Origin of the sequence: Paenibacillus sp. EKM10P (assembly GCF_011800655.1) — a bacterium.
GTDB lineage: Bacteria > Bacillota > Bacilli > Paenibacillales > Paenibacillaceae > Paenibacillus > Paenibacillus polymyxa.
On the sequence record NZ_JAALET010000011.1, the window covers coordinates 115,343 to 173,013 of the forward strand.

Below are 57,671 nucleotides of genomic sequence, written 5' to 3' on the forward strand. Positions count from 1 at the left end.
CCCTGCTCACTATCTATCGTCACTCCGTAATGCACTCCAAAATTCATCCGTATACGTGAAGACACATTGCTTAATCCAATATGACTGCCCTGCGCCCAAATTGGTTCCTCCGATGCGTTTTCCAGCCTAGCTCGAACTTTTTCCAGCTTGTCGGGGGGCATACCGTTACCATTATCGCTGACCGTAATGCACACATCTTCTTTCATAATCTCCACGCGGATTGCCATTTTCCACGCCCCTGCCTTGCGATCAAGACCATGCTGAAATGCGTTTTCCAACAATGGTTGAAGCGATAGCTTCGGCAAACGAATATCCATTGCCTGCTCTTCTGTCTCCACCTGAAATACCAATCTTTGCGGAAAACGACGCTGCTGGATGCGCATATAATGTCCCACATGATCGAGCTCTGCGCGCAGAGAGGCCATATCCTGAGGCTCCCGTACCACGTAACGGAACATCTCACTCAGCGAACGAATGACTTCATAGGTATCCTCCGGCTTTTGGGAAAACACCATACTTCCAATCATTTGCAACGTATTTTGCAGAAAATGAGGATGAATCTGCGCCTGGAGCGCTTTCAATTCAGCCGTCTTTTTTTGCAAATTGATACTGTATTCTGTCTGGATATGTTCGCGTATTCGGCCTGCCATCCCATGCAAACTTCTTTCCAGCAACCCAATCTCATCCGGTCGTATACTTGGTTCTCCAACCGGTCCCTTGATCATATCCAGTTCCTGCACCGAACGCGCCAAACGGACAATCGGGCGTGCGGTCCGCCATGCGATGAAAATAGCGATGCAGATGGAAACCAGGATTGAAATTACACCTACGACAATACCATACAGCATGGTTGAAAAGGCACTGTGGTTAATGGAGGAAGTCGGTATGATTTTGACCAGTTTCAGTCCAACCACATCCAGATCATTGTAGAACACATAATGCTCGGCAGTTTGAAGCATCCCGGGACCCGGTTTAACGTCACGAAGAGCAGCCAGCACTCCTGCAGGAGGAGGCGATTGCCGAGCCTGCACTGGATACATAACTCTGCCATCCCTATCTGTAATCAACACTTGATGCTGATCCCCTCGTCCCAGCAGACCCAGCGTCTGATCGAATTGTGACCACAGCACCTCCAATGAAATAGCCCCCGTCTGCTTCTGGTCTTCAAAACGCCGAATACTGCGTGTCAGTGTAAAGCGTTCCGGGTCAGCGGAGCTTGGTCGAATCGAATAATCCTTATTCGCTTGCCACATCTCAGCATACTGCGGGGGAATACCGCCCACTGTCGTAATTTCATTTTGCATACTATTGAAGGTAAACAGGGTTTGCGATTGCTTCAAATACAACTGAATACCGATGACATGACTCCCGGCTGAATAATACACATTCGCCAGCGTATTCAGCATTTTTCGCTGGGCATTAAATTGGCTTGAAAGATTGTCGGGTTCTCGTTCATTTAAATAATCGCTTAGATCAGGGCTGATCTGAATGCTGTAAATCAGATGATTCAGACGATCTAACTGGTCGCTGGTATAAATGCCCGTCCATTTCATATTGGACATGTTCGTCTCGACCACTTCGGTTTCCATAGACGATCTGCTTTTCTCCGCAGCCAGCACCGTGACAGCAATGACCGGCAGCACAGATAGAACAATCATCGTCAAGACTAGCTTGAGCTGAATGCTACGTCGATACGGGGCCATCAGCGCCTGGAACCAGCGGATTGCTCGGGTTGGCATAGCGATGCACTCCTCTATTCAGCCATATGCGAAAACGCCCCGCAATTCGCAGGGGCGCTTCACTTGCCGGATACTCCCGGCCGATACTATATAAAATGATTCGTACGTCGGTTTCAGCTCACTATTCATCATTTACGCTTCTTCGATAATTATAACACCCCAAGGCTCCAACTGGAGCATTTGTCCTTGGATAACCCTCTGCTCTCCGATCAGCTCCTTGCCGTCTCCGTGCGGATATATCACCGAGCCTGCTTGTTCGGAATAGTTAAAATAGTACCGGATCGTTCGCCCCAAATCATTCGTACCGGATTTGACAATGATCGGATAAGAAGCTTCCTGATCTAGTCCCCATACGCCTGCCTTTTTGGCTACAGAGCTTAATAATTCGCGGATGACCGCCGAACTGACAATACAGCCGATATAGGTCGCCGTTCCCTGACCATAGCGATTTTGCGTAATCGCGGCATATTTGCCCCAATGCGGGTGATCATAATAAGCCAATACTTCCGCTGTCGTCGGCGTAATCAGCTCCATCCACGTATCTACCTGATTGTCCTCTGCTGCCACTTTAAAAGGATTATCCTTAAGCGTCACGTTCTTTGGCTCCACAAACAAGCTGTAATGAATGCCGCAGGCTTCGCTAATCACACCCGGCTGACGGGATGTTCTCACCTGTACATGCTCGTCGGTAAATCCACTGCGGGATGTGTAAACTACATGACCGCCTTGTTCGACATAGCGGTTCAGCTTCTCCAGCAGTGTATCTGGCGCAGAATAGAGGCTCGGGACGATCAAGAGATCGTAGTCATCAAACGATTCCGTACCCGGATGGATGATATCCGTCCCGATATTCAGCTTGTACAGCTCGTCATACAAACGGCGTACGATATCGTTGTAATTCAATGGACTGTTCATATTAAACTTGAACCAGCTAATGGATGTCAACGCTTCGTTGCTGATCAGGATGGCTGTTTTATTTTTCTTTTTCAAATTGACCAGATGTGGGGATAATCTCGCAAAATCCTTCCCTATCGTCTGTGCTTCCTCATACACAGGATTCGGTTCAAAATCATGGCTGAGCAGACCTTTCCAGTAGGTTTCGAAGGAATTATGAATGGAATGCCAGTGCCAGTAAGCTACCATATTGGCCCCGGAAGCCAGATGGCTGAACGCTTGCAGTCGCAATTGTCCCGGATAAGGAACCCAGTGTGTAAACGCCTGCGCCTCCGTTTCCAGCACCAGGTAATTATTCTGTTTTGTTGAACGCGCCACATCACCACCAAAGGAAATCTCAATTCCAGTCAGATCATCTTGGGATGGATGATAAATATCTACACCTGTCACATCAAACGCTTGAGATGCAGCAAAGTGATCCACATCCGGCTGAATCCCAAAGGAATGACCTCTCCACTCAAAATCAAAATTTTGCGTAACAAATTGGTCTGCCCGCTTATATTCATTGACAAGCGCAACCTGCCAGGCTAGGAAATCCGTTACCAGCTTGCGCTGGAATTGGGAAAAGGCTGCACCCAAGCTTCCATTAATCGTTCCGACCACCGAAGGGAAGTCCTCCCAGCTATTGATGCGATTGCTCCAGTAATCCAAGCCAAATTTGCGGTTTAGCTCATCCAGTGATTCAAACCGCTCCCGCAAATACTTCACAAATTGTAATTGCACATTGGGACCGCTCGTATGGTAATGCTTCGTCTCATTGTCTGTCTGAAAGCCGATGACCGCCGGATGCTGACTCACCCGTCCAATCAGCTTGCGTATGATTCGCTCAGCATGGAACAGGTACACCGGGTTCGTAATGTCCATAATCTGGCGAGCTCCGTATTTGCCCGGCCCCTGAGGCGTTGTCGCCAATACATCGGGATGCTCCTTCACCAGCCAGGTGGGCACAGCATAGGTCGGCGTGCCCACTATGACCTCAATACCGGCTTTATGCATAGCGTCCAGCACCCGATCCACGGAGGTGAAATCAAACACGCCATTTTGCGGTTCATGTGTACTCCAAGTAGATTCGGCTATCCGCACCACGTTAATTCCCGCATCCTTCATCATTTGGATATCCTGGTCCAAACGGTCATAAGGCATATATTCATCATAATAGGCAACACCGTACAGCAGCTTTTTCATCGAGTCGTCCTCCTATAAGTTCATGGTAATTGTCATATCCCATTTCGCCTACTCCGTTTTCCATGGGATTTTTTTCGTGTTCAACTTATATAGCTTTGTTTCAAATACCGTGGCTGTTATGCGGCTTTTTCAGGGATGGAACAGATATCGTATTACCAGCAACTTCCTGCTTCGTGAGATCCGTCTGCTGTTGATTTTTTTTCGCACTTGCCAGCCAGCCCTCTACGTCTTTTTCCTTAATCTTGTACAGCCATGCGAACAGCCCTGCCGTAATTAAGGCCCCCACACCAGGCACTACCGCATAAAGCGCAAATATCCACGTAAGCACCTGTCCGGTCTGCGGTACATTCGGAATGTAGCCGGCAAAGGCAAGCGCATAGGCCACAATTCCACTGGCTGCTGCTCCCCCCAGTTTTCCTGCAAACGTTTGGGTAGCAAAGGCGGTTCCGCTGGCACGCACCCCTTTTTTGAATGCGCCATATTCCACGCAATCGGCGGTAAACATCGGTACCATAAGCTGCGGCGCGGAACTGAACAGGCCAAAAAGAACTGCGAATACACACACAACAATAGGGTTGCTGTAACCGATTGCAAATAAGGACAGGCCTGTAGTAAACAATCCAAGCAAGCTGATAACATTCACTTTCCACTTGCCAAATCTTTTAATAATCGGCGGTAAAATTAATGCGGTGAGCAGCTGCACACCTAAGGAAATGAACATGAGAATTGAAATATAGATAGGATTTTTCAAGTTATATAAGGCAAAATAGCTGACGACAATCCCTTGCAGATTGGTCATGGACAGTGTCATAAACGACATCAGGTAAAATAAAAGCTGCTTGTTTTGCATGGGATACGTCATAATCTGCTTGAGCGTAACCTTCTCTGCCTTGTTGGAATAACGCTCTTTGACATTAAAGCGAGTAAAGTTCATTAAAATCAAACCTGCTACAGCAACGATTAGCGCCAAAATTGGCCAGGAGATCTGATTGGCTACGGCTACCGAAGAGGAGGAGATGACCATAAATGCCAAGAAAACCATCGTTCGGCCTCTGGACATTAATAGATCACGTTCATGCGTATTTTTCGTCATCAGTGTAGCCAAGCCAAACCCAGGCGCATCGCTGATCGTGTAACACATTTCCCATACCAGATACGTGACAGCAATATATATCACCTTGACGGTGAGTGACGCGTCACTCGGAACGAGAAAAATAAGTACAGTAAGTATTGGCAAAATAATAGAAGCCAGATTCGTCCAGGGTTTGAACAAGCCACCCCTTAGGTTGGCCCGGTCTATGATCACACCGAAGATCGGAGCACTAAGCGCATCCCATATACGGGCTAGTACGAATAAAGTACCAATAATAGAAACAGATATGCCAACATAATCCGTATAAAATAGCATTGCAAAAGAGGCAACCAGACAGAGAATTGCGTTACTCCCCAAAAAGTAAACGTAATATGACACACGTTCTTTCGATGTTGTTTCCATAGCTCCTCCTAATTACAATATGGCATCGCTTTCAAAATCGCTACATATAAGCGATTTTTTTATGTAAAGGCTTATACTAGAACACTTGTAAGCGCTCTTTTATTATAGATAAATGTTAGGTACAATGAGATTGTCTAAGCGGTGTAAAATTTGCCCTAATCGAAGGTGATCTGATGATATTAAATCCAGATGTTGATCCAGCTCTATTCCATGGTTGCCAATGGTTGCCCATTATTGATTGGAATGTGAAGTTTTTTGGTGCCCATATTCACCGGGTCAAAGCGGATTGGTGCATGCCTGAGGAGTCCCATATCGGTTTTGAAATTGCACTCATTCTAGAAGGTCGTCAGGAAACGATGATGGAGAATAACGTATACTCGGTGGGGGAAGGCGATATTTTAATTATTCCGCCGGGGTTCAAGCATGTGAGCCAGTGTGTATCCCCTGATGGAATGTATTATTTTAGTACCCATTTTAATGTCGATGATCCATTGTTCCGTCAAGAGATGATTAAAAGCAATCAGCTCTTTTTCCCGGCAGGCACTGAAACCAATACCAAGCTGCAGAAAGTTGTCCATAGCTGGATCAGCATGGTGCGGGAGAACGGAGAATATACGACAGCGGACCGCTTTCGCATGCAGATTGCTTTGTTCGAGCTATTCGGAATATTCTCGCAAATGATTTCTACGGGATTGGAGCCGAGAATTGCACCTTCATCCGTTCAATATGCCAAGGCCATTATGGAAGCTATTCAATCGAGGTTCAAACCTTATCGAGAGGATGAATCTGGCGAGCAGACGTTCCGGCTTGAAGATGTGGCGGCTTCCCTTGGAATCAGTCCGGGCTATGCCCAGGAAGTGTTCCGCAAGGTTTACGGCTATTCACCACGTCACTATCTATCGGAAACCAAGCTACATGAGGCTAAGGTGCTGATCCAGCAGCCCAATCTACCGCTAAACAAGGTAGCTTCCCTACTGGGATACTCCAGTCTGGCTCATTTCAGCAGACAGTTCAAGCGCTGGACAGGCACCAGCCCACTTAAGTACCGCCAGACGTTAAAACCGATTACTGATGAAAATTAAGGATATCTAAACATAATGTCATAAGCTCTTAATTATTCAAGAGCTTATGACATTATGTTTTTTATCTGAACAATTATTAACCATTGACAGACTAAGTTGCATATTTGCGAAAACACAAAATCATTCAACTTAGGTCCTGTGTAGGGTTGTTCCATTTTTATATAAGTATTAACATTTATTTGAATAAATTATCAAAAAATATAAGGAGTGGAAAAAATTGAAGAAATTGATCAAATCAACACTTGTTTTAGGTTTAATGCTGAATCTATCAGCGTTGACCGCACAAGCTGCCTCAGATCAGAATGAATTAGAAGGGAATTTTAGACCCCCAGTGGAAAGTAACGTAGGAGATCAGTTGTATATTGATGGTGTTCCATATTATTCTTCTGAGGATATTAAAAAATTCGATAAAGAGCAAAAAGAAGATACCCAAACTCTAAACAGAGAAAACAGTCTAGTTCAGCCGATGGGCACAAATAAATGGACATTTGTAAATTCAAGTAATTATTATACAGGTCAAGATTATGACAGATTTAACAATGGTAGCAATCAAAGTGTAAGAATGAATTTAGAAACCGAGTCAAAAATGACTGGTGAAGTAACTGGAACTGTAAAATATGGTTTTGAAGCTATCGCAGAAGCTGAAATGAGCTTGAAAATAGGTCAAGAATATAGAAAGAAAGTTTCCATTGATGTGACGATTAAACCTTGGCATACTGCCGAACTAAAAAGTGCTGCAAGAGGTATAAAAAGAAATTATGAGTACACTGATACGGGATGGTTTGGCGATACCAAATATACAGCTTCCAGTTATGACAACAACGGCGGTGTAGAATACTGGCTCTACGATAACCCAAGCTAATTAAAAACGAATCGTTTACATAACCCTCCTCAATATGAGGGGGGTTTACCATTTACAAGAAGAGGTGACTACATATTGAAACTTCGTTTTATTTTAATCATCATGTTGCTGCTGACTAATTCTATGGTTTTATTTGGATGTACAAACAATAATCAAAAAAAGGTTATAAATGAATCGAATAAAAATGAAGACACTCAGCTGGAGTATATACGACAAATAAGTGTACGAGAGAATAGTTATTTTATTTTCAATTCTCATGATGATAGTTCTAAAAAAATCAAGATAAGTTTTCCCTATAGAGTAGATAGTTTAAACATTAAAAAGGCTTCTTTATTGTTAAAGAATAAAGTTATTTTAGACAATGTGAAAATTGTTCAGATCTATGAAAATGAATTGACTGTGGATATCAATTTTATTCGTGAATTTGATGCTGTCGAAGTTGTTCTCAAAGATGGACAAAATGTACGGTTAAATTCCGGTCAATACTATTTTGAAGATTTTAAAGAAGATAATCTAAATGAATTTGATAAAGAAATCCTTGAAGTTAATAATTTTCATTTAAAATTCAAAGATGGCCATTTGTTTACAGATATTATACTTCCTCAAGATAGGAACTCCAAAATAGAATATATATTACCATCCCGAATTAGAAAGTATACATCTAATATAAAGTTCTCTCATCAAAAGATAGACGATAATTCAGTTAAGTATACATTGGAGGCCGATATTTCTCGAAACATACTTTTGGAAAATGACGTAAAATCAATCATTTTTGATGTTGGAATGATTCAAAATTATAAAAATCATAAATGGTTCCTTATAAAAGGAAAAGTCCCTATAGAAGCATCAGATTTTAAAAAATAATAAAATCTCCTCCTTCCCCAAAAAAACAAAAAAGAGCGCGATCTGAAAGTATCAGATCCGCGCCTCTTTATAACCACATTATCATAGCCTGATATCTCCTATGTGCTGGTGTACTACATACATCATCCCTATCAGGAATAAGGCCAAGCCCATATAACCGATACCGAATTTCCAGCGTGATGATGCGGGTACTTCGTAATATTTATCATTTTCAAATGGAATGTAGTCAATCCCACACAGTAATCTGAGCTGATACGCATCCGGGGTCGGTATATGTTCTACACCGTTCAGCCATACATGCTGGACAAGACACTGCTGTGGCAGCAGAAGTGTATGCTCCACATCCAGACTCTCCATATATACCGTTACATATTGCTGCCCTTCCAGATCCGAGTAGGTATTAAAGGATAATCTGCGCGTATGCTCCGGTCCAGGCAGCGGGTATCCTTGCTCATATAAATGCTGTACGTTAACCAGCGGCTTCTGTAATAACGACTGAACTTTGACGCCTTCTTCATTGCGTTTGACATATTTTTTGTATAAATCATAGGCAAATAGTGCCCAAATAAAGAAAAATAAAATGGATTTCAAATACACGATCACTATAATCCCACCTAGTAGGCCTACCAGCCATAACCAGCGTGTCACTGCTGTAGAAATCCGTCCTCCATCAAGCGGATGAATCGGCAGCAAATTAATCAGGTTCAGGAAAAAACCGATATATGCTAGTGCATACAAAAGTGGACTGTCTGTTGCATACGCTCCTGCGTATACGGCCATAGCCCCAACTGTCCCCAATAACGGGCCGCCCATGGCCACGTAAGCCTCTGTCTGGGCATCCAAAGGCTGTCGTTTCATGGTGATTAACGCACCGAGAAATGGAATAAATAACGGTGTCGACACCGGAAGCCCCTTGCGTTTGGCAGCCAATACATGCCCCAGCTCATGCACGAATAACAACAACACGAACCCAACCGCAAATCCCCACGGGTATATAATCGCATACGTGCCAATCGTAAACGCCATAGATATCAGCGCACCGCCAAATTTACTGAATTTTAAAAGGGCAAGTAACGATTTGCCTTTCAGCAGGAGCAATGCTGCTGCACTACCAAGATACCATTTGGATGAGCCGGATTTGGAATCGGTCTTATTGTCTTCTTTTTGCAAACGTATCCGTCTCCTTTCTCTAATACTTCCATTGTATCCTGCAATGTGCAGCTTGTAAAAACTTCTCTAGTCCACAGATAAGCGAACTGGGGAAGCTATGTACATTATCCCGTATATTGTAGACATCCTCGAATGGCGGATGGTATATTAGGGCTGGGTTAGATACCCTATTTTGTAAAAGGAGGTTTGCTCACTCATGTGTACTCACTACATGCGTCTCAGATAAAAGGCTAGGCTTCTCAATGAAGCTCAACCCGTTTTTCACATGAAGGGTTGAAGCTTGTTTAAGTTACCTTTTTTAAGACCAAATCTGAACAATGAGGTGTGTTTCATATGACTGAAAAGCGTCCCTTGACTAACCCGAATGACGTTAGCGATATATTGGCCCTTGCCCAAAACAATGGGCTTCACATACAACATGAAGGATTGGAACTCAATGAATCCGGGCTGGATTTCCGAGCCGTATTCGCCAAAGACATCCACGATACCCCTTGGGTTCTACGTACACCGCGACGAGCAGATGTGATTCAATCTGCCGCTTACGAGCATAAGGTGCTTCGGATGATTCGTGATACTCTTCCTATAGCGGTACCTGATTGGCAAATATATAGTCCGAAGCTCATCGCCTATCCTCAGTTGGGGGGAACTCCCGCTGCTACTATTGATATGGAAACAAAAAGCTATGTATGGTTCATCAACCCTGACGCTCTGACGGATAGATTCGTTGCTTCACTCGCTAAAGCCTTAGCCGCGTTGCACCGGATAGATTACCAACGGGCAGCTGATTTCGGTGTTCGCGTAAAGCAGCACGACGAAGTTCGGCAATTAATGGCTCAGCGAATGGAAGAAACACGGCGCGTCTTTGGTGTATCCGAGGAGCTGTGGCAACGATGGCAGACGTGGCTAGCTGACGATAGCTACTGGCCGGCATATTCCGCATTTGTGCACGGCGATCTGCACCCAGGTCATATTCTGGTCTCTTCGAATACAGAGGTTACTGGAATACTAGACTGGACTGAGGCCCAAGTAGCTGATCCGGCAATTGATTTTACGAGTTACTATACTTTATTCGGAGAAGTAGAGCTTGCTCGTTTATTGAAGCTTTATGAAACAGCAGGCGGACGTGTATGGCCGCGTATGAGCGATCATATCGTCGAATTAACTTCAGCTTACCCTGTGCTTATTGCCGAATTCGCCCTTAAGTCTGGTGTGGAAGAGTATATGGATATGGCACGTAATGCGCTGGGAGTTCATGAGCAAGGAGAGGGGTTGCCCGACATATAATATAGCTGTAGCCACCTGGCAGACTTTGGTTCAATGACGGACCAAGGCCTGCTTTTTTTCTTCTCTTCTTTTTCCTAAAGTTACGTTCCGCACTCCAGTGTCCTTCACCCGGTCTGTTCTGTTATCATGTAGAAAACGGAATAACTCAGGAAAGGATTACGAACCATGAGTTTTGAACTTACCCGGCGAGCGATCAGACAACTATGCAGTCAATCTGCTTATGACGACGGGGATGCTTATTATCGGGCCAAAAAGGTGGCCTTTACACAAATAGATCATAATGAAGGTGTGTATGAAGCTACAGTCAAAGGAAACGGCTTTTATGCCGTTGCTGCGATGATCCGGCCCAACGGCAGTATCCGCGCGGAATGTACCTGTAGCTCATTTCAGACCACCGGACGTTATTGCAAACATATTGCTGCTGTTCTTCTTAACGCCTATGATATGCGACGTGGAAAAAGTCTATCCGTACGCTCCTATGTCTCCAGACTTCATCCCGGCACTGCCCCAGATCCAGCGGGGAGCATGGGTTCAGACGGGATGTACACATCTACAGATGCCCCCAATGAACACACTGCTAGAATTTCACGATCCTCTGGCATCACACAAGGGGATCTCCAGTTGACCGACAGTATGTTAAAACTATTCGGCCGCAAGAGACCGCTTCGCAGCACTCCTACGCTGCTGGATACTCGTGCGATCTTGGATTTTCAATTCGTCATCCGGCCTTTTGCCTACGGTTACCAAAAATATATGTTTGGATTGGAAATGAAGGCTGGACCCAAACGATTATACATCGTTCAGAAAATCCGTCCGTTTCTGGACAGTATCGACCGTGGGAATAGCTACATGTTCACGAAGAGCTTCTCTTACGAGCCTGAGCTGTACCGCTTCCGAGCTGAACATGATGCGATCCTACAGCAATTATCCCAGGTATGCCATCAGGAGCGCATGATTCGGGAAACCTCTGGCACGTATTCAGCCTCCGGCAGTCATATGAGTGGCGAGCGAATGCTTCTCATCCCGCCTGCCGCTTGGGATAGGCTGTTCCCCTTGCTGACAGCAGCACAGGGCGTCTATTTTGAAATTCACGGTAACATGAGCGAAGGTATTCCTCAGTCTGACCTGATGCTTCCGCTGCAATTTGAATTTGATGAGGCCGAATCCACAAGCGAAGGCTACCAGTTAAGCATTCAAGGATTAGATGACTTGACCATCATGGAGGACTACGGTGTCGTCATTGCCGATGGCAAGCTTGTCAAGCAGAAGGATGATTCCTTACGGCGTTTGTCCGAGCTAAAACGAATGGTCGAGGTACATCACAGACGAGCAGTCCAGATCGCACCAGAACAGATGGAAGCTTTTATGGATAAGGTCGTGCCCGGGTTAATGAAGCTCGGACGTGTCCATATGACCCGTTCTGTCTCAGAGCGGGTCGCCCAGCATCCGTTGAAGGCCAAGCTGTATCTGGACAGGGTAAGAGACAAACTACTGGCAGGATTGGAATTCCAATATGGAGACATCATCATCAACCCGTTGGAAACAGATGCACGAACGCCAGGTAACGACCGGATTCTGATACGTGATGGGGAACAGGAGCAACGGATTTTGGAACTGATGGAGCATAGCTCCTTTGCCAGAACAGACAGCGGATATTTTATGGAAGATGAAGATGCGGAGTATGACTTTTTGTACCATACGGTTCCACAACTGGAAAAGTTGCTGGACGTCTATGCCACAGGTGCAGTCAAATCGAAAATCAATAATACGCTGCCTGTCCCAAGAATACGGGCGGAGTGGGATGAACGTACGGATTGGCTTGAATTTAAATTTGATATTGAGGGTATACCGGAATCGGAAATTCGCAAGCTGCTCCAATCGTTGGAAGAAAAACAGAGATATCACCGTCTGCCGAATGGTGCCCTGCTGCCACTGGAAACAGAGGAGTACAAGGAATTAATTCGGTTCATGAACGAAACAGGTATCCGCAAAAGCGATCTGGATGCAGCGCAGATTCGAATCCCGGTCACGCAGGGTCTGTATTTAATTGATCCTCACGATCATGTGAAAAGCCTGACCTTGGGTAAAACCTTTCGCCAGCTGCTAGAAAATATACGCAATCCTGACCATCTCGACTTTCCAGTACCCGTCACGCTTGCTCCAATCTTGAGAGATTATCAGGTCTATGGTTTTCAATGGCTTAAGACCTTAGCACATTACCGTTTTGGAGGTATTTTGGCAGATGATATGGGGCTGGGCAAAACACTGCAAAGCATTGCCTTCCTCGTGTCAGTATTGCCGGAAATTCGCAGTCAGCAGCTTCCAGCCATGATCGTGTCCCCTGCATCACTGGTGTACAATTGGCGGAATGAACTGGAGAAATTCGCCCCGCATATCCGCGTCACTATTGCAGATGGCAGCCCGGAGGAACGGAGTCGAATTATACGGGATGCCACCAGCTATGACGTTATTATTACTTCCTATCCGCTGCTGCGACGCGATGCGGATGTGTACAGCAAGCCATCGTTTCATACGCTCATTTTGGACGAAGCGCAGGCGTTCAAGAATCATGCTACCCAGACGGCACAGGCCGTTAAGGATGTACAAGCCCGTTACCGTTTTGCCCTGACAGGAACGCCAATCGAGAATACATTGGAAGAACTTTGGTCCATCTTCGACGTTGTATTTCCTGAGCTATTTCCCGGCGGAAAAAGAGCGTTTCACAACCTGCCTCGTAATGTGATTGCCAAGCGGGTTCGTCCGTTCCTGCTGCGCCGTCTGAAGAGCGATGTTCTTAAGGAACTGCCGGAGAAAATCGAATCCGTGCAGGTATCACGCCTCCTGCCAGAGCAAAAAAAGCTGTACACGGCTTATCTGGCCAAGCTCCAGCATGAAACGTTGAAGCATCTTAACGAAGAAGGATTTCAGAAAAATCGGATCAAAATTCTCGCAGGTCTGACCCGACTTCGGCAGCTCTGCTGTCATCCGGGCTTATTCATCGAAGGATATACGGGAAGCTCGGCCAAATTTGAACAACTGCTGGAGATTATTACGGAATGTCTCAGCTCCGGGAAGCGGATGCTCATTTTTTCACAGTTCACCACGATGCTTCAAATGGTCGGACGCGAGCTTTCTCGTGAGGGGGTCCCCCACTTTTACCTGGATGGACAGACTCCCGCCCCCGAACGAGTCGAGCTGTGCAGTCGCTTCAACGAAGGAGAACGCGAGCTGTTCCTGATTTCCCTCAAGGCAGGAGGTACGGGTCTGAATCTCACTGGTGCAGATACCGTCATTCTGTATGACCTGTGGTGGAATCCCGCTGTAGAGGAGCAGGCTACCAACCGCGCACACCGAATGGGCCAGAAAAAAGTGGTGCAGGTTATTCGGCTCATCGCCCAAGGTACGGTAGAGGACAAAATGTATGAGCTACAGCAAAAAAAGAAAAATCTGATCGACCAGGTCATTCAGCCGGGGCAAGAAAGCCTTTCAGCACTGACTGAACTGGAAATTCGTGAGCTGCTCATGATCTAAACAGCTCTTCCACGCTTATTTTTACACTAATGACATTCAGATACCAAAAGGTCCAATGAGGATGGAAATCTTCCCGCATTGGACCTTTTGATGTTCCATATGTGATTGTCCAGCTTAAACCGATTCATCCTGTTGGAGTACTCTAGGTTCGATGGGAACCAGATTAGACTCAATCTCGGCGCGCTGAGGCTCATACCATTCAGGCAGCATCAGCTTGTGCCCCAACTCATTCAATTCCTCATCCACCGTAAATCCGGGCGGATCGGTTGCGATCTCGAATAGAATACCGCCTTGCTCGCGGAAGTATACGGCATTGAAGTATTGGCGATCTACAATGCCACTGGTCCCAAAACCATGCTGACGAACCCATTCGTCCCACGCCTGATGCTCAGTATCGTCCTGCGCGCGCCACGCAATATGGTGAACCGTACCGGCGCCGCCATTCCCCCATGGTACATCTTTGACTGGAATGTCGATCAGGTTGCCTAGATCCCCAGTCGTCTGATAACGGATATAGCCTGCATCTGCGTCTTCTCCGATGGGAGTCATGCCCAGAACATTCTCCAGCACGCCTTGGGTGTGCTTGGAATCCGCACTGTAGAGCACTGCTCCTCCAAAGCCCTTGATCGCTTTATCTGTAGGCACGCCTCCGGCTGTCCACGTATTCACCGGGCCTTCCTCGCGCTCCACCAGTTCCAGATGCAAGCCCTCATTGTCTCGGAACTGGATGAATGACTCGCCAAAACGAGTAGCCTTCGTGAAGGATACCTTTAAGCTGTGCAGACGGTTTTCCCAGTAATCCATTGAGCCCGGCGGCACAACATACGTCGTAATCCCGACCTGTCCGCCTCCAATTTTACCCTTGCGTGTACCCGGAGCCGGAAAAAAGGTAATGATCGTGCCCGGGCTGCCTTCTTCATTCCCAAAATACAAGTGATATACTTCTGGAGCGTCAAAGTTAATTGTCTTTTTGATCAATCTCAAACCAAGCACACCTGCGTAAAAGTCAACATTGCCCTGTGGATCGCCTGCAAAGGACGTAATATGGTGAATTCCAGCGGTTTTCAAAGACATCTCAATCACTCCTTAATGAACATGATGATTTACAAATTTCAAAATCCATTGTAGCTAACAAACTGTCCAACAGGCTTGCGATATCCTCTTGCCCGTTGCCCCGATTCGTCCTCTTTCCCCAAGGTGATCATCATCACAGGCACAAATTGCTCGGGGATATTCAATACTTCCTGCACCTTCGCCGGGTCAAAACCGATCATTGGGCAAGTATCCCAGCCTTTGTCCTTGGCAATCAACATAAATTGCATAGCCGACAGGCTGGCATTACGAATCGCTTCTTCCCTCTGGAAGACAGGTCCTCGCTCGCGATAAAACTGAGTTACTGATTCTACGGTGCTATCATATTCCTGCTTGCTCAGAACACCCAAATTCAGGAACCCTTCGTTGAGGTCAGCTACCTTGGTATAAGCCTCTGTATCACCCAGCACTACAATGGTAGCCGAAGAGGTTAATATTTTATACTGCTTACTTGCCTCATCATGCAGCCTTTGTTTGATCTCTGCATCCTGCACTACGATATAACGCGCATGCTGTAAATTAAAAGCCGATGGAGCAAACTTCACCAGCTGAAATATCTCTTCCAGTTCTTTTGCATCTATAGTAACATCAGGAATAAATTTAGAAGCCGATCTTCTCTCTTGAATAACATTCACCAGTTCGCTCATATTCAGGTCCACTCCTTGATATTATTTTCAAATAAATTATCTTTAAATTAAGAATATATCTTTAGTGGTTTTCTGTCAAGTAAAACTATAAAAGTGTTACTAAGGGCTTCACCAGCCCTTTACAGATCCGTAGCCCGTATCCTCATCGTAATCGCTTCGCGTTGCGCTTTGGTTAAGCTTTTGAAGACCAGCTCATACGAATGGTCGATCATGCTGTACAAATCCTCCAACGGAAAGCTATTATCAACCTCTACCGTATTCCAATGCTTTTTATTCAAATGATAGCCTGGCTTAATTGCCTTGTTCTGCTGACGCAGGTTTTCTGCAATGACCGGATCACATTTCAGGGATACGTGGCTAATGCCATCTTTTTCAGTCAGGAGAGCAAACATCTTGCCCCCTACCTTTAGTACCAGGGGATCAGCTCCAAATGGATAATCCTTAACGGCCTCTTTTTGGCTCAGACCATACGCTACAATTTGCTCAAACACCAGCCTTCTCTCCTCTGCTCCAAGTTATTTGTTCTATGAACCTACCTATTGCGCCCTATTATATCACCTTCATTACGCTACATATACACTAAGTCCGTGCTACATTTAGGGGAACTGTGCTAAAGGTAAATCATTATGGATACCGTCACACACTGTTCGGATTGGCTTTATATGGGACAGGAACCTGATATTCTGGTATACTTCCCTGAGAGGCTGTATCGATATATTCGAACGGTACTCTGGTAAGGTGTAATTTAATAGTATAAGCGTGAGCCTATGGAGGTGAACTCGTTGGATTTTGCTCTGATCCGAAAGGACCGAGACAAAAGAACGGTCGCAAATTGACTCTTTTTTTGCCTTTCGGACCTTTTCAGCAATGTGCTGGAAGGTTTTTTTGTTTTCCAAAACCAAGGTAGGAAAGGATTTGAGTGTATCATGACAAACTCGAAGGTACTTAATGTTTTGCAACTAAAGGAAATGAAACAAAAAGTAAAGGCAGGTACCCTATGATGCGGTTTCTAGTTGTGGGTGCAGGAGCTATTGGAGGCTATTTTGGGGGGCGCCTGGTTCAAAAAGGAGAAGATGTAACCTTTCTCGTCCGCCCTTCCAAGAAGCTTCATTTGGCAAAAAACGGTCTGACGATTCAAAGTGTGCACGGAGATTTTCAGACACCGATCCAGGCTATTACCTATGGTGAAGCTGCTGAGCCATTTGACTGTATTATTCTCGCGGTCAAAGCGTACCATCTGCCTCTATTGCAGCCCGACCTTGCGCCTTATATCGGCAAAGATACCATGATTCTTCCTTTACTTAACGGTTATGAACATTTTGAATCTTTGCGCGAATATTTCGGAACTGAAAAAGTGCTGGGTGGGCTTTGTTATATCGAAACGACGTTAAATCACAAAGGCTCTATCGTTCAGACAAGCCCGTTTCACCGCATTGTTTTTGGGGAATGGGATGGAGCAAATTCAGAGCGTGCGCAACTACTATGTAGCCATCTTGATCATGCAGGCTTCACCGTCACACACAGTCATGACATTCAGCGTGAAATTTGGCAGAAGTATATATTTATTGCCAGCATGAGCGGAATCACAACCCTCATGGGTAGCTCCGTCGGAGCTATACTCGCCACGCCCGAATCGCGTGCAATCTATGAAAGGCTACTGCATGAGATCGTCACACTCGCACGCAACGCCGATATGCCTATTCATTCAGAAATGGAAGCACATACACTAAAAACGATGGATTCCTTAAAGCCTGAGATGATGTCATCCATGCAACGTGATATGCAGAAAAATCTACCGGTTGAAGCAAGTCATCTGCACGGTGCACTTCTGGCATTGGCTTCTGGCAGTAATGTCTCATATCCGATACTTGAAACGGTGTATGCCCGTTTAAAGGTCTATGAGAGCTTATTGAACACTTCTAACATTTAGATAACTGATGAATACCTGCCGTTGAATACGTAGTAGGTGGCCATCCGAAAAAGCAGATCCTTCTATGATGAAGGATCTGCTTTGAATTTTTCTATGCCTGTCCTCTGCATGCTTGCTCAATCCCTTGAAGTAATGCTTCCAACTCCTGTCTAGTATCAGCGTTTGTAATGATGCCTTCTTGATTCAGCTTCAATGTGATATGCGGAATAATGACCTTTCCATTTTCCACAATCTCTGCATTGATCATTTGCAATGTGAGCAGTAGCGAAGCATGAGCCATATTGCCGCCCATAGGGGACGGTGAAGCGCTAATGACCGCTGTAGGCTTGTTTACAAATTCACCTGAAGATACGAGCCAGTCCAAGGCATTTTTTAAAGCACCCGGCACACCATTCCCATATTCCGGCGTACAGATCAGTACTCCATCGGCTTGTTTCAATTGCTCCCGTAGCTCTCTTACGGAAGTTGGCCCTTCCTCTACATCCAAGTCAGGATTAAAATGAGGCAAATCCCCCAATCCATCATAAACCATGAATGATATATTTTCAGAAGCCAGTCCAATAACAGCCTTCATAAGCGCGGTATTGGAAGACTTTTGACGAAGGCTACCCGATATAGCCAATACCTTAATCTTTTGTTCCATCCATCTCATCTCGTTTCTTTTCACTTGATCTAATCTTGATACTCAGTGTACTACAAAAGTTGGCCAGTATCATGAGATAACGGGTAAAACAATAGATATACTGCCGCAAACAAGTGTGTTGTGATTACTCCGTCTTTTATCGAAAGCGACCGCGAAAAAGTGTCGGACAAATATCTAGTAAATAAACTATTAAATTCGATTTAAATAAATTGGACTGGTTATTTGTGTCGGGATTGGTCCTTCAGGAAAGTCCAATGGATATTTATAATTTATGAAGTTAACAATTCATTACGTTTCATTTCAGTCATACATTTTTATTGAGTGTATTTGGAGGGACAAGCAATGTGGTTTGCATACGCAGTAGGGGCTGCTTTTTTCTTTGGCTTACGAGGCATTCTTTACCAATGGACTTCTCAACGAACAATTAATCGAGATCTAATGTTTATTGGTGTATATATCTCTAGTGCAATTTTGGTTTTAATCATAAACTTATTTGTTAATCAAACATGGAGTAACGAAGTTTGGTTTGGTGTTTTAATGGGCGTTTTCTCTTTTTTGGCCAACACATTTCTGTATAAGGGATATGCTGTGGGGAGGGCTTCAGTCATTGCATTTTTTTCTGGATTGACGCCTGTAATTGTTGTCCTTTTAGCTGCATTACTTTGGGCAGAAAAGCTGAGTCCCGTGCAATTGGTTGGATTCTGTATCATAATCCTTTCTCTGCTCATCATCAGATATAAAAGAGATCTACAGGAAGGTACGTATCAAGGCTGGCAGTTTGGTTTATTGGCGATCATTTTTTATAGCTTTACGGACTTATCATCAAAACAAGCTTTACTAAATGGTGTTTCTATCCTACCACTCCTAACATTGATGTTTGCAACAAGCAGTATATTATTTTCTGGAGCTTTCCTAATTAATTTTAGTGGACAAAGACCTTCTTCAATTCAAGTAGGAATTAATAAACAAAGAGAAATTGTGAACCGTTGGACCCTTTCTAAAACCTTATGCTTAGGAATAGGAGTTGGTCTTGTAAATGTTTTAGCCATGGTACTTAAACTTGCTGCTTTTAATAATGGGGTTACCGGGGTTGTTTCTGCAATTATCGCCTTGAGTGTTGTTGTAGTATTGCTATATGCTCGTTTCTATCTGAAAGAATCAATGAGTAGAACGGAAATGTGCGGTGTAATCATAGCTATAATCGGAATCATAGTTGTAAAATGGATGTGAAAATTTAAAGGAAGTAAAACGTACCGTTGGACTCCTCCTGTACGGTAATGAGCTTCAACCATCTTTCCCATGAATAAAATGAATAAAATGAGGAATACCAGGAAATCAAAAAATGCCTGCGGCTTCGCAGGCATTCGTCATGAAAAATCAATGGTCACTACTATGTTCGTATCTGTCGTAAATAGATTAGGTATCCTTCTCTTGCTTGCGTTGTACCCCGATCAGGTCAAGGAAGAAAACAAACAACGGAATACCTACAATCAAGCCCCACACCCCAATCAGATGCTCAGAGAAGATCAATACAACAAAGGTAAAGAAGATCGGTAAATTGGTTTTGGATGACATCAGCTTCGGGTTCAGGAAATAGGCTTCAATCGCATGAATAACTACGATCAGAATAACCAAGTAAATCACATAATTGATTCCCCCGACGCTAAAAGCAATCAGACCGAGCGGGATCAGGGAAATGAATACACCCGCCACTGGCACCAACCCCAACAAGAATATAATGAGCGCGAGGCCGAGCAGATTGGGAAAACCCATAATCCAAAGAGCCGTCGTCGTCAATATACAGTTGATGAGTGAAATCAATAGCTGAGCTTCCAGCACCTTCCCGAATGTCCCCAGAAACATGCGTCCAAAATGGCCCACTTCCTTGAAGAACCAACCCAGCTTACTATCCACAAATGTAGCTGTAAAGCGTGTAATATAGGATTTTTCCATCAGGAAGAACAAGCTCAGAATAATTGATACCAGCAGTTGTGTTCCCAGCTGGCTAATTTTCATTACCGCATTCCAGCCAGGCTCAAATAACCGCTGAACATTGAGCGTGTTCATAAATTCAATAATCGTTTCGTTCCATTGGTTACGATCAGGATACATATACGCTTGCTGAATCATGAGATACACCTGCTTGACCTGCACGCTGATTAGCGGCACCATGCGGTAAACTCCCCACACGATAATCAGAATCAGCAACCCGTATACCAGTAGCAGCACAATCATAGGCGGCACATTGGCGAACCGCTTGATCAGCTTATTCACACCGTTATATATGCTGCCAATCAAAATCGTAAGCAGCAGTGTTAACAAAATAATATTCATCATGCTTCTTAACATGAAGAGCAGTAAAACGATTATCGCAAGGACGGCTGCCCGCCTGACGCCCGCATGATTCATCCAGTTTCTTACCATTCGTCTTTATTCCCTCTCTCCCACTTGACTGTCACCCTTGCAATCTTCCTCGGCATCAACTTTCTCTCTTTAACAACTTACTGTTAGCAATCAATAGAGAACCTACCATGACTAGGATAGCAATGGACCACCAGAATGTATTTTTAGCATCATCATGGTCCACAATAATGAGCCTGATGACGGCCGTAATCCCAATATAGATGAAATAACGTAATGGAAAATGAAAATTGGTTTTAAAGTACTTAACGATTAATGCAATGAATTCAAAATACAAAAAGAATACAAGCAGTTCTTCCGTGAATTCATAGTAATTTTTGTCGTCTTCTGTAGACAAGAACACATATGAAAATATGGCCCATGTTTCTTTTAGAAGTAAGAAGCTTAAAATCAGCCCGACCAGAAACAGCGAGATATTCAAGATCATTTGCAGAAAACCAGGTAACTTTTCAATATACTTCATTAATGCATTCAATACAGATCCCCTCACTGGTTGTACAGGTTCTTTTATTTATATTATCGGTGCAATACGTGAAAAATGCTACATTACTTTTGCGGTTACCTTAATGAAAGTTTATATTGGCCCCGGCAATGTAACCAATGGAGATAAAGATCAGTGTCCATACCAGAGAACCGGCGCTGGCCACCAGCATATATTTTCGTACAGGCATCGCGCTAATCCCCGACAAATAGCTTGTCGCATGTCTGACTCCTGGAATAAAATAACCGAACAAAATGGTCCACAACCCAAAGCGCGCAAACCACCCTTTTACCTTTGCAAACCGCTTTGGTGTCAGTCCCACCCACTTGCCGTGCTTATCTACCAGCGGCTGACCCAGCTTTTTGCCTAGCGTGTAGCTGATCATCATCCCTGTCATCGCCCCAATGAAACTGACTAATATAGACACGGAATAATTCAGTACCATGATAGAGGATAGGTAGCCGACAAACACCATAATAATTTCATCAGGAACGGGTAGCCCTATAATTCCAAGGGCAAGCAGTGCAAAAATAGCAATATATCCGTATTGTGTAATCATGCTGATGGCCCATTCCATAGAGGCGCCACCTCCTGACCGATTATTTTTTGAAGGACGGGAAGGGAATACGGCTAACCATCAGGAACGACAGCACTACCATTAGTGCCAGCAACAACCCCGGCTTCAAATGCTCACTCCATAAAAACATAAAGGACAAAACCACACCCGCAGCTGTAATGGGCATGCCCACAAAGCCTTTGCTAAAAGCCATCAGGTTGAATCTCGCCAACCTCACCGCACCGCATATCACAAACAACACGGCTACAAGCGGTCCTATCCAGTGGGTATCTCCCAGCTTGTACTGCAAGATTAGAAAAGCAGGAGCAACACCAAATGAGACCACATCCGCCAGTGAATCAAGTTGCTTGCCAAAATCACTGGAGCAATGCAGCAGCCTTGCCAGCAAACCGTCCAGTACATCCCATAAAGCAGCCACTACCACGAGGGTAAAGGCGGTCATATATTGCTCATGAATCGTGAAGTATAGGGATAGGACCCCTGCCCCCAGGTTTGCAAGTGTGCAAAGTGAGGGCAACCAATTCCATTTCATACTTGTTAACTCCTTTGCCATAGCTTAGCCTCCGAATATAACGACAAAACGGACGCCATCCTTGGTATTCTCCGCCATATAGCGGAATTCGTGTAAATCCAGAATTCGTTTAACGATCGATAGCCCGAGTCCTGTCCCACCTGTCTGGCGGCTGCGGGAGAGCTCGGCCCGGTAAAAACGATTCCATATCAGCTCCAACTGATCGTCTGGGATGGTCTCCCCCTTATTTTCAATGGAAAACGTATTGACTTCCCCGGAGCCTTCGATACGAATCGTGATCGAGCTTCCTTCCTCGGCATGCCGTATGGCGTTGACAACAAAGTTGATAATCACCTGTTCCATCCATCCTATATCGGCATGAATCGGCAGTTCATTGGCAGGAATAATGACCACTTCCAGCTGCTTCTCCTTCAACAGATGGAATAGCTTATCCACAACCTCCTCCACCAGCTCGCTCAAAATAAAGGTCGTTTTGCGAAGCTTGAGGGTTCCAGATTCCAATTTGGCAAGGTCCAGCATATCCTTGACCAATCGCTCCATTTTGTCCGCTTCCTCTACAATGACTTTCATATAATGATCCTGCTTCCCGGCGCTGACTCCATCTTGCAATCCTTCTGCAAACCCTTTGATAATACTTAGCGGAGTTTTCAGCTCATGAGAAGCATTGGCAAAAAAGTCTTGTTGTACAGCCTCCATTCTCTGCTTCTGTTCCATGTCCTCGACCAATTGCTGATTGGCCTCCTGAAGCTCACGCAAAGCTGTGTCCAGGTTCTGGGACAGGGTATACATGCTGTAGGACAGGCTACCCAGCTCATCATTCTGCCGGATTGGCGTATGGGCTGTAAAATCGAGCTTGGCCATCCGCTTGGCGGTATTATTCAAAGTAATGAGCGGACGGGTTACCATTCGGGAATAGAACAGGGACAAAATCAGAATGAGTGCAAATCCGCCGATCCCCAGATACAGATAAAACCAGCGTAGAGCCTCATTCGTCTCACTGATTTCCTGCAACGATGTCACAGTGAACAAGAGGTCGATCTCGCCTGTGCTCTGACGAACAGGATGGACGATAACGGCATTTCGTACCCCTGTCCAAGGTTCCGTCCACTCTTCCTCCAACACCTCGAAATTTTTAAGTTTCTCCAGATGATCCTGGGATAAAGGAAACCATTCCTCCAGCGCACTATACAGCAGACCTTGGCGCTGACTCCATGTTTTCAGATCCGGCAGCACAATCTCTGTTACCGTACCGGACAGTCTTACACTGTCATCTGTGCTTGTCTCATCTGAAATTGATCCTATATTTTTGAAACCAAGCTTCTGTATGCCTGATGGATAAATTAAATAGGCAGAGGAGATGCCGTCAGTTCCCAACACCTCACCTTCAACGGTCACCGTGTCACCAGGCTGAATCCGGGCAGCTCTCAGTTCATCTCCGTATTCGCTCATAAACAGAGACAACGATATTTTAACGATTTTACCATCTGCTTTTCTGAGATTGATATGAAACGCATCATCCAGCTTTACTTTGCCGTCCAGCGTTACAATCGCCAGCTGGTTTTTATTCTGGAGCATAAAACGAGCTGCCTCACGCGAAACCCTGCCTGATCCCCAAGCTTCCTGGACATAACTTTGACCGAAGCTTTGCAAACGACTTTCCACACGCCCAATCTTCTGTTTCTGATAAAAATTTTCAAAAAACAGCAATTGACTTAAAATCACCATTCCGTAAAAACACAGGAAAAACACAACCGTCATAATGAACAACTTAAAGGTAACTCCCCGTTTGTTCATTCTTCCTCCTCGAACCTGTAGCCTGTACCAAAAACCGTGCGGATATGGCGTGATTCACGGCCCAGCTTACTTCTCAGCTTTTTGATATGCGTATCAACAACTCGTGTGTCCCCTTCAAAGTCGATACCCCACACCCGGTTCAGTATCGCCTCCCGTGAAACAACTATGCCTTTGTTATGTATAAGCAGCCGCAGCAGCTCATACTCCTTGGGCGTCAGTTCGACTTCCGCCTGATCCACTTCAAGCCGATGAGCCATCGTGTTGAGCATAGCACTGCCGAACCGCAAAATATGCGACTCCGGCTGCACATGTCCCTCTACCCGTTTCATCAGCGCGTTCGCGCGAGCAATCAGCACCTTGGGGCTGAAAGGCTTGGTCACGTAGTCATCTGCCCCCAGCTCAAAGCCCAATATTTTATCATCATCACCGGATTTGGCCGTCAGCAAAATAATCGGTACACCTGAATGGCTGCGTACCTGACGGCATACTTCCCAACCATCCAGCTCAGGCATCATAATATCGAGTATAATGAGTTCCGGCTGCACCGAATCAAACCAGAGGAGTGCATCTTTTCCATTGCCTGCTTCATAGACTTCCCAATTATTTTGTTTAAAATAATCCGCAATCACTTCACGAATACGTATTTCATCCTCCACGAGAAGAACTCTTTTATTCAAATCGACTTCCCTCTTTCGGTCATTCTAGGACAACAGCATATCAAAGAGATGTGTACTTTATGTGTTCTCGCCACTTCTTATTTACGGAAACTTCTCATCCGCAAATTTCACCTTGGATAAGGGCAAATTTGTCTTCGCTCAGACCATCTCTTCCCCTACGATCCTACCCTATAATAAGTTGAGATACAAAAAGATTGAACAGGAGGGGTACACATGAGCAATCAAACCATTCAGTGGTTTTCCACTTCCAAAGCTAATGCTTGGCAATCCCAAGCTCATCATTTGACCCAAACCCAAGAGAGTGCCAACCTAACCTTTACAGGAGAAACATATCAGCTTGTAGAAGGCTTTGGCGGCTGTTTTAATGAATTGGGTTATGTGGCCCTGAATCATTTGGACAGCGAAGAGCGGGATCAGGTGCTTCATGCTCTCTTTCACCCGGAGGGCGAGCACAAATTCACGATATGCCGACTTCCTATTGGAGCGAGTGACTACGCGCTGGAATGGTACAGCCATAATGAAACGGACGGCGACATAGAGATGAAGCACTTTTCCATTGAGCGCGATCAGCAATATCTCATTCCTTTTATTCGGGAAGCGTTACAACTCAATCCAGACTTGAAACTGTTCGCCTCACCCTGGAGTCCGCCGACATGGATGAAATCACCGAAAGCCTACAATTACGGAACGTTGCGCTGGGAAAAGGATATCTTGAAAGCGTATGCATTGTACTTTGTCAAATTTGTTCAGGCATACCGCGAGGCAGGCATTACGATTCATCAGGTTCATGTTCAAAATGAAGTCATTGCTGATCAGAAATTCCCTTCCTGCGTATGGACCGGAGAACAACTACGTGAATTTATTCGCGACTATTTGGGGCCTGCTTTTGAAGAACACGGACTGGATACGGAAATTTGGCTGGGTACTATTAACGCCCCCGATCCGTGGGAGGAATTAATGAAGAAAACTTCAACTGGCTTCGATGAGTATGCCCATACCGTATTGAGTGACCCCGAGGCCTATAAATATATTAAAGGTGTAGGCTATCAGTGGGCAGGTAAAAATGCCATTCAGCGTACCGTAGCCAGCTACCCTGAGCTTCGTTATATGCAGACCGAAAATGAATGCGGAAACGGAGAAAACTCATGGGACTACGCCAAATATGTATATAACCTGTACCAACACTACTTCACCAATGGCGTGAATGCTTATATTTACTGGAATATGGTTTTGGAACCGCGAGGCAAGAGCACATGGGGCTGGGAGCAAAATTCGATGATCACCGTTGATCCAGCAGATCGAAAACCTATGCTGAACCCGGAATATTACGTTATGAAGCACTTTTCTCATTTTGTATTGCCAGGGGCCAGACGCATTGGAATTCAAGGTTCATGGGCTGGAAATGCGGTTGCTTTTCAAAATACAGACGGACAAAGGGCTTTGGTCATCGCCAACCCGTTCAAGGAATCTCGCGTGCTGAACCTGTCTGTCGGAGAAATAACACACCGTTTGGGGCTGGAGCCGGAGTCCTTTAACACCATCGTTATTCCTTCTTAAACGTCGTAGATTTCTGGAAGCTTCCAGCCTGGCACACATCATCAGATTGTGATTTCAGTCTATTCGTATCCCATCGTATGCATAGTTTCCAAAATGGATGTATCTCCTTTTGCGTACTGTAGTTATGCATAGTATACTTGGAATAACTACGGACAGGAGGTCGATGAACATCACAACTGTAAAAGACCGGATAGATTTGAAGCTGATTAATTGTGATAAAGAATTGACTCTCGCGGTCATCGGTGGCAAATGGAAGCTGATTATTTTGTGGCATCTTGGTATGGAAGGCACCAAGCGGTTCGGTGAATTGAAGAAGCTGATCCCCCACATTACGCAAAAAATGCTGACCAACCAATTGCGCGAGCTGGAAGAAGATCAACTCATTCTGCGTAAAGTCTATCCTGTCGTCCCTCCACATGTGGAATATTCACTGACGGAGCATGGCGAAAGCCTGATCCCGGTACTGCGAGCGATGTACGATTGGGGATCTAACTATCGCGAGAACGTGATCTGGAAAGAGGAAAAAGAAGAAGCCATTCAGGATGTAACACCCGTGTGATTCAGCTAAACAAGCATTTTGCAATGCAGATATATATTTCTTGTAAAGACGACCCTGGGGTGACCTGGGGTTGTTTTTTGTAATATACAGACCATCGTCAAGATAATGAAAGAGACGGATACAAGTATCCGTTTCCATTGCCATTAAAATCCGTTTTCCGCTACATATTCTTGTTTTACGCTTATATACATGATTTACATTACATCCGCTGTGACGTATGATTCTTCCATCCCTATTACAACGATCCCGAGAAGGAGGCCGTTCCAGTATGAACCTGACGCTTACCCAGCCCTCAACGCTGCAAACGACGCAATTATGCATTGGTTCCATAGCAATTATCCAATACGACCATAGTCAATTTCCTGATCCTGAACAGTATCAACACCATTGCTGCGGCTTGTTTACTATGTCGTGTAACGGCGCTCAAGGCCTGGCGGAATATAAGCTGCCTGAAATTAAAGGCACCTTTGATCTCGTCCGCTGGGCTTCCGTATTTACCTCGCTCAAGGGTCTGTCCTTGACCGAGGCCGAACAATATATTAAGCACCACGCTGATCACTGGGGACCTGTTAAAACAGAGCTGGCTCTATCTGCCCTATCCGATCTGGCTGCCCATGCGAACTCGTACATTCTCTCCCCAACAGCGACCACCCTCCACCCTCGGATTAGTCGTTCATATCTTATCGAGCATGGACTGGTCTACTATTCATTCTAGCTATCGTCCACCACTGCATAGGTAATCCACTCTCCAGTTTACGTAAAAAAGCCTGAGACTGCTTACCACAGGCTCAGGCTGTACAACTTCCATTAACCATGTTCGATTATGCTTGCAACTTCCCTGCGCGAATGTCGTCTGTCATTCCAGCGTAAGGTGCCTGAGAAATCAATTGTTCGTTGTTCACACCTGCATTTTCAATGAATGTAATATCCGCGAATTCAGGAACTACATACTTCGGATAGGTTTCATACTTTTCACGCGATTCTTCCATCAGCGGAATAAAATCGTTTTGGTAGCGTACCGTGATTTCTGGATGCTCATGAACCCATTTAGGGAAGAAAATAATGCCATGCATACGTTTTTCCTCAGGCATAAAGTTTAGGGAAACGTCTGTGCCTGTCGGTTCGGTCCACGATACTTTATACACATTCTCTACCAGCTTCACCAGATTGACCTTCTGATCACGTACCCAGCGTCCGCCTACCATACCACTATGAATGCGATAATCAATCGTATCCTCATTTTTAATATATATTTCGTACTCCCAACCATTCTCATAGGTGTAAATCATGTGACTGCCGATAAACTTGTCCATCTTGCATCCTTCTTTCCTTATTATGAGTTTATGAATTGAACAAGACACCAAAATAATAAATAATAATCATTCAAACATGTAAATATAAACATGTTTTAAGATACATATAAATTGTAGCGCTGTGATATACTATTGTCAAATACCCCATTGCGAGGAGAGCTACGTTGAAACGCACATTAAAATATGCCATTTTGGGTCTGGTTCACAAAGAGGAAATGAGCGGCTACGATATTACGAGCCAATTCAAGCAGGAAATTGGACAATTTTGGAGTGCTAAGCACAGTCAGATTTATCCCGAGCTCAAAAGACTGACCGAAGAGGGACTCATTGAATATCGCACCTCCATTACAGGAGCCAAGCTGGAAAAGAAGCTGTACTGTATTACCCCCAAAGGGACCCAAGAGCTGACCGAATGGCTGCTAAGCGCCAAAGAGTTACCGGAAACAGAAAAGGATGAGTTTATGCTCATGCTGTATTTCTCAGCAGCCATCCCCAAGGAAGAAAGTAAGCGCTTGTTCGAGGATCAGATTGCCAAACGTGAAGAAAAGCTGGAATACCTGTACGAAAGTAAAAAATCTCTCCAGCGGCTGGACGAGAACTTTCAAGCACCCGGCTCTAGTCAATTCGGTCATTATTTGGTGCTGAGCCGTGCCATTAATCGGGAAGAAAGCTATATTACGTGGCTGAAAGAAACACTGTCTCTGTTTAAATAGACTAAAAAACCTTCAATTCCACTTAGGTTCGTGGTATTGAAGGTTTTTCTATAACAGATGCAAACGAAATTCCTTTTAGTCTGCCGTCGTAATCGAAGAGCCGTAATCTTCAATATGAATATCTGTGCTGAACCGTACAGGAATGGTGCTAAAAGTGGTATCCCAATCCTTTTTGACCTTATGCCAAACTTTAGGATGTTGGATCCTCAAGGCTTCTCCGAAACCTCCGACATCAACCTTCAGTTTTTGCATCTTAGCTACGGTTTGTTCAGCTAATGAATTCACTTTCTCCTGAAAGAGACTCTCTTCTTGTCCAAGCACATTATTGTTGCGCAAATCTTCATTCTTTATATGCACCTCCGAAACACGTCCCTCTGAGGTCATTTTTACCTGAAAGAAAATGTCGTCCCCCTGGACGATGGCCTTGATCTTGCTTTTACCCGCTTTGATCTCATATGCTATGTTTTTACCGGTCTTCGGATCGCTGCTTTTCAGCACGCCTCCCTTCAGCTCGCCTTTGATCCACATAAGACCCTCAACCTCTGACTCATTCAGATAACCACCGTATGTTTGCGTCTTTCCTTTAATGATTCCCGCACCTGCGAGTTTGATTTCATTCTCCGCCGTAATGACATTAGGTAATATAAAGCTTCTTCCCCCCTTCATGGGTCCGATCACTTTAACCAAGGCCATAGGCTTTATCAACCGTGCATTCCGTTTCCGGTTTTGGAAAATATCCTTTAAAATATAGGCAGGAATCTGACCAGGGATTTTCTCCTGGAGTGTATTTCCCGCCTTTTCTGTACTAATCAGCAGCAGTACACTCGGCCGAATGTCATTATCCCCCAAGAAAAAGTCCAGCAGCTCATACAACGGAATCTTGCGAAGCAGACTGGAGCTGATAATAACCGTTTTCAAATGTTGCCCAATGGGAGGTCGATTGGTCCGCAATGAAATTTCTCTTATCATTTCAAAAACGGAATCGCCTGTTTCCGTAATATTAAAAAATTTTTTGGCTTGTGGAGAGGAGCTGTTGGAGCCGCCACTTTCCTCTGGAATGACAAATTGAAAGGTTCCTGTAATTAACTCCTTTTTTGGATAATCTCCCCCTTCCTGATTAATTTCCTTTTCTTGCGAGGATTCTTCCGCTACATCTAAAGCAATGCCTGTCTCCAGATTTAGATCCTCTACTGGGGAGCTGCTCCAGCAACCTGAAAGTGTGCTGCATATCAGGAAAACCATCAATCCGAGTAATCCTGACTGGACTCTTTTCATGACCCCACCCCTCTCCAGCGAGAAATAAGCAGCAGGGGCAGTGGAAGTAGCACGAATAAAGCGAACGCTACATTTCCGATAACCGTTCCAAAAGAAAATAGCTCATTCAGGTTTTTCGGTATTTGGGATAAGAGGTAGATAAACGGAAGCAAAATGAACAACATCTTGGAATAAGAGCTATTCAAAATTTGAGATACTCCGAGCGAAGCACAATAAAAAGCAATACTGAATGTGGCAAAAATCTGCATGATCCAAATGGTCAGCAATAAGGACTCGAACCGTTCCAACAACAGATACTCCACTTCAAAGCTGCGGGCCAAATCTAAAAATGGCCAGGTTCTGCTCAAGACCCCTTCCATTGAAAAGGCGCCAATGCACAGGATCAACGTAGCTGTATAAAAAACGACCGCGATCCCAATCGCCAATCCGATTGCCTTGGTTGCTTTCTCCGGTTTTTCCATCCGACAAAGGATAATCAGCAAGGACTCTGTCCCCGTTAATGTCAGGATTGTAGTCTTGAGCGTTCTAAGCACTGGCATTCCCCCCTCCGACAAGACAGGACGCAAGTTATTCAATTCAAAAATATTTAAACTCAGCAAGCAAATCAGCAAAAAGATAGCCGCCGAAACCGGAAATATCAGTTGACATATCTTTCCTAATGAACCCACTCCCCCCATGCATAGGTACAGAGAGAGCCACATAAAAGGTGCTGAAATCGCCCACGCCGGAGTGCCTTCAAGCAGAAAGAACGACGTGACTTCCTCCACAGATCGAATTTCAAATGCGGCTATACAAACAAAATAAATAACAATCAGCATACCAATCCCTTTGCCAATGAATTTGCCTGTTATTTGCTGAACATACTGGTAAAAGGTACTTTCTGGAAACCGTGAGCTTAGTTTGACTATAACCCATCCGAACAGAAAAGTGCCCACCCCTGCTAAAATGACAGATATCCACGCATCCGGTGTTTTTGCAGCTTCAGTTGCTACTCTTGGAAGGGTAAGCAACCCGGCAGCCAGCATAAAGCAAACCACAATTGCCGTTGTCTGTAACGTTGTAATCTTATCCGCTTTTTTCCCACGGGCCATCTTGCTCCCTCCTGTGTTGAGCTCATCCTTGTCGCTTAGGGTCTTTATGCTTCAAAAGAATGGGTCTGTTTTTCATAAATTGCAACGGTGCTCGTACGAAGTAATCTTTCCAGTCTTTGAACGAACGGGGGGTCGTTAGACTAAGAAACGGAACACCAAAGCTGTGTAATTTAACCATATGAATACTCAGCATCAGAAAAAACATGATCACGCCATACAAGCCAAAGATGGACGCCGTGAACATGGCACCGAAACGAAGAACACGCATGGATATGCCAGCGCTGTATACAGGGGCGGAAAAGGAAGAAATCGCTGTGACTGCCACCACAATGACGAGGATCGGGCTTACAATCCCGGCGTCAACAGCCGCCTGTCCAATAATCAAACCGCCGACGATACCCATCGCTGGACCGATGGGTTTGGGGAGCCGAAGTCCTGCCTCGCGTAAAATTTCAATGGAAATTTCCATAATCAGGGCCTCAATCAACGTCGAAAACGGCACTCCCTGTCTAGTACTGATAATGGAAATGACCAGCTTGGTTGGAATCAGTCCGGGATGAAACGAGATAAAGGAGATATAGAGCGCTGGAGCAAATAACGATATGAAAGTTGCCATAAACCGAAGAAATCGAATAAGCGACCCCGGTAGCCATCGCTCATAATAATCTTCGGGAGACTGGAGCATCATCCCATACGTTACAGGCATAAGAAGCGCAAAAGGTGTACCGTCCAGCAGAATCGCGACACGTCCCTCCAGCAATGCAGCCATGACCCGATCCGGTCTCTCCGTATTTTGAATTTGCAGAAATGGGCTAAGAAAATTATCCTCAATAAGCTGCTCTACATAGCCCGACTCCAGTACCTCATCCATATCAATGGTTTGGACCCGCCGCTTCACCTCATCTACAAGCTCCGGGTCGGCAATATCTCTGAAATACACTACCATCAGCTGTTTTTCCACTCTTTTGCCGACTTTGAAGGACGACATGGCCAGTTCTGTACTTTCTCCATGCCTGCGCAGCATCGCTGTATTGTCGCTGAGGGTCTCTGTAAAACCGACACGCGGTCCCCGCAGCACCGATTCCGATATAGGATCTTCCACCCCTCGTGTATTTCCTTTGGGTGTACCCAGCACAAAAGCACCCGGTATGCCCTGAATCACGAGTATGACTGAACCAAACAGCACCTTTTGCAAGGAGAACTGCACCTCTAACGTATACTCCGTCTCCGATACCAGCATGACCTGGTGAACAATCATATCCCGAAGCTCTTTTCCTCGCGGAAGCTCTCCCCTCTCTTGCCCGGAGCTGCCCCAATCCATCAGCGGTTTTAATATATTCTGATCCATGCCAACCTTGTCCGTTAATCCATCCACAAAAAAAAGTGTGCTTACAGCGTTCAGATTTCCCAGAAAAATCGAGCGTTCGTTTACGTCTGCCATATCTGCAACTGCTTGTCTGATTTTTGCTATGTTGGCTTCATAATCTTCGGTAAAGGTCCCCTTTTCCTTCTCTGCCTCACTGACAGATGGATTATGATCTGCCTGCTCCGAACGATCTTCTTCTTCCATAAGCTTTAATCGTTCCATACGTCTGCTCTCTCGACCATCCAACGCTTTGAGTTGTCGTACTGCCAGAAAAATAATCAAAGGTATGATGAACAAAAAGAAGGCTTCCACCCACACATTCCATTTGGGCGCATGAGTTCCAATGACCTGCCACACGCTGTCTCCTCCTTCACTTCCATAGGATTTGTATATAGATTTACCTGGATTAGAAAAAAGATGCATGAAAGATGGGGCAGATGGAACAAATTTCTTTGCTCATAAAAGGAATAAAAAGGTGAATTTGATAGATGAGCTGTATTGCAAAAATGGAAATCCATGATAATATCTATTCATTCTATGACTAATGTCACAAATTTGTTGAATTCGTGGTCCATTATTCGAATCTAAAGGAGTTGTAGGTATGAAGAATCATTTTTGGAAGAAAGCCGCCGTATTGAGTCTGTTGGCGGTCATTTTGTTAGGAGGAACAGCGATTAGCCCCAAACAGGCACACGCAGGTTATGAGCCTTATATGGGGGAAATTACGATGTACCCATACACGTTCGCTCCTAAGGGCTGGCTAAAATGCGAGGGCCAGCTGTTGCCCATTGCTCAGTATTCAGCATTATACAGTCTGCTGGGCACTAATTTTGGCGGTGATGGAGTGCGTACATTTGCATTGCCTGACTTGCGTGGAGCTTCCCCGTTGCCGAATGTAAACTACTACATCGCAATCGAAGGGGATTACCCGTCCCGCCCATAATATGAACACGCTCAAGTGGTGTGCTATTTAATAAAGAAGAGGTGATAGCGTGCTCGAAGGAAATAACTTCACACGCAACAAGTTAAAACCCTACCGTGTGCTGATTCCACTGCTGCCATTTATCAGCGGTGCGGCTTTGCTCATAGGGACGAATGAAACCAATGCTGCCGGCTGGGAAAATGTAGTGTTTAACAAACCAGCCACATCAAGTGGCTATAGCCAGCCCTATGACCCCAGCAGAGCTGTCGACGGGTCAATTGAACCGACAAGCCGCTGGTATCAAGCGAGTGACGGTGAAAAGTGGATTCAGGTAGATTTGAGAGACTGGTATATCGTGGATCGATACGTTGTTACAGGTATGGGTGTCCATTATGGGTGGAACGATGAACGTGATCCATACAGTTTCCGATTGCAGACGAGTAGCAACGGAAGTAATTGGGTGACTGTGGATACTGTGCAGAATAATGTGAGTTCTAATTTTCAAAAGAGCATTACTCCTGTAACTACACGATACCTTCGATTATATATTGATCAAGGAAATGCAAGAAACAATCAATGGGCCTCCATCATGGAATTCGCAGCTTATGGGGAACGACTCCCCATTCCACAGGCTCCGGGTCATTTTACAGGTACTAAAAATGGAAATACGGTGGAGTTAAGCTGGGATGCCGTTCCTTATGCAGCCTCATACAAAGTCATGCGAGATAGCGTAACGCTCTATACAGGCAGCTTAACCCAATTCATAGACACTTCAGCATTGCCGCCAGGTGAAGCAGTTTACACGGTTCAGGCCGTGAATGCTAAAGGGGAGAGCACTCCTTCAGAGGTCAGAGTGGCTATACTTACCGATGCCGAGAGAGTTGCACAGGCAAAAGCCGCCCTTACTTTAGGCTTCTCTCCTGGAGATACAGTGGATTCGGTATCCCAAAAGCTGACACTGCCACTCACTGGGTTAAATGATACGACGGTGAGCTGGAGTTCGGATACTCCTGACGTCATTACGAACGAAGGCGCTGTAATACGTCCGCGATACGATTTGGGTGACCAAAAAGTAAAACTGACAGCAACGATTGCGAAAGGAACCACCTCGGATACCCAAACTTTCGAAGTTACCGTTTCGAAGATGACTGCTCAAGATACATTGAATCAAGCAGCAGATACTCTATCGCTGGGTGATTTGTCTGCGGTACAAGAAAATGTATCTCTCCCTTTATCCGGTTATGGCGGAGTGCAGATTGAATGGTCCTCGTCCAAACCTCTTGTCATTGCAGTAGATGGAACACTCACCAGACCTTCCTATAGTAGTGGAGATACCGACGTTACCCTAACGGCCACCCTGCAACTTGCAGGCTTAACAAAAACAAAGGATTTTACTGCACACGTACTCCGTCTGCCGATGAGCGACACTGAAGCCGTGGACGCAGCATATAGAGTACTGGAACTACCGCTAACGACAGTAACCGGAGACGTATATTTGCCAAAAGATGCGCTGAATGGTGTTCAGGTGTCATGGTCGTCGAATCAACCCGAGTTTCTAGATCATACTGGACATGTAACCTTCCCAACCTATGTACAGGGCGATCAGACCATCACGCTCGAGGCGGTTGTGTCAAGAGGTGGGGTTGAGCTTCGAAAAACCTTCAGTCTGCTCGTACCTGCATTGCCCCTAAGCGCTGATGAAGCAGTGAATTTGGCGGCAAGTACACTGCATCTGGATTACCCGCAAGGGATTAAGGATTCCATCGCTCTGCCTCGTACAGGGGCATTTGGTACCCAGATCGACTGGTCCTCGGATCAACCGGATATCCTCAGTGATAGTGGTCAGGTGAATCGACCTAAATATACAGATGGTGATATAAATGTACAGTTAATTGCCATTATTTCTAAAGGTATAGCTTCTGTCCAAAGATCATTCACGATTACTGTGCTAAAATCATTGCCGAATACACCTTATGTACGATTGAACGGCAGTAATCCAATTGTTCTGGAAACTGGCGACAGCTTCACGGATCCGGGAGCCAGCGTACTGGACAGCGTATACGGCAATATTCTGATTCCCGATCTTTCAGGGATCGGCAATGTCGATACGAATGTACCTGGTGTATACGTATTGAACTATGCTTATAGCGACAATGGAAGTTGGACGGCAGAACCGGCAGAACGCCGTATAAACGTGTTGCCCCGTGCTGTTGCAGCTGCAGCAGGCAATGAGGATATTTCCTCTGTGATCGTCACAGGCGCTTTACCGAACGCACGGCTTGAGCTGTATAATGCCCAGCAGGAGCTTATAGCGGAAGGCATCGCTTCGAGTGAGGGAAAATATACATTTACACCTGTACCCGAAGGAGCCAGCTACTATGTGCTGCAGAACGTAAATGGCATGAAGAGCGCACCCTCTGGGCTAGTGTATCCACAAGGATTAACCGCGCAGCGTGTCGCCGATTCCATCACAAGCATACCTACCCCTAGAACAAGTGATACAATGCTTACTCTGCCTGCTGTACCCGATGGCTTCCGTGTGACCATCAGCAGCAGCAGTCAGCCAGACATTGTGCGTACAGACGGAACTATTGTTCAAGCAGACACTCCTTCTGTTGTCACTGTCATACTGGATGTTATGAAGGTAAGTGATGGTTCTCATGCTTTGACGCAGGCCATAGAAGTCATCGTCCCTGCCAAAGTGAGTATGGACACAGGCAAGTCTAACAAAGATAAAAATGAGGATCAGGATCTGTCTGCTGGCATACAACAGATTGGATTTTCAGAGCAAGGGAAAACAGTCTCTCTCTTTGTTCCTCCTGCGGCATTCCTGGATGAACAGATCCAACAAGCACTTCGTGAAGGCAAGGCATACGCTGACATTCGTTTGGAGCAGGAAAAGCAAATGAGTCGTGTTCTCCTCACTCATTCTGTACTGAATAAATGGGATCAGCTCGGAGCTTCAGTGATATCCCGATATGGGACGCTGATGGTATCCAGTGACACACTAACCAGCATGGCCGCCTCAGGTCAGCAGGACGTCACCATATCATTCCAGCAGGCAGATCAGCAATTTCGCGATTGGGCCGAGCAGCAACCCAACCTGAAGCTGATAGGGCCGGCTGTAGAAATTAAAGCTAACGTGACAGGTAATTCGTCCATTGTTCTGCCGCTGGATAGCGTATCCTCAAGTGAATTGCAAAATGTGGAGCCTCAATTCTCCATTCTTGTGATGTATGAAAATGGCGAGCACGAGATTCTAAAAGGTACTGCTGTGGTGAATTCACAAGGGATTTTGTCGAGTGTGAGTCTGAATACGTCTCGATTAGGTACCTTTGCCGCTGCCGTCTCTACGAACGCGTCTCAGGTTGATCAGACCCGTGTACAAAATGACCCACTCCATTCGTCAGATTCACAAGAACCAGCTCAGGTATGGCCGGACCTACAAGGTCACTGGGCAGCGAAGTCCCTACAATCTCTTGCAGCCAAAGGCTGGATGCAGGGCTATAAAGACGGCAACATGCGCCCTGAGCGTGCGGTGAGCCGTGCAGAATTTGTAGCCACATTGATCAGGGCTTTAGGAACTACTGGAGACGAGAGCCTGTCTACCTCATTTACAGATATGAAGGGGCACTGGGCTGGATCGGCCGTGGATGCCGCTTACCGTCAGGGATGGATTCAAGGACTAACTGCTCAGACGTTCGGACCTGATGAGAGCCTTACCCGTGAACAGGCGATGGTGATCCTGTCACACGCGATGCAAAATCAGACATCCGTTCCCAGCCCTACTGGACTGCAATCCTACAAGGATGATCAGCAGATTGCTTCCTGGGCTTCCACAGCGTTCGAGAAAGCCATAGGCTCGGGTTGGATTAGCGGGTATCCTGATGGAACGCTCAAACCGAAAGCCGCCATTAGCAGAGGCGAGATGGCTGAACTGCTGGTACGAATTTTCAAATAAATCTGCCGAAGACATATAATCTAATAGACTACACACTAAAGCGCGGTCCCAGGCATTTGGGAACCGCGCTTTTGTTATCAATATTTTATTAAGCTTTGCTTGTGTATTCACCCTTTTCACTTCAATAAATATATTATGAATATCTGTAAAACGGGGCGATTAACCATCTGTCACCTCTACAGTAGGCAGAATGAGGAGGAGATACTTGAGCATGAAACATAAAAGACCGTTCAGGTTCAGTGGTGCTTCAAAAAAAGATGAGGACTGCAAACCATCAAAAGATATTAGAAGTATCGAAACGCTTCTCAAGCTTATTAATGAATTGACCTCGATCATCCCACTTGTATTCGCAAACCCTTCTGCGGCTAATGTATCTTTATTGCAACAGATTTTAAGACAATTACTGTCTCTGGCGAAAAGTTTAAGACTTAGAGGCGGGGCTAGGGCAGATTTACTGGCGGCGTTGGAGCTTGCTATAGTAGCGTTAGAAGCCACGCCTTTCTCTCCGATCAGCGTAGGTACTACATTACAGCAACTGCTGGATGCCCTATTATCCATCGTTCTACAGGAATCCCTCAGTCCAACTCTTAAAGACAGTTTAATCCGTGCAATCAGAACTGCGGGAACGACGGTTAGCAACGCACTAAGTGAACCGTATTTGTCAGGGGAGTCCGGCCCACAAGGGCCTCCGGGACCTGTGGGGCCTGGTGGTGCGCCTGGTCCAGCAGGTGTACCGGGCCCTCCAGGACCTCCCGGATCTCCAGGACCTATAGGTGCCGCTGGGCCTGTCGGAGCTGAAGGACCTGCTGGACCTGCTGGGCCTCCGGGAGCTGCTGGACCTGTAGGTGCCGCTGGACCTGCCGGGCCTGTCGGAGCCGCTGGGCCTATCGGGGCCGCCGGACCTGAAGGGCCTGCTGGACCTCCCGGAGGTGTAACAGGCGCTACGGGACCTACCGGCGCTGATGGCCTGCCGGGCGCGGTGGGCGCGGTCGGGCCTGCTGGAGCCACGGGACCTACCGGGGCCGATGGGCTGCCGGGCGCGGTGGGCGCGGTCGGGCCTGCTGGAGCCACTGGAGCGACTGGCGCCGATGGTCTGCCAGGCGCGGTGGGCGCGGCCGGACTCGCTGGACCCACTGGACCGACCGGGGCTGATGGCCTGCCGGGCGCAGTTGGCGCGGCCGGACTCGCCGGAGCCACGGGAGCAACAGGTGTTGGCGGAGCTACCGGAGCCACAGGGGTTACAGGCGTTACTGGAGCCACCGGTTCGGGCGCAATCATCCCATTTGCTTCGGGTGGACCAGCAATTTTGACAACCATTGCCGGCGGACTGATAGGAACCACAAGTTTAATCGGCTTTGGAAGCTCAGCAACAGGCATTAGTCTCGTAGGCGGTATCATTGATCTCACAGGTACGCTTGTAGGATCAGTCATTAACTTTGCTTTCTCCGTTCCACGGGGTGGTGTAATCACATCCATTGCCGGATATTTCAGTACAACTGCTGCTCTAACCCTCTTGGGATCATCCGTTAGCATTACTGCCCAGTTGTTTAGTTCCCCGACACCTAATAACACCTTTATAGCCGTTCCCGGAGCTACCGTTACATTGACCCCCCCGCTAACTGACATCGTTGCATTAGGAACGACTTCTAGTGGTATTGCTACTGGGTTGGCAATACCCGTAACCGCACAAACCCGTCTGCTTATGGTTTTCTCTGCCACAGCTACAGGAATTTCTCTCGTTAATACCGTGGTGGGCTACGCAAGTGCAGGCGTTACCATTACCTAATCCAAAACGAAAAGGGCCCACAGGATTATTCCTGTCGAGCCCTTTTTATTTTCATTCCTTCAAATAAATTAAACCGTTTCGAGCGATATTTTCACTTCTTCTCCCTCTTCACAGACGGCGAACGTTTTAATTTGCCCGTGATCGGGCTCTTGAACGGTGCCCGTCCGCAAATCAATTTTCCAGTCATACAAAGGATCATAAATATAATGTCCCGATACTATCGCCTCTGTAAGAGGACCTCCTTTGGGATGAGGGTTGGTATTTTCAACAGCATAAAGCTCATTCTCCGAAGTGCGGAAAACAGCAATTTCAGTCCCTTTAATGTGGATGGTACGTCCTATTCTAGTCGGAAAATCCTTACTGTGACCGACGACAAGCCATTCGGCATTCTTGATCATTTGCTTGATTGCTCCCTTCCTCAGGCATTTTAGATACAATTACACAATAGATGGAGTGACAACTTCAAATAGATTTTTACGTGTATCCTCATCATTGATGATCTTTTTCCACGGGTCTTCGACCTGTTGTAGTGCAAATTCAATACGTTCTACTAAAGCTTGTCGATTAGCGGTATCGTGAACGACAACCTTCTGAATCTCTTCCAGACCGATCCGTTCCACCCACTCCGAAGTACGTTCCAGATATTGCCCTGTTTCCCGATAGAACTGCATCACGGCTCCTACAATATCAATCAGTTCAGCGTCCGTTTTTACTTTACAGAGTGAATCAGCCAACCGTGCTTTAATACCGCCGTTTCCACCGATAAAGATCTCCCAGCCCCCGTCATTGCCTACGATTCCGATATCTTTTGTACATGATTCCGCACAGTTGCGTGGACAGCCATTAACTGCTAATTTGAATTTTGCTGGGAAATCCAGTCGTTCAAATTTCCGTTCCAGCACTTCTCCCATTCCCATCGAATCCTGTGTACCAAAACGGCAAAATTGCGATCCAACACAGGTTTTAACCGTACGAAGTGATTTCGCGTAGGCATATCCTGAAGGCATATCGAGTTCTTCCCACACTTTAGGCAGATCTTCTTTACGGACACCAATCAAATCCAGCCGCTGTCCCCCAGTTACTTTAACGACTTTAACGTTGTATTTAAGAGAAACATCAGCTATTTTCTTCAGATCCTCTGGAGTCGTTACACCGCCGTACATTCTTGGCACCACTGTAAACGTTCCGTCTTTTTGAATGTTCGCATGCAATCGCTCATTTACAAAGCGGGAATCTCCCTCATTTTCATAGGTATCTGGGTTAATCATCCCTAAATAATAATTCAGCGCCGGACGGCATTTGGAGCATCCTTCATCATTATGCCAACCCAGTACATTCATCACTTCACGCGTAGTTGTCAGCCCTTTGGTTTTGATTGCTTCCACAATCTCATCTCGGCTCAATGTTGTGCAACCACAGATTCCTTGCTTGGCTGACGTCTTGAAGCTGTCTCCAAGAACATATTGCAAAATTTGCTCAACAACTGGCTTACATCCACCACAGGAACGCGTAGCTCCGGTGCATGCCTTAATTTCATCGACTGTGGTTAGTCCATTTTCATTAATTGCATCCACAATCGCCTTTTTAGTTACACCGTTACAGCCACACACAATTTCGTCATCGGCCATCGTTTCAGCGGATGATGTTTTCGCCCCGTGATTGCTGCATCCAGTACCCATGAGCTGTCCATATATTTCATCTGTCATTGGCGTTTGCTGACGCACATATTTTTGAAGACTAGCAGATTCGCTCACATCGCCGAACAGTACAGTCCCCACAATTTTATTATCACGAAGCAGCACTTTTTTGTATGTGCGCTTCCACTCATCCTTTGCTACAATCACCGTATGTTCAGGCTGGGTTATGAATTCGCCAGCTGAGAAAACATCCACCCCTGAAATTTTGAGCTTGGTGGAAACTACCGATCCTGCATAACCTTCGGTATCCGCGCCTGCCAAATGTTTGGCAATTACACTTCCCTGTTCAAACAGCGGAGCTACCAGACCGTAGCAGACCCCACGGTGTTCAACACATTCCCCTACGGCATATACATCCGGCAAGGATGTTTTCATCAAATCATCGACCACAATCCCACGGTTCGTTTCCATACCACTTTCCACAGCTACCTGGATATTAGGCTTGATTCCGACGGCCATTACGACCAAATCCGCTTCCAGCTCACTTCCATCCGAGAAGCGCAATCCTTGTACCCGATCTTGACCGTACACCTCCGCAGTTTGCATTTGCATAGCAAACTTGATTCCCTGGCGTTCCAGTTCTGCTTTCAACATCGCAGACGCTTCCCGGTCCAGCTGACGTTCCATCAAATCTTCCATTAAGTGAACGACCGTAACATCCATTCCTAGGTTGACCAAGCCTTTAGCTGCCTCCAGCCCCAATAGACCTCCGCCAATGACAGCCGCCTTTTTATAGGTCTTTGCCGCTTCCAGCATGGCCGAGCAATCGGCGATATCCCGGAAACCAATAACGCCTGGTAATTCTTTACCCGGAATAGGCAGAATAAACGATTGTGAGCCGGTAGCTACCAAAGCCACGTCGTAGTCAATTTCCAGTCCGTCTTCGGTGCGAATCTTCTTGTGCTCACCGTCGATGCTTTTAACCATTTTTCCTGTATATAAAGTAATTCCTTGATCCGCATACCATTGCAAATCGTTCAGTATAATATCATCTATTGTTTTACTACCTTCCAACACATAAGAGAGCATGATCCTGTTATAGTTCGGATGCGGCTCACTTCCCAGGACTGTAATTTCATATTTATCTGTTAATTTTAAAATTTGTTCGACCGTATTGATACCAGCCATCCCGTTCCCTATAACCACAAGCTTCTTTTTACTGTTTATCATATACCGGTTCCTCCATTCATTCGACGATACTCCCTATCCGACGACATCTCCAACGTTCCTATGAAATTCTGTTTATGCTTCTATTTTAATACAGCAGATAGGTCTATATGTGATTTCAATCACAATGTAGTTAAAATTATGAATATTTAGGGATTTCCCTATTCTATTTCAAGGGATTAAGGTAAGGACCGGAAATCATAGCAGCGTCATCGAATGAATCTTTCCAATTCATGCGTAAATACAACCGTTATAAGGAATACTTTATGAACAACTTGTATCTTAAGGGAGAATGAATTGAATTGCTTGGAGGTAATCATCATGTGGTCTAAAATCATTTCTTATTTTCCTAGCTGGAGTACACTCTTTCAAGCCGGTCTCGCGTTGATTATTCCTTTAGGAATTTATTATATTAACACCTCGATTTATTCGTTTGTCGGCAGTAAAGGAGCCAAATCCAAACATAACGAAGGTCCCATGGATCAGCAGCATGAACCGAGCTCTAAAATTACAGGAAATTATGATTCCGACTTACAGGCAATTCGTGAAGCTATAGGCGAAAATAGTGATGTGCATTTTCGTGAGTTTATGGTGAAGAAATTTCATGCTCGGTCCATGTTAGTCTTCATAGATGGTATGCAGGATGAAAAGCTTATGAGCGAGCAGGTATTAGAGGTCTTGATGTTTGAGGGCCAGCAGGGTCAGGATCAACAGGAACAACCGGAAGGGTTAAGTAACTCTTTTATAAAAGAAAGCCTGATGCCACTTACGCAAATTAGTGAAGTTACCCGTATGGAGGAACTGTACGAGTTCATCCTTTTAGGTCATACCGCCCTATTAATTGAAGGAATGAAGGAAGCGCTACTGGTGGGCCCTCCTAATGGCACTATTCGCTCCGTCAATGAGCCAACTTCTGAAGCATTGCTTCGGGGTCCCAGAATCGGTTTTACGGAAGTATTGAGTGAAAACACTTCGATGCTTCGACGCCAAGGCTTAAATAAAAGTCTGGAAATGAAGAAATTCCAAGTGGGAAGCAGAATCAAAAAGGATCTGGTTATCGCGTATATAAAGGATATTGTGAATCCGGATCTGCTTGAAGAAATAAGCCGCAGAATATCAAAAATAGACATGGATTTTTTACCTGAATCTGGGTATGTGGAACAACTTATCGAAGACAATTATTTAAGTCCATTCCAACAGGCTCATAACACAGAGCGTCCCGATCGTGTCATTAATGCTTTGTTGGAAGGAAGAATTGCGATCTTACTGGATGGTACCCCCTTTGCACTTATTGTCCCGGTGACCTTCAGTATGCTGCTTCAATCTCCCGAGGATTATTATGAGCGATGGATTCCCGGGACACTATTACGTCTGCTACGATTTAGCGGGGCTTTTATAGCGCTTATGGGGCCTGCTCTGTACATTTCTTTTATATCGTTTCATCCCGGTTTAATTCCGACCAAGCTGGTCATTAGCATTATCGAAACCCGTGAAGGCGTCCCATTCCCATCCGTTATAGAGGTCATGATTTTGGAAATCTCTATCGAAATTCTACGAGAGGCCGGCATTCGCCTGCCCAAACCCATTGGCCCTGCGATGGGCATTGTGGGAGGCTTGGTCATCGGCGACGCAGCTGTAAATGCGGGCATCGTTAGTCCATTCCTAGTGATTGTGGTTGCGGTTACTGCCATTTCATCGTTTTCGATACCGACATACAGTGCGGGCATTACCTTGCGTCTTTTGCGTTTTGTCGGAATGCTCTTTGCAGCAATCCTCGGCATGTTTGGGACCATATTGTTCTTTCTGTTAATTTGTATCCATCTAACGAAGTTGAAAAGCTTTGGCGTGCCGTATGTAACTCCCTTTTCCCCTATGCGACCAAGCGATTGGAAGGATTTATACATCCGGGCTCCTATATCTCTGATGAAACGAAGACCTGTCATGATGAAAACGCAGCAACGCAAACGCAGATCATGATGCCCAATAACGAAGGAGGAGCTACTGTGTTTAGACGCTCTGATGATAAGATCACAACGAAGCAGGGGGCTGTATTCCTGACCAATACCGTATTGGGCGCAGGGATCTTGACACTGCCGAGAGGTGTAACTGAACAGGTACAGACTCCTGATGCATGGCTTTCTGTCCTCATCGGTGGAGGTATTGTCATATTCGTCGTCTGGATTATGGTGAAATTAAGTCAGCAGTTCCCCGGGAAAACCGTGTATCAATACTCCAGAAGAATCGTGGGCACAATTCCGGGTGGAATTTTAAGCGTGCTACTGATCCTATACTTTATAATCATAGCTGGCTTTGAGATTCGGGTTTTAGCTGAAGTGACCATGTTTTTCCTACTTGAAGGAACCCCCGTTTGGGCGATTGTGATTCCATTCATCTGGGTAGGGAGTTATTTGGTTTTTGGAGGCATTAATCCCATCGCGCGGCTGTACCAAATTGTACTTCCAATCAGTCTCTTCTTTCTGCTTTTCTGTTTTCTCTTTAGCTTAAGAATCTTCGAAATTGATCACCTTCGCCCCGTATTGAGTGACGGAATATTACCCGTCATCAAGGGGCTAAAATCAACTATTCTTGTCTTCTCTGGATGTGAAGTTGTCATGACACTGGTCGCTTTTTTGCAGCACCCCGAAAAAGCATTTAAGGCCATGGTAGTGGGCATCAGTATCCCTTTAGTTTTGTATTTTTTGACTGTAGTTATGGTAATCGGCGGGCTATCAGTAGATTCTACTGTGACAAGTACTTGGCCTACCATTAATTTGATGCGCAGTTTTGAGATCCCCGGATTTCTTTTTGAACGTCTGGAGTTTCCACTGCTGGTAATCTGGGTGATGCAAATGTTTTGTAATTTCTGCAGTTTTTTCTTCAATGCTTCCTTAGGTGTCTCAGAGGTGTTTGGTCTTAAATATCGTTATGCGATTTTCGGTTTAATCCCGCTTATCTTTATTTCCACGATGACTCCTGTTCGTATGACTGAAGTGTTTAGTCTTGGCGATGAGATCGGATACATGGGAATCGTATTATTTTTTCTGATCCCTGTATTTCTCTCCATCGTGTTCATGATCAGGAAGAAGGGGTTGAAGCAAAATGTGTAGACAATCTACCCTATCCTTACTGCTTGCCTTCATTCTTCTGGTGACTCAAGTCGGCTGTTGGAGTAGCAAGGAAGTGGAGGAGCTTAGCATATATACAGGATTGGCTCTCGATCAGGGAGAGCTCAGTCCATTGGAACAGGATTTGGAGAAGAAAGGCAGCCGTTATTTCAAGAAAAACAAAATTACGGCCAGCGTACAAATCGTCCCCAAGAAATCATCTGGAAGCACAAACCAACAAGGCAGCGGCGGTGGACAAGAACTAAACTATGTAAATATAGCTAGTACTGGAGATTCTTTGCTTGAAATCTTCCGACAGCTCTCTCTTCGTTTGGATCGTCCCGTTATTGGTCACCACCTAAAAGTCATCGTGGTTTCCACCGAACTGGCAAAACAACAGACGATGCAGCAATTGATGGATTTTGTGCTACGTGATAATGATATTCGTCCGAGTTGTATGGTTTTCTTAAGTAAGGAACGAGCAGCCAAAACCTTAGTTACCAAATATACGGGCGAAATCCCATCCATTCATATTCTGAACATGCTTCGTAACCATTTCAGAACCAGCAAGGTAATGAAGGGAGTCAATCTGTCTGAATTGGATGGGTTAATGCACTCCAAAAAAAGCTACATACTGCAAAACATTATTGAGTCTGAGGGTGAATTAGAATTTTCAGGGGCTGGTATTATTAAAGGAGAAACTGGCCACTGGATCGGTACTTTGGGACAACAAGACGTGGAAAGTATTGGATGGATTAAGGGTGATGTTGAGGGCGGAGCTGTCAAAACGTATGACAAGCGAAATGAAGCCATAACTTATGAAATCAAATCGGTAAAGAGCAAAATAACAACTAAAGTGGCCGATGACGATGACATCTCTTTTCACGTAAAAATTGAATCCAAAGGACGTTTAATCGAAAACTGGGATGAGAAGGTAGACCCAACTGAGACGCGAAACATGAAAGAAGCTGAGCTAGAGTTTGAAAAACAAGTGACTAGAAGGGTTAAATCTCTTATGCACAAATTACAATCCGAATATAAAGTCGATGTTGCTGGTTTTGGTGATCACTTGAAAATTGAAGAACCACAGGTGTGGAAAAAAGTAAAAGATGATTGGGATTATAAATTCAGTAAAATCCCTGTAACCTTCGATGTTAAGCTAACCATTACGGATTTAGGTTCCTCAGCCGAATAGTCAACATCTACTCAAATTTGTCCTGGATTCAAAAAAGAACCCCTCTTCTTTAGAAGAGGGGCTTTCCACCACATTGAACTATTCCAATTTAATCACTCGTTCTTGGGTCAACTCTAATGGGTCAGCTTAAAAACTCAGATTTTCTCTCTTCACCATGAGAACGTCTGGCAAAATCGACGAATTGAAATTTATCCAGCCGATGCCTTGATTCGGTATACTGGAACAATGTGGTGTCTTCCAAATAAACATAGTTACGGACTACAACCACATGAGTATAGTTTTGGAGGTCCATCAGCTTACGGTCTTCTTCATCTGCATCTTCTACAGAAACGATCTTTTTAGCATAACTGATTGGAAGATGGAGCTCCCCTTCCAGGTACTCGTAGATAGATTCACGACTAATTTCCTCGGTAAGCACGGGGACAATGTCTGATCGAAAGTAGTCTTTATCCAGTATGACACATTCACCTTCTATTTCACGTGCACGAATGACTTTCCAGACCAAATACTTGTCTTTGTCAATCTCAAGATGAGTAGCTATGTCATCTGGAACGGGAATCAACTGATTTTCATGAACAATCGTTTGTGATTTACGCCCAATACGCTCAGACATTTCTTTGAAACTGACCAATCCCCCTATGGGAAAATCCATCCGTCCTATATCCAGAACAAAAGATCCTTTAGCCTTTATTTTATGGATATACCCATTTTGTGCAAGCAAGTGAAGTGCCTTACGCACGGTCTCACGAGAAGTGTCATACTCCCGGGCCAATTCATTTTCAGAGGGCATTTTCGAACCAGGAGCCAATTCGCCTGTCTGGATTCGTCCCGAGTACTCTTGATAAATTTGCAAAAATATATTCTTAGTCAATTTTCATCACCACGTTTATTGTAGCATTCTTTCACTGACCAGGTTACTAAAATAGGCTAGCAGGATGAATCTGACTTAATCCGTTTTGTTTGATGAAGAATTCAAATGAATTCTCATTAAGACATATTGCAAATCATTCGCCTCACCCGGCAATTCCTCAACTGATTCAATCATATTCTGCCCATCGGGGACAATAACCGGTGTAATGATGGGATATCCCGATTTCTGAATCAGCTCACGGTCAAATTCCATCAGTAGCTGGCCCTGCTCCACGGTTTGACCTGTCTCCACATGCATGGTGAATCCTTCTCCCTTCAATGACACCGTGTTGATTCCTACATGTACCAGTATCTGTACACCTGTCGGATGCTCCAAAATCAAGGCATGCTTGCTTTTCACCATGATGTGAATGACTTTTCCACTGAAAGGGGCAAGAATCCGACCATCCCTCGGTTCCACGGCAATACCTTGCCCCATCTGCCGTTCGGCAAAAGCCGGATCAGGAACCTGTTCCAATGGCACAACATGTCCTAGTACCGGAGTCTTTACTTCAAGCACATCCAGTGCAGAATTTTGTTGGTCCGAATTTTTCCGTATGGAGTCATTAGCTGGTGTAGCTGGAGTCTGACGGCGTTTACTTAGCAGTTTCCCATACATGAAGGTTAAAGCGAACGGTACAATCAATACAATTGCCATCCCGATGAAGAATACGCCCCAGTTGTTTGGGAAAATGGATAGGAAGCCTGGAATCCCTCCTACACCAATGGAAGAAGCCAACACATGATTTACGGTGAGCAGTATACCTGCGATACCGGAACCGATCATTCCGAATACAAACGGATATTTATACCGGATATTCACCCCGAATATGGCAGGTTCGGTCACACCCAGAAACGCAGATACGGAGGAGGTAAGAGCCAATCCTTTTCCCTTTTGCTCCTTCAATACCAGCATCATGGCCAGTGCTCCGGCCCCCTGAGCGATATTGGACAGTGCCAGCATCGGCCATAGGAACGTGCCACCCTGCGTACCAATTAATTGCACGTCCACCGCCAGGAAAGTATGGTGCATTCCCGTAATGACCAGCAAGGAGTAAAAGCCTCCATAAATCAAGCCACCCAGCGCAGGAGCCAAATCGAAAACGTATACAAGACCAGACGTAATTGCATTACCAAGCATAAAAGTAACCGGACCGATCACTGTAAAAGCAAGAAATCCTGTAATTAACAATGTAATCGGAGCTACGAGCAACAGCTTAAATGAATCCGCTATCTTCTTATTGAGGAATTTCTCAATTTGTGCGAGCACGTAAGCGGATACCAAAACGGGTAGAACCTGTCCCTGATAACCAATCTTGTTCACGTGCCAGCCAAACAAATCCCACACCGGAACGGTTCCTTTGGTAACGGCATCCGCATAACTGTATGCACTTAGCAGATCCGGATGAACAAGAATCAAGCCTAGTACAATCCCGAGTAAAGGACTACCGCCAAACCGGACAACAGCCGACCATCCAATCAAAGCAGGTAGAAATGTAAAAGCAGTGCTGGCAATGGTATTAATGATTGCTGCAAAGTCGGTCCATTGAGGGTAGACCTGAACCAGAGACATTCCTTCGAAAAAGATTCCATTGCCTGTCAAAATATTATTGATCCCAAGTAATAAACCTGCAGTCACGATCGCGGGCAAAATCGGAATAAAGATATCTGCCAGCGTCTTGATGGCACGCTGAATCGGGTTTTGTTTTTTACTAGCGGCGTTTTTAACATCGTCCTTAGAAGCCCGACTGCCTCCTGTAATGGAGATCATTTCGTCATACACCTTATCGACCAGACCTGGACCAATCACGACCTGATACTGTCCTTGTGAAGAAAATTGGCCTTTGACCAGATCATTTTGTTCGAGTGCTTCTTTATCGACCAGCTTATCATCATAAAGGGCAAATCGCAGACGAGTTACGCAATGCGTAGAGGCCTCTATGTTGTCTTTACCACCAACGGCTTTTATAATGTCTTCCACCTGTGCTCTTCCAATCGCCATCTAGTCCACTCCCTCGACGTTTGCTCATTTTTAAAGCAGCACCCCGGCTTAAAAATAAATGTACTACCGGGGTACTACTAGATGTTTCCATACTATTCACTAAGGTTAACGAACAATCCACATATAGGAAGCATACGGAGTCAAAGAGACCACCTGATTTAGCTGCGGAGCGTGCTGGGTATTACCGATTAAAAGCTCAGCCGCAACCCCTGCTTGATTATCTAATGATGAATAAAATGAATCCGGTATACGGAACTGTACATCCTGCCCGCTAAAATTAGAGATGACGACCAAAGTCTCCTGTTCATTGCTGCGTTGATAGGCATAGACCTGAGGGTGGGCTTCATCCAAGCGTTGATAATCCCCATCGGTGATGACCTGTACCGCCTTACGCAGATGAATCAGCTTTCGATAATGATTATAGATCGAGTTCGGGTCCTCTAACTGGGACTGAACGTTGATATGTGGATATCGTTCATCTACCTTAATCCAAGGCGTGCCTGTAGTGAAACCTGCATTGCGAGTATTATCCCACTGCATGGGTGTCCTCGAATTATCACGGGACCGCTCTCGAATGATATCCAACGCTTCCTCTGCGCTTTTGCCTTGCTCCTGCAAGATACGATACATATTCAGCGATTCAACATCCCGAAACTCTTCAATATCTGACCACTGCGGATTGGGCATTCCAATCTCTTCACCTTGAAATATATAAGGTGTTCCCTGAAGTCCATGTAGCGTGGTGGCCAGTAGCTTGGCGCTTTCCACATGGTATTCACCATCATCCAAAAAGCGAGAAATCGCTCTTGGCTGATCATGATTGTTAAAAAACAATGCACTCCAGCCGCCACCCTGTTGCATGCCAATCTGCCAATCCGAAAATAGCCTTTTCAGCATTTCAAAATCATAAGGCATGAGTTCCCACTTTTGCCCATTAGGATAATCCACCTTCAAATGATGAAAATTAAAGGTCATAGATAATTCTTTTCTGTCTGGATTGGAATAACGGATACAATGATCCAGTGAGGTGGAGGACATCTCCCCTACAGTGACGCTGTTATATGTTGAGAATACTTTCTCATGTAATTCATGAAGGTATTCATGCACATGCGGACCATCCGTATAATACTTACGCCCGTCCCCAGGAGCCGTGCTTCCATCATCGTCCGAGAATTGCCGATCCTTGGAGATCAAATTAATGACATCAAGTCGGAAGCCACTAACTCCCTTCTCAGCCCAAAACTCCAGCACATTAACAACTTCTTGGCGAACTTTGGGATTTTCCCAGTTTAAATCCGCCTGCGTCTTATCAAACAGTGTCAAGAAGTATTGGTTTGTCGCCTCGTCATACTGCCAAGCTGGTCCACCAAACTTGGAAATCCAGTTGTTCGGAGGTCCTCCATCGGGTGCTGGGTCACGCCAGATATAATAATCCCTGTATTCATTATCCTTAGAAAGCCGCGCCTGCTCAAACCAGACATGTTCTGTGGAAGAATGGTTAACCACGATGTCGATCATCAAGTGCATCCCACGCGCCCGAATTTCCTGGCTCAATTCTTCAAAATCCTGCATTGTTCCATAATCAGGATTAATCCGGCAATAATCGGCTACATCATACCCGTTATCGCGCTGTGGCGAGACATATACAGGCTGCAACCAGATAATATCAACACCCAGTCCTTGCAGATAATCCAGCTTTTGTGTCAGACCTCTTATATCACCGGTTCCTTTGCCCGTCGTATCGTTAAAACTTTTGGGATAAACCTGATAGACGACCGATTTGCGCCACCAGTCTTGATCTTCAGGAATTAAAGCCTTGTTCATTGCTTCCATTCATGCTCATTCCTTTCTTACGAAATGAAGTAGCGTAAAAGAATTTAATATAACGCTTTCAACTTCTTGTATATACAAGATTAAATCATGTATATACAAGTTGTCAATATACTTTATGTATTAAGGTAATACCCGTTTTACGACTAAATGATCAGGAAACTCATCCATTCTGTCCGGATTATATTTCATGAATCTTTGAATAAGCTCTGTTCACACGAAAAAGGCTCCTGCTTATAAGTCAGGAACCTCTCTTTTAAATCGTGAATACGGTATTTATTTAAATCCATATGGATAGTGCACTATAAAGGAGCAATAAGGCCATAATGACATTGAAGGAGCGCTCATACTTATTCAAGAAGCGCTGGAACATGGCTCCGAAAATCGCCCAGCACATTACAGCTACAAAACCAATACAGGTCAGGAGTAACGAGATCGTAAACATTGTCATATACGACACATCATACGGCATAACAAACGTTGAAATGACCGTAATACCATACAAAATGATTTTTAAATTGATAAATTGCAGCAGCAGTCCTGATTTGAAGGAATATCCTTCATTGTGGTCATTATCCTCCGAAGTAGATTTGCTCTTTGCTATTTTTACTGCCAGATAAAGCATGTACAGACTACCAAGAACATTCATCCAGATTTTAACCCGAGGCAAGAAATGATATAAAGCTAGATTAAAATAGCAGGCTAACAGCATAATAGCGAAACAGCCTGCTGTTATTCCCAGTAAGAATGGAAAAGCTCTCTTCAAACCTAACCGCCTGGCACTGTCCAATGACATAATATTGTTGGGGCCTGGCGTAAAGCTAGTAACAAGTACATAAGATAAAAATGGAATAAACGGCATGCAACAATCAACTCCAGTGTGTTATAATTGAATAAAATGTACGTTGAAACGCACATTTGTACTTCATGATTGTACATCATGTTCTTTATATAGCACAAGAGGGGACGAAGAAATGATGGAGAATATTAATTTGATTTTAAGTAAAAATCTAAAACATCTACGAAATGAAAGAAAATTGAGTTTAGATAAATTAGCTGACCTGACGGGGATCAGTAAAACGATGCTCGGCCAGATTGAACGCGGAGAATCTAATCCTTCGATTACAACGGTATGGAAAATTGCGAACGGTCTGAAAATATCATTCACTGCCCTGATTAGCGAGCCGCCTGCCGATGCCATAGTCGTTCCTAAAAGCAAAGTACAAGTGCTTGAAGAAAGCAATCACTATCGCTTGTATCCGTTTTTCCCCTATGAAGGAAATAGAAATTTTGAGGTCTATACCGTAGAGATTGAACCAGGCGGGGAACTGAGTTCTGCCCCACACCGTGAGGGTACTGAAGAATTTATTACCGTATTTGAGGGTGAAATGGTGGTAAAAGTTAGCGAAGAAATGTACACGGTGAAAGCTGGAGATTCGATCCGCTTTAAAGCAGACCGTCCACATATATACTATAATTCGGGAGAAACACTGGTACGCATGAATATGATCATTTATTACTCTGTATAGTTCAATTCTTAAAGAGCATACATGTAAAAGCCCTTAAATTAAATGATCCTATTAAAATAAAGAGCTCTTTTAATAGGATCATCGGTACAAATATTAAATGATTAGACCTGTATAGCGTTTATGAGATTTCAATTTGCTTAATTATTCGTGCTGGATTTCCAGCTACAACTACATTATCTGGAACATCCTTGGTTACTATTGCTCCTGATGCCACTACGACATTATCGCCTATCGTAATACCGGGATTAATAACAGCTCTACCGCCGATCCATACATTGTTACCAATCGTTACAGGCTTTCCATACTCTGCCCCAGCGATTCTTTCAAATGGATCAATGGGATGAGTCGCTGTGTAAATATGCACTCCTGGGGCCAAAAAACAATTATCTCCAATACGCACCTCACAAACATCCAAAATAGTACAGTCGAAGTTGGCATAGAAATTTTCCCCAACATGGATGTTGTATCCGTAGTCACAACGTATGTTGGGTTCCATGTTTATATTTTCGCCCGTTGATCCGAAAAGCTCCTTAAGTAACTTTTCACGATAATCGCTATCCGCCTCCGTCGTCTGATTAAAGAGACGTACACATCTTCTCGCATACTCTCTTTCACTTGTTAATTGAGGATCAGCAGCTACATACAGCTCCCCATCCAGCATCTTTTGTTTTTCCGTTTTCATAGACATGTAACAATCTCCTTTATATTTTAATTCATTTCTTTTCTTTCATCCCCACAGGCTGGGCAGCACCCGATATCAAACCAGCCGCCATAACGCCAATAAGCACTACAATTAAGGCATGCAGGAGACCCACCTGTTCACCTAAAAGCCCTAATCCCGGAGGACCCACTAGAAAGGCAATATAACCAATTGTGGCTACGGCTCCTACCCGGATAGCTGCACCACGAGGGTCATCTCCTGCAGCTGACAGGCCGACAGGAAAACCAAGTGAAGCTCCAAGCCCCCACAGCAGCCAGGACAGCACTTCCTTTCAACACAGGGACGCGGCCGTATTTATCCAGTATAAATCCACCCGTGAAACGTCCAATGGTCATCGCTGCCACAAATAGCCCATACATATAGGAGCCTGTTAAGGAGTCCACGCCATAACCATCTACCATCGTTAGCGGCAGCCAGTCATTCGCGGCCCCTTCTGCAATCGCCATCCCGAGCACGATGATACCAATCAGTAGGATTCGCCTTTCTTTCCAGACAGCAAGCTGAACCTTGATATTAGATCCAACCTTGTACGTAGAAATAACCTTTTCTTTACCTGTATCGTGGGGCAAATAACGATACAAATACAAAATTACCGTGGCAATCATGGCAGCCATAGCTCCAAAATGAATCACAACAGGTATGTGTAGTGCAGCTGCTCCAGAACCGATGACAGCCCCTACAAGGGTCCCCAAACTAAACGAACCGTGAAAGGCGGGCAAGAGCGTTTTATTCAACTGATTTTCTACCGCAGAACCTTCGACGTTAAGAGCTACTTCTGCTGTGCCATAGCCACCACCAAAGATGACCAAACCAACAAACACGATGTTCGTGAGCGAAAATGCAGTTCCCAACCCTACAATGACAAAACCAATCCCAATCAAAAGCGCACTTCCCAGAATGACCGACCGTCCACCTATACGAGAAATAACATTGCCCGCACTAAGTAATCCCAATAAGGAACCCGCGGCTAATCCAAAAATAATAATCCCCATTTCGGCAGTCGAGACATGCAAAATATCCCGTATGACAGGCGTGCGGGACACCCAGGAAGCAAAAGCTACACCCGGTAAAGCGAATAACAAAAATAAAATATTACGAACTATCCTAGGATTCATGGAGGGTTCTCCTGTCATCGATGAGCTCCTTAGCGAGACTTTTTATAAATCTTTTAATAAGTATTATTATAATATATTATTCTGATCGCATCCAGCACTTTTTTGTCAAAAATACCTGGGCAGTGTGATAAGCTGAGGGCAGCGGCCTCCAGTTTTTAGTGCTTCATCATTACAAGCTTTTTCTCCATCCCCCAAGGCCAGTTTCGTATATGTACCTTACATGAACATCCAATAATAAAAAAGGAATGCTTCCTTGTCCGCTTACTCAGACTAGAAGTATTCCTTTTATTTTTGATATTACGCTTGATGAAGCGCTCCAATGCTAAGGCCAAACGCGGCTTCGTGAATCACTTCTCCTGTCGTTGGATGAGCAAAAACGGTTTGCATGATTTGCTGCTCCGTCAGCTCATTGGCAATCGCCAATGTCAGGCTACTGATTAAAGATGATGCATCTGGACCAATGATCGATCCACCCACAATTTTTTGTGACCCATTATCCTTTAACAATTTAATAAAGCCTTCCGATTCATTCATCGTTAATGCTTTCCCATTGCTGGAGAACGAAACTTTGCTTACACTGAAATCCATTCCCTCTTGCTTGCATTGATCCTCTAATATACCAACACTTGCGATTTCGGGTGAAGTGAAGATGACATTGGGAATGGCAGCATAGTGCATACCTTCCGTTCCACCCATGATGGCATCAATAGCCGTGATCCCCTGATGGGAGGCGACATGGGCAAGCTTCATAATATCCGTCACATCACCAATGGCATAGATATGTTCGACGTTTGTACGCATATATTTGTTAACAGCAATGCCTTGCCCACGCTCATTGCGCTGGATACCCGCTTGTTCAATATCCAGTCCGTCCAAATTGGGCTCACGTCCGATCGCAACAAGCACTTTCTCGCTAACTAACAAATGCTCACCTTGTTTGTTTTCATAGGTGACAATAGCCTGTCCATCGTCCGCCTGTTGGATTTTAGATACCTTGGATTGGGTATGGATATGAATCCCAGCATTTTCTGCCGAATGTTTAATTTCTTCTGAAATATCACTGTCAACCATGGTCAACAAACGATCCATAAATTCTACCACGTGAACCTCTACGCCGAAATTACGATAAATGAAGGCAAACTCCATACCAATCACACCACCGCCAATAATCGTAATACTTTTTGGTAGTTCAGTAGAGGCAAGGGCATCGGTGCTATTCATTACAAAAGGAAGATTGATGCCAGGAATATTCACTTTGGTAATTTTGGAGCCTGTCGCAATAATGATATCTTTTGCTGTAACCTGGTAATGTCGTTGTCCTTTGACGCTTACTTGTGTGGCAGATAAAAAGGCAGCTTGACCGCGAATAATTTCAATATTATTTTTTTCCATTAAATAATCAATACCCGAAATCAACTTTCCTTTGATCTCATCTTTACGACGAATGACCTGTTTCATATCGACTTGAAGATCTGTTCCCGCATGAATACCAAACAAAGACGATTCCTTGATATGGTGACAAATCTCAGAAGACTTCACCAGGGATTTAGTTGGAATACAACCTACATTAAGACAGGTGCCACCCAATTCCTCTTTTTCCACCAAGGCCACCTTTATTCCTTTTTTAGCGGCATAAATCGCTGCCACATACCCTCCAGGTCCGGCTCCAATAATTAGCAAATCCACGTTCTTATCCACTATAGGTTGTTCCACCTTGATAGCCTGTGATGCTACTGTAGACGTCCCCTCTTCGGTAGCAGCTTCAATTGTAAATAAGGCCTGATTAGAGGATACTTCGTCGCCTTCTTGAAAGTGGATTTTACTAATACTTCCTTCGACATTTGCTGTAATTTCTCGAACACCTTTGCCTGTCTCAACCTCAAGAAGTACATCCCCAAAGGAAACGTTCTGTCCGAGCTGGACGTGATTTTTGCTAGCTTTCCCTTTTTTTCCTCCAGGGATCATTGACATTTTAACTTCCATAATTTTTTCAAACCCCTTCACGACCAAAAGAGAATTCATTGAGCCCTTTTAGCGAAAAATTTAATGTCTGACTACGCCTGCTTGTACCAATTTAACCCCATTAGCCAAACAATCCCCAACCGGACAGGTCTTTTCGACAAACGCTGCAAAAGCTTCTGCTTTTTCTTGGCTCTCTGTCGTTTTAAAGTGCATGGCAAAACGTATTTCCTGAAATCCACATCGAACATCCGCTAACCCCATGAACCCATCCGGGTCCAAATCTCCTTCCAGCTCTACATGGAATTCTTCATATGAGAACCCAAAGCCTTCGGCAAAAGCAGCAACAACGATCGACTGACATGCACCAAGCGCACACAGAAGTGCTTCAACCGGATTCATCGCTTTGTCGGTTCCACCAAAATCTTCAGGCTCATCCATCACAATTTTGAACCCTCTGGATTGAGCTTCCACTTGCAACCCTTCAGGTAATTTTTTTGCAGTAGCTTTAAATGTAGTTAACATAAATATAACCTCCCGTTTACTTTGTGAAATAAATAACTTTCTTCAGGGAAATTGTAGCACTCTTAGTTTCGAAAATCAATAGTTAGCTAAGTAATTTTTTTAGTTGTTAGTATCTGATATGATGAAAAGTACAAAGGTCTGTTATACTTAAGTTGATGTATAAGAAATATAGTTCAGTTGAATGGGTTGGTGTGGCCATGTTTAACTTAGAGGATTGTCTTGCTTTTATTACCAATCGTAGTGGAAAAATCTTTTCGGAAGCCTTGGAGAAAGAATTTCGACCTTATAACATTACTAGGAGTCAATGGATTGCGATGTATTATATCAATACACACAAATCCATGACTCAACGGGAACTCGCAGAAGAATTGTCGATTAAGGAGCCAAGTGTAGTGCGGCTGCTACAAAAACTAGA

46 protein-coding genes and 1 pseudogene (2 of these 47 running past the window's edge) are annotated in these 57,671 nt (G+C 45.0%); 19 read left to right on the forward strand and 28 right to left on the reverse strand.

The annotated features are described in order from the left end of the window. The 3 genes from HFE01_RS21025 to HFE01_RS21035 all read right to left on the reverse strand — a co-directional run. Nucleotides 1-1,739: the 5' portion of a sensor histidine kinase gene (locus HFE01_RS21025; protein WP_017425738.1), read on the reverse strand. The gene continues 61 nt to the left of window position 1, outside the view; only the first 1,739 of its 1,800 coding nucleotides appear in the window; it begins with the start codon at nt 1,737-1,739; its stop codon lies beyond the left edge, outside the window. 132 nt (nt 1,740-1,871) lie between these two features. Beyond that, nucleotides 1,872-3,878 (reverse strand): beta-galactosidase, encoded by a 2,007-nt coding sequence (locus HFE01_RS21030; protein ID WP_017425739.1) that lies wholly within the window; start codon nt 3,876-3,878, stop codon nt 1,872-1,874. Between the two features lie 100 nt (nt 3,879-3,978). Further along, nucleotides 3,979-5,373: an MFS transporter gene (locus HFE01_RS21035; RefSeq protein WP_107734945.1), complete on the reverse strand. Its 1,395-nt coding sequence runs from the start codon at nt 5,371-5,373 to the stop codon at nt 3,979-3,981. A 173-nt stretch (nt 5,374-5,546) separates the two neighbouring features. Between HFE01_RS21035 and HFE01_RS21040 the strand changes: the two genes are divergently transcribed. The 3 genes from HFE01_RS21040 to HFE01_RS21050 all read left to right on the forward strand — a co-directional run bounded on the left by HFE01_RS21040 (nt 5,547) and on the right by HFE01_RS21050 (nt 8,181). After that, entirely contained in the window at nt 5,547-6,455 is a 909-nt protein-coding gene (locus tag HFE01_RS21040) for a helix-turn-helix domain-containing protein (protein WP_107734946.1), read from the forward strand. A gap of 217 nt (nt 6,456-6,672) precedes the next feature. Next, nucleotides 6,673-7,317 carry a hypothetical protein gene (locus HFE01_RS21045; RefSeq protein WP_107734947.1) on the forward strand — a complete coding sequence of 215 codons (645 nt, stop codon included), beginning with the start codon at nt 6,673-6,675 and terminating at the stop codon, nt 7,315-7,317. A 75-nt stretch (nt 7,318-7,392) separates the two neighbouring features. After that, nucleotides 7,393-8,181, forward strand: coding sequence for a hypothetical protein (locus tag HFE01_RS21050; RefSeq protein ID WP_107734948.1), 789 nt, complete (start codon nt 7,393-7,395; stop codon nt 8,179-8,181). An 81-nt stretch (nt 8,182-8,262) separates the two neighbouring features. Here the strand turns inward: HFE01_RS21050 and HFE01_RS21055 are convergent, their stop codons facing one another. After that, entirely contained in the window at nt 8,263-9,351 is a 1,089-nt protein-coding gene (locus tag HFE01_RS21055; protein ID WP_107734949.1) for a site-2 protease family protein, read from the reverse strand. Between the two features lie 333 nt (nt 9,352-9,684). Between HFE01_RS21055 and HFE01_RS21060 the strand changes: the two genes are divergently transcribed. Continuing rightward, nucleotides 9,685-10,635, forward strand: coding sequence for a macrolide 2'-phosphotransferase (locus tag HFE01_RS21060; RefSeq protein ID WP_107734950.1), 951 nt, complete (start codon nt 9,685-9,687; stop codon nt 10,633-10,635). Between the two features lie 165 nt (nt 10,636-10,800). Then, nucleotides 10,801-14,166, forward strand: coding sequence for a DEAD/DEAH box helicase (locus tag HFE01_RS21065; protein ID WP_167438639.1), 3,366 nt, complete (start codon nt 10,801-10,803; stop codon nt 14,164-14,166). Between the two features lie 114 nt (nt 14,167-14,280). Here the strand turns inward: HFE01_RS21065 and HFE01_RS21070 are convergent, their stop codons facing one another. The 3 genes from HFE01_RS21070 to HFE01_RS21080 form a co-directional block, all read right to left on the reverse strand. Next, on the reverse strand, nt 14,281-15,240 hold the full coding sequence (locus HFE01_RS21070; protein ID WP_090891268.1) for a ring-cleaving dioxygenase: 960 nt from the start codon (nt 15,238-15,240) through the stop codon (nt 14,281-14,283). A gap of 38 nt (nt 15,241-15,278) precedes the next feature. Beyond that, nucleotides 15,279-15,905, reverse strand: a complete 627-nt coding sequence (locus HFE01_RS21075) for a nitroreductase family protein (RefSeq protein WP_016819404.1) — start codon at nt 15,903-15,905, stop codon at nt 15,279-15,281. A gap of 119 nt (nt 15,906-16,024) precedes the next feature. Further along, nucleotides 16,025-16,396, reverse strand: coding sequence for an MmcQ/YjbR family DNA-binding protein (locus HFE01_RS21080; RefSeq protein ID WP_016819405.1), 372 nt, complete (start codon nt 16,394-16,396; stop codon nt 16,025-16,027). Between the two features lie 509 nt (nt 16,397-16,905). On the opposite strand from HFE01_RS21080, the gene HFE01_RS21085 reads away from it, so the two are divergent. Then, nucleotides 16,906-17,835 (forward strand): ketopantoate reductase family protein, encoded by a 930-nt coding sequence (locus HFE01_RS21085; RefSeq protein ID WP_016819406.1) that lies wholly within the window; start codon nt 16,906-16,908, stop codon nt 17,833-17,835. Between the two features lie 91 nt (nt 17,836-17,926). Here HFE01_RS21085 and HFE01_RS21090 read toward each other — a convergent pair whose 3' ends face one another. After that, a complete protein-coding gene (locus HFE01_RS21090) occupies nt 17,927-18,487 on the reverse strand; it encodes an NADPH-dependent FMN reductase (protein ID WP_031462837.1) in 561 nt (186 codons plus the stop codon). Between the two features lie 333 nt (nt 18,488-18,820). Between HFE01_RS21090 and HFE01_RS21095 the strand changes: the two genes are divergently transcribed. Further along, on the forward strand, nt 18,821-19,708 hold the full coding sequence (locus HFE01_RS21095; RefSeq protein WP_090891260.1) for a DMT family transporter: 888 nt from the start codon (nt 18,821-18,823) through the stop codon (nt 19,706-19,708). Between the two features lie 186 nt (nt 19,709-19,894). On the opposite strand, the gene HFE01_RS21100 is transcribed toward HFE01_RS21095, so the two are convergent. From HFE01_RS21100 to HFE01_RS21125, 6 genes are all read right to left on the reverse strand, one after another. Then, nucleotides 19,895-20,902, reverse strand: coding sequence for an AI-2E family transporter (locus tag HFE01_RS21100; protein WP_167438638.1), 1,008 nt, complete (start codon nt 20,900-20,902; stop codon nt 19,895-19,897). 55 nt (nt 20,903-20,957) lie between these two features. Next, complete coding sequence (gene psiE / locus HFE01_RS21105) at nt 20,958-21,374, reverse strand: phosphate-starvation-inducible protein PsiE (protein ID WP_016819410.1); 417 nt, start codon at nt 21,372-21,374, stop codon at nt 20,958-20,960. Nucleotides 21,375-21,462: 88 nt separating this feature from the next. Then, nucleotides 21,463-21,957, reverse strand: a complete 495-nt coding sequence (locus HFE01_RS21110; RefSeq protein WP_016819411.1) for a DedA family protein — start codon at nt 21,955-21,957, stop codon at nt 21,463-21,465. A gap of 22 nt (nt 21,958-21,979) precedes the next feature. Beyond that, nucleotides 21,980-22,489 carry a CDP-diacylglycerol--serine O-phosphatidyltransferase gene (pssA, locus tag HFE01_RS21115; protein WP_025363970.1) on the reverse strand — a complete coding sequence of 170 codons (510 nt, stop codon included), beginning with the start codon at nt 22,487-22,489 and terminating at the stop codon, nt 21,980-21,982. Nucleotides 22,490-22,513: 24 nt separating this feature from the next. After that, complete coding sequence (locus HFE01_RS21120; RefSeq protein WP_017425751.1) at nt 22,514-24,283, reverse strand: sensor histidine kinase; 1,770 nt, start codon at nt 24,281-24,283, stop codon at nt 22,514-22,516. Then, a complete protein-coding gene (locus HFE01_RS21125; RefSeq protein ID WP_016819414.1) occupies nt 24,280-24,960 on the reverse strand; it encodes a response regulator transcription factor in 681 nt (226 codons plus the stop codon). Before HFE01_RS21125 ends, HFE01_RS21120 begins: the two co-directional genes overlap by 4 nt. A 213-nt stretch (nt 24,961-25,173) precedes the next feature. Here HFE01_RS21125 and HFE01_RS21130 point away from each other — a divergent pair, with 213 nt between their 5' ends. From HFE01_RS21130 to HFE01_RS21140, 3 genes are all read left to right on the forward strand, one after another. Further along, nucleotides 25,174-26,517, forward strand: coding sequence for a glycoside hydrolase family 30 protein (locus HFE01_RS21130; RefSeq protein ID WP_017425752.1), 1,344 nt, complete (start codon nt 25,174-25,176; stop codon nt 26,515-26,517). Between the two features lie 163 nt (nt 26,518-26,680). Beyond that, nucleotides 26,681-27,076, forward strand: a complete 396-nt coding sequence (locus HFE01_RS21135) for a winged helix-turn-helix transcriptional regulator (RefSeq protein ID WP_016819416.1) — start codon at nt 26,681-26,683, stop codon at nt 27,074-27,076. 268 nt (nt 27,077-27,344) lie between these two features. Further along, the gene (locus HFE01_RS21140) at nt 27,345-27,791 is read left to right on the forward strand and encodes a hypothetical protein (RefSeq protein WP_103042162.1); all 447 of its coding nucleotides are present in this window, start codon (nt 27,345-27,347) and stop codon (nt 27,789-27,791) included. Nucleotides 27,792-27,897: 106 nt separating this feature from the next. On the opposite strand, the gene HFE01_RS21145 is transcribed toward HFE01_RS21140, so the two are convergent. Further along, nucleotides 27,898-28,389, reverse strand: coding sequence for a phenolic acid decarboxylase (locus HFE01_RS21145; protein ID WP_016819418.1), 492 nt, complete (start codon nt 28,387-28,389; stop codon nt 27,898-27,900). 164 nt (nt 28,390-28,553) lie between these two features. On the opposite strand from HFE01_RS21145, the gene HFE01_RS21150 reads away from it, so the two are divergent. Next, the gene (locus tag HFE01_RS21150) at nt 28,554-29,102 is read left to right on the forward strand and encodes a PadR family transcriptional regulator (RefSeq protein WP_103042161.1); all 549 of its coding nucleotides are present in this window, start codon (nt 28,554-28,556) and stop codon (nt 29,100-29,102) included. A 75-nt stretch (nt 29,103-29,177) separates the two neighbouring features. On the opposite strand, the gene HFE01_RS21155 is transcribed toward HFE01_RS21150, so the two are convergent. From HFE01_RS21155 to HFE01_RS21165, 3 genes are read right to left on the reverse strand one after another with little or no spacing between them, the layout of a single operon-like run. Then, nucleotides 29,178-30,377: a Ger(x)C family spore germination protein gene (locus HFE01_RS21155; protein ID WP_103042160.1), complete on the reverse strand. Its 1,200-nt coding sequence runs from the start codon at nt 30,375-30,377 to the stop codon at nt 29,178-29,180. Then, nucleotides 30,374-31,468, reverse strand: a complete 1,095-nt coding sequence (locus tag HFE01_RS21160; RefSeq protein WP_103042159.1) for a GerAB/ArcD/ProY family transporter — start codon at nt 31,466-31,468, stop codon at nt 30,374-30,376. Before HFE01_RS21160 ends, HFE01_RS21155 begins: the two co-directional genes overlap by 4 nt. Nucleotides 31,469-31,490: 22 nt before the next feature. After that, entirely contained in the window at nt 31,491-33,191 is a 1,701-nt protein-coding gene (locus tag HFE01_RS21165) for a spore germination protein (protein ID WP_167438637.1), read from the reverse strand. Between the two features lie 244 nt (nt 33,192-33,435). Here HFE01_RS21165 and HFE01_RS21170 point away from each other — a divergent pair, with 244 nt between their 5' ends. The 3 genes from HFE01_RS21170 (at nt 33,436) to HFE01_RS21180 (ending at nt 39,503) form a co-directional block, all read left to right on the forward strand. Then, nucleotides 33,436-33,777 carry a phage tail protein gene (locus tag HFE01_RS21170; protein ID WP_016819423.1) on the forward strand — a complete coding sequence of 114 codons (342 nt, stop codon included), beginning with the start codon at nt 33,436-33,438 and terminating at the stop codon, nt 33,775-33,777. A gap of 49 nt (nt 33,778-33,826) precedes the next feature. Continuing rightward, nucleotides 33,827-37,717 (forward strand): immunoglobulin-like domain-containing protein, encoded by a 3,891-nt coding sequence (locus HFE01_RS21175; RefSeq protein ID WP_167438636.1) that lies wholly within the window; start codon nt 33,827-33,829, stop codon nt 37,715-37,717. Between the two features lie 211 nt (nt 37,718-37,928). Next, nucleotides 37,929-39,503: an exosporium glycoprotein BclB-related protein gene (locus HFE01_RS21180; protein WP_167442867.1), complete on the forward strand. Its 1,575-nt coding sequence runs from the start codon at nt 37,929-37,931 to the stop codon at nt 39,501-39,503. A gap of 68 nt (nt 39,504-39,571) precedes the next feature. Here HFE01_RS21180 and nirD read toward each other — a convergent pair whose 3' ends face one another. Both nirD and nirB read right to left on the reverse strand, forming a co-directional pair. Further along, complete coding sequence (nirD, locus tag HFE01_RS21185) at nt 39,572-39,901, reverse strand: nitrite reductase small subunit NirD (protein WP_017428677.1); 330 nt, start codon at nt 39,899-39,901, stop codon at nt 39,572-39,574. Between the two features lie 39 nt (nt 39,902-39,940). Continuing rightward, nucleotides 39,941-42,370: a nitrite reductase large subunit NirB gene (gene nirB / locus HFE01_RS21190; RefSeq protein ID WP_016818403.1), complete on the reverse strand. Its 2,430-nt coding sequence runs from the start codon at nt 42,368-42,370 to the stop codon at nt 39,941-39,943. A gap of 318 nt (nt 42,371-42,688) precedes the next feature. Here nirB and HFE01_RS21195 point away from each other — a divergent pair, with 318 nt between their 5' ends. From HFE01_RS21195 to HFE01_RS21205, 3 genes are read left to right on the forward strand one after another with little or no spacing between them, the layout of a single operon-like run. Next, complete coding sequence (locus tag HFE01_RS21195; RefSeq protein WP_019686080.1) at nt 42,689-44,344, forward strand: spore germination protein; 1,656 nt, start codon at nt 42,689-42,691, stop codon at nt 44,342-44,344. Nucleotides 44,345-44,370: 26 nt separating this feature from the next. Continuing rightward, on the forward strand, nt 44,371-45,474 hold the full coding sequence (locus HFE01_RS21200) for a GerAB/ArcD/ProY family transporter (RefSeq protein WP_016818401.1): 1,104 nt from the start codon (nt 44,371-44,373) through the stop codon (nt 45,472-45,474). Next, the gene (locus HFE01_RS21205; RefSeq protein WP_017428680.1) at nt 45,467-46,666 is read left to right on the forward strand and encodes a Ger(x)C family spore germination protein; all 1,200 of its coding nucleotides are present in this window, start codon (nt 45,467-45,469) and stop codon (nt 46,664-46,666) included. The genes HFE01_RS21200 and HFE01_RS21205 overlap by 8 nt, the downstream gene beginning before the upstream one ends. A gap of 121 nt (nt 46,667-46,787) precedes the next feature. On the opposite strand, the gene treR is transcribed toward HFE01_RS21205, so the two are convergent. The 4 genes from treR to HFE01_RS21225 all read right to left on the reverse strand — a co-directional run bounded on the left by treR (nt 46,788) and on the right by HFE01_RS21225 (nt 52,269). Continuing rightward, on the reverse strand, nt 46,788-47,537 hold the full coding sequence (gene treR / locus HFE01_RS21210; RefSeq protein ID WP_019686078.1) for a trehalose operon repressor: 750 nt from the start codon (nt 47,535-47,537) through the stop codon (nt 46,788-46,790). A gap of 75 nt (nt 47,538-47,612) precedes the next feature. Next, the gene (gene treP / locus HFE01_RS21215) at nt 47,613-49,577 is read right to left on the reverse strand and encodes a PTS system trehalose-specific EIIBC component (protein ID WP_167438635.1); all 1,965 of its coding nucleotides are present in this window, start codon (nt 49,575-49,577) and stop codon (nt 47,613-47,615) included. Between the two features lie 105 nt (nt 49,578-49,682). Beyond that, nucleotides 49,683-51,410 (reverse strand): alpha,alpha-phosphotrehalase, encoded by a 1,728-nt coding sequence (treC, locus tag HFE01_RS21220; RefSeq protein ID WP_167438634.1) that lies wholly within the window; start codon nt 51,408-51,410, stop codon nt 49,683-49,685. Nucleotides 51,411-51,687: 277 nt separating this feature from the next. Then, the gene (locus tag HFE01_RS21225) at nt 51,688-52,269 is read right to left on the reverse strand and encodes a LysE family transporter (RefSeq protein ID WP_167438633.1); all 582 of its coding nucleotides are present in this window, start codon (nt 52,267-52,269) and stop codon (nt 51,688-51,690) included. A 112-nt stretch (nt 52,270-52,381) separates the two neighbouring features. On the opposite strand from HFE01_RS21225, the gene HFE01_RS21230 reads away from it, so the two are divergent. Beyond that, nucleotides 52,382-52,936 (forward strand): helix-turn-helix domain-containing protein, encoded by a 555-nt coding sequence (locus HFE01_RS21230; RefSeq protein WP_017428683.1) that lies wholly within the window; start codon nt 52,382-52,384, stop codon nt 52,934-52,936. A 118-nt stretch (nt 52,937-53,054) separates the two neighbouring features. Here the strand turns inward: HFE01_RS21230 and HFE01_RS21235 are convergent, their stop codons facing one another. From HFE01_RS21235 to HFE01_RS21250, 4 genes and pseudogenes are all read right to left on the reverse strand, one after another. Continuing rightward, a complete protein-coding gene (locus HFE01_RS21235; RefSeq protein ID WP_016818394.1) occupies nt 53,055-53,624 on the reverse strand; it encodes a maltose acetyltransferase domain-containing protein in 570 nt (189 codons plus the stop codon). Between the two features lie 25 nt (nt 53,625-53,649). Further along, nucleotides 53,650-54,772, reverse strand: a pseudogene (locus tag HFE01_RS21240) (MFS transporter). A gap of 297 nt (nt 54,773-55,069) precedes the next feature. Continuing rightward, nucleotides 55,070-56,755, reverse strand: coding sequence for a dihydrolipoyl dehydrogenase (gene lpdA / locus HFE01_RS21245; RefSeq protein ID WP_167438632.1), 1,686 nt, complete (start codon nt 56,753-56,755; stop codon nt 55,070-55,072). A gap of 60 nt (nt 56,756-56,815) precedes the next feature. Beyond that, a complete protein-coding gene (locus tag HFE01_RS21250) occupies nt 56,816-57,256 on the reverse strand; it encodes an OsmC family protein (RefSeq protein WP_016818391.1) in 441 nt (146 codons plus the stop codon). A 197-nt stretch (nt 57,257-57,453) separates the two neighbouring features. Between HFE01_RS21250 and HFE01_RS21255 the strand changes: the two genes are divergently transcribed. Further along, nucleotides 57,454-57,671 carry the 5' portion of a MarR family winged helix-turn-helix transcriptional regulator gene (locus tag HFE01_RS21255; protein ID WP_019686071.1) on the forward strand. It continues 208 nt past the right edge of the window, so the window shows 218 of its 426 coding nt (coding positions 1-218); it begins with the start codon at nt 57,454-57,456; its stop codon lies beyond the right edge, outside the window.

Excerpts from the sequence above, each read along its gene's own strand:
- HFE01_RS21060 (WP_107734950.1), top strand. The coding sequence starts at position 9,685 with ATGACTGAAAAGCGTCCCTTGACTAACCCGAATGACGTTAGCGATATA.
- HFE01_RS21095 (WP_090891260.1), top strand. The coding sequence starts at position 18,821 with ATGTGGTTTGCATACGCAGTAGGGGCTGCTTTTTTCTTTGGCTTACGA.
- HFE01_RS21040 (WP_107734946.1), top strand. The coding sequence starts at position 5,547 with ATGATATTAAATCCAGATGTTGATCCAGCTCTATTCCATGGTTGCCAA.
- HFE01_RS21030 (WP_017425739.1), bottom strand. The coding sequence starts at position 3,878 with ATGAAAAAGCTGCTGTACGGTGTTGCCTATTATGATGAATATATGCCT.
- HFE01_RS21100 (WP_167438638.1), bottom strand. The coding sequence starts at position 20,902 with ATGGTAAGAAACTGGATGAATCATGCGGGCGTCAGGCGGGCAGCCGTC.
- HFE01_RS21065 (WP_167438639.1), top strand. The coding sequence starts at position 10,801 with ATGAGTTTTGAACTTACCCGGCGAGCGATCAGACAACTATGCAGTCAA.
- treC (WP_167438634.1), bottom strand. The coding sequence starts at position 51,410 with ATGGAAGCAATGAACAAGGCTTTAATTCCTGAAGATCAAGACTGGTGG.
- HFE01_RS21075 (WP_016819404.1), bottom strand. The coding sequence starts at position 15,905 with ATGAGCGAACTGGTGAATGTTATTCAAGAGAGAAGATCGGCTTCTAAA.
- HFE01_RS21160 (WP_103042159.1), bottom strand. The coding sequence starts at position 31,468 with ATGGCCCGTGGGAAAAAAGCGGATAAGATTACAACGTTACAGACAACG.
- HFE01_RS21145 (WP_016819418.1), bottom strand. The coding sequence starts at position 28,389 with ATGGACAAGTTTATCGGCAGTCACATGATTTACACCTATGAGAATGGT.
- treP (WP_167438635.1), bottom strand. The coding sequence starts at position 49,577 with ATGGCGATTGGAAGAGCACAGGTGGAAGACATTATAAAAGCCGTTGGT.
- HFE01_RS21205 (WP_017428680.1), top strand. The coding sequence starts at position 45,467 with ATGTGTAGACAATCTACCCTATCCTTACTGCTTGCCTTCATTCTTCTG.
- HFE01_RS21110 (WP_016819411.1), bottom strand. The coding sequence starts at position 21,957 with ATGGAATGGGCCATCAGCATGATTACACAATACGGATATATTGCTATT.
- HFE01_RS21225 (WP_167438633.1), bottom strand. The coding sequence starts at position 52,269 with ATGCCGTTTATTCCATTTTTATCTTATGTACTTGTTACTAGCTTTACG.
- HFE01_RS21250 (WP_016818391.1), bottom strand. The coding sequence starts at position 57,256 with ATGTTAACTACATTTAAAGCTACTGCAAAAAAATTACCTGAAGGGTTG.
- HFE01_RS21120 (WP_017425751.1), bottom strand. The coding sequence starts at position 24,283 with ATGAACAAACGGGGAGTTACCTTTAAGTTGTTCATTATGACGGTTGTG.
- nirB (WP_016818403.1), bottom strand. The coding sequence starts at position 42,370 with ATGATAAACAGTAAAAAGAAGCTTGTGGTTATAGGGAACGGGATGGCT.
- HFE01_RS21090 (WP_031462837.1), bottom strand. The coding sequence starts at position 18,487 with ATGAGATGGATGGAACAAAAGATTAAGGTATTGGCTATATCGGGTAGC.
- HFE01_RS21140 (WP_103042162.1), top strand. The coding sequence starts at position 27,345 with ATGAACCTGACGCTTACCCAGCCCTCAACGCTGCAAACGACGCAATTA.
- nirD (WP_017428677.1), bottom strand. The coding sequence starts at position 39,901 with ATGATCAAGAATGCCGAATGGCTTGTCGTCGGTCACAGTAAGGATTTT.
- HFE01_RS21085 (WP_016819406.1), top strand. The coding sequence starts at position 16,906 with ATGCGGTTTCTAGTTGTGGGTGCAGGAGCTATTGGAGGCTATTTTGGG.
- HFE01_RS21195 (WP_019686080.1), top strand. The coding sequence starts at position 42,689 with ATGTGGTCTAAAATCATTTCTTATTTTCCTAGCTGGAGTACACTCTTT.
- HFE01_RS21230 (WP_017428683.1), top strand. The coding sequence starts at position 52,382 with ATGATGGAGAATATTAATTTGATTTTAAGTAAAAATCTAAAACATCTA.
- HFE01_RS21130 (WP_017425752.1), top strand. The coding sequence starts at position 25,174 with ATGAGCAATCAAACCATTCAGTGGTTTTCCACTTCCAAAGCTAATGCT.
- HFE01_RS21135 (WP_016819416.1), top strand. The coding sequence starts at position 26,681 with ATGAACATCACAACTGTAAAAGACCGGATAGATTTGAAGCTGATTAAT.
- HFE01_RS21155 (WP_103042160.1), bottom strand. The coding sequence starts at position 30,377 with ATGAAAAGAGTCCAGTCAGGATTACTCGGATTGATGGTTTTCCTGATA.
- lpdA (WP_167438632.1), bottom strand. The coding sequence starts at position 56,755 with ATGGAAGTTAAAATGTCAATGATCCCTGGAGGAAAAAAAGGGAAAGCT.
- HFE01_RS21180 (WP_167442867.1), top strand. The coding sequence starts at position 37,929 with ATGAAACATAAAAGACCGTTCAGGTTCAGTGGTGCTTCAAAAAAAGAT.
- HFE01_RS21035 (WP_107734945.1), bottom strand. The coding sequence starts at position 5,373 with ATGGAAACAACATCGAAAGAACGTGTGTCATATTACGTTTACTTTTTG.
- HFE01_RS21170 (WP_016819423.1), top strand. The coding sequence starts at position 33,436 with ATGAAGAATCATTTTTGGAAGAAAGCCGCCGTATTGAGTCTGTTGGCG.
- HFE01_RS21235 (WP_016818394.1), bottom strand. The coding sequence starts at position 53,624 with ATGTCTATGAAAACGGAAAAACAAAAGATGCTGGATGGGGAGCTGTAT.
- pssA (WP_025363970.1), bottom strand. The coding sequence starts at position 22,489 with ATGAAATGGAATTGGTTGCCCTCACTTTGCACACTTGCAAACCTGGGG.
- HFE01_RS21070 (WP_090891268.1), bottom strand. The coding sequence starts at position 15,240 with ATGTCTTTGAAAACCGCTGGAATTCACCATATTACGTCCTTTGCAGGC.